Origin of the sequence: Streptomyces lunalinharesii, assembly GCF_039532155.1 — a bacterium.
Lineage (GTDB): Bacteria > Actinomycetota > Actinomycetes > Streptomycetales > Streptomycetaceae > Streptomyces > Streptomyces lunalinharesii.
The window spans coordinates 57,672-114,782 of record NZ_BAAARK010000009.1 but is presented as its reverse complement, the minus strand read 5'-3'; the positions used below and the strand labels follow the sequence as shown (position 1 = coordinate 114,782).

Below are 57,111 nucleotides of genomic sequence, written 5' to 3'. Positions count from 1 at the left end.
GGGTGCTCTTGACGAGGCGGGCCTCGCCCTCCAACGGGTCCCTGCGGCTCTCGGTCAGGCCGTCGGTATACAGCACGAGCAGGTCGCCGTCCGCCAGGCGCTCGTGGCGGACCCGTTCGCTTCCGGGGAGCGGATAGCCGACCCCGCGGCCGCGCACCTCCAGGTAGTGGGTGGTGCCGTCGGCGCGGCTGAGCAGGGCCGGCGGATGACTGCCGTTGGCCAGGCGCAACGCGCCGGTGGCCGGGCAGATCCGGGCGAGCAGCATGGTCGCGACGATGTCCGGATCGAACGGGACGAGGATGTCGTGGGTGCGCTCGACGATGGACGACAGCGGGTGGCCTTCGAGGGCGAGCGTGCGCACCGCGTGCGTGACGTCCAGCGCGCTGCGGGTGCTGCGGATGCCGTGGCCGAGCGCGTCGATGATGGTGAGGTGCACGGTGCCGTCGGGCAGCAGGAACCAGTCGTAGAGGTCGCCCCCGGTGGGGGCGTGTGCGTCGGCCGGCGCGTAGTGGACGGCGAGTTCGAGTCCGTCGATGACCAGGGGCGAGGGCCGGAGGGCGTCCTCGATCTCGCGGAGGATCTGTCCGTGGGCCGTGCGGAGTTGTTCGTCGCGCTCTTCGAGCTGGACGTAGAGCGCGAGCACGCCGCTGTTGGTCTCGGCGAGTTCGTGCTTGAGGTGTTGGTGCTCCGCGGTCAGCTGGTCCAGGCGGGCCACCACGGCCCGGAGTTCCTCCTCGGACGCCGCGGCCTCCCCCTCGACCACGTCCTCGACCCCGTCCCCGCCCGCGGCGGTGCCGGTGGCCCGCACGGTGCTTCCGGAGCCGTTCAGGTGCGGTGCGCCAGCCGGGAGTCCCGATGCCGGGGCCCCGGCCGGTGCGTCGAAGGCCAGGTGCCAGACGACCGCGCCCTGGGGTGTGGTCCGGGCGGCCAGCGGCAGTTCCGTCGGGCGCAGCGGGGCGGGGGCCATGGGGGATCGGAGGGTGACGGTCAGGTGCACGGTGTCGTCCGGGCCGTCTTCCCGGGTGACGTCCACGCCGACCTGGCGGCCGGCCCGGATTTCGGGGCGGGCCAGCATGGTTGCGGAGAGGACGAGGCGGGCCCGGGTCTCGACGGGCACGTGGTGCGCCGCGCACAGGCGCCGTAGGGCCCGGCGCAGGGCGGACAGCGAGTGGAGGGCGTGGGCGGTCACATGAGTCCCTGGTGCGGGCCGGCGACGACCACGGTGGCGTCGTCGCGGGTGAGGCGGTGTCGGTCGGCGAGCGCGGCCGCGAGCAGCGGCGCCGGCAGCCGCAGCAGGAAGGGCGCCGGACTGTGGGCCCAGCGGGGGTCGATGCCGTCGGAGTGCAGCAGCATGCTGAGGCCTGGTTCCCGGGGGATGCGGCGCACCTGCGGGGTAGGCAGGTTGAGACCCACGATGCCGGGTTGGCCGGTGAGGCGGTGGTGCACCTCGTGGGCGGTCAGCGCCACGCAGCGGACGTTGCCGACGGCGGCGTACTCGACCCGGTCGGGGTGGTGCCGCAGCAGGCCGACCGCGGCCCCGCGGGTGTGGCGCAGCGCGCGGTGCACGCCGTGCAGGATCTCCGGCAACGGTCCTTCCGGGGCCCGGGCGAAGGCCCGCAGCGCGCTCTGTGCGGCCTCGGCCGCCGGCTCCCCGTGCCCGAGGCCGTCCACGACGAGCACGGTGCGGCGTCCGTCGACGTCGAGGACGGCACAGCCGTCGCCGTTGGTGGTCTCGCGTTCGGCAGGGACGGAGACCGCGCCGACGGCCTCGTTGGTCACGCCGGCCCGGTCCGGCGGCGCCAACCGCGCGCAGGCCAGGGTGCCCCCGGGCACCTCCGTGCGGAGCGCGAAGTCCGCCGCGATCCGCACGACCGCGCCCAGGCCGGCGCCCAGTGAGCCGGTGGTGGTGTAGCCGTCGGCCAGGCAGCGCCGCAGTTCGGGCATGCCGGGGCCGCGGTCGGTGGCGAGGATCTCCAGGCCGCCGCCGAGCGGCATCGGTTGCAGGAACAGCGAGCCGTTGACCGCGTGCTTGGCGAGGTTGCTGCCCAGTTCCGAGGCGACGACGGCGGCCTGGTCGGACAGTGATCCGGGGAGCCGGTGGCGCCGAGCCAGCGCGCGGGCCGTCTCCGCGGCCAGGTGCACCGCGCTGTAGTGGTCGATGCGCACGTGCGTGGTGGAGAAGGGCGGGATCGACGTCAACGGACCGCCCAACGGGTGACGGTCACGGTGGTGCCGTCGCCTGCCGCGGTGTCGACGTCGAACTCGTCCATGAGGCGCCGGGCGCCGCCCAGACCGTGTCCCAGACCGGCCCCCGTGGTGAAGCCGTCGGTCAGCGCCGCGGGGAGGTCGGGGATGCCGGGGCCGTCGTCCGCCACCGTCAGCCGCAGCCCCGCGGCACCGGTGCGCGCCAGGTGCTCGATGGCCAGCGTGCCGCCCCCGCCGTGGACGTAGGCGTTGCGGGCGAGTTCGCTGGCCGCGGTGACGACCCGGGTCTGGTCGACGATGCTGAAGCCGGCGCGCAGGGTCGCCGCGCGCACTGCGTGCCGGACGGCGAGGAGGTCCTCTTCGTTGCGCACCTCGTGGACCGCCGGCCCGGCCCGGAAGCCTTCGTCCAAGGCGGGTGGCCCGTTGCGCGAAGCGGTGCCGACATCACTGGCGCGTGTCACGCAGGACCCCTTCGGGAGGCGAAGGGGTCTGATGCCAGCCCAGCGCTGCCATGCCCTGCTCCGCGTTGAGTGCGGTTTCCACGCCGGTCAGTCGGAGCCCCAGCTCGACCAACGTGATGGCCACCGGCGGGCGCATCCCGGCGACGATGACCCGTGCCCCCAAGAGGCGTGCCATCGTGGTGAGTTCCATCAGGGTGCGCGCCACGAAGGAGTCGATGATCTCCAGTCGCGAGATGTCGATCAGGACGCCGCGGGCGTGGTCCGAGGTGATGCGTGCGGTGAGTTCCTCGGTGAACGCCACCGCCGACTTGTCGTCGAGTTCGTTGAGCAGGCCGGTGACGAGCACGTCGCCCAGCCGCAGGATCGGGACACCGTTCGAGGGCGCGCTGTTCATCGGTGGGCCGCCGGGGTCGGTCCGGCGGAGGCGGCGTCGGTGAGCTTGACCGCGGTGGCGAGGGCGTCGGCCAGCGTGGCCCGGGTGAGGATCGTCGACAGGTCGATCCCCAGCTGGGCGATGGTCTGGGCGATGGGCGGCCGGATTCCGCTGATGACGCAGTCCGCGCCCATCAGGCGCACCGCGTTCACGGTCTGCATCAGGTGTTGGGCGACCGCGGTGTCGACGGTGGGCACGCCGGTGATGTCGATGATGGCGACCAGCGCCTCGTGGTCCTGGATGCCCTGGAGGAGGTTCTCCATCACCACTTGGGTGCGGGCGGTGTCGAGGGTGCCGATCAGCGGCACGGCGAGCACCTGCCGCCACAGCCGCACCACCGGTGTGGACACCTCCAGCAACTGCCGGCTCTGGCGACGGATGATCTCCTCGCGGCCCTCCACGTAGGTCTCGAAGGACAGCGCACCGGCACTGTCCAGCAACCGGTTGATGAGTACGGCGTCGCCGAACAGCGCGGCGGCGTTCTCGGTCTGCCGCTGCGCCGCCTCCAACAGGGCTTCCTTCAACGCCAGCACCGCCAGCGAGGTGTCGGTGGGGGACGCGCCGGCCCGGGCCCTGCGCAGCGAGAGGTCACAGACCGCCTGCCGCAGCCCGGGGTGGCTGCCGACCATGCGCTCGACCGGTCCGTCCCCGTCCAGCCCCGCGATGAGGGCGCCGATCAGCGCGTCGGACTCCTCGCGGAGTTCCGTCTCGCTGACCGCCTCCCCCAAGGGCGCCTGCGCCAGCTGTAGTTGAACCCATCGGTCCGCGATGTCGTCGGCCTCTGCGCGGAGCACCGCGCGCACCCGCTCCCGCGCGGCAGCCTCAGTCGTGCTCAAACCACTTTCCTTCCACCGTCATGGCCCGGGCGTCCCGCCTGCCCAGCCGGGTGCGCCCCGTTCGTGGTCAGCGATGTGCCTCTCATTTGTCGCACGACAAATGTTAGCCAGTCTCGCCAATCCACGGAACTACCTGGGGCGATTACTGACGCTGCGTCAATGACGGCCGGTGGCGCGAGCACGGTGCGGGCGAGGGCGCCCGGCCCGTCGCCCGGGCGAGCGCCGGCACCTCATGCGGACCGCGTCGAGCGGTCGACCGGCGCACCGTCGAGCTCCGGCGCGGTGGCGGAGACCGCCTGGCGAAAGCCCCGCAGCCCCTCGGCAAGGGCCCGTCGGGCCGCCGGCGGCATGGCGTCGATGGCGACGAGCAGCGCCTCCTCCCGGCGGACCCGCAGTCCGGCGAGGTAGGCCGCGCCCTCGCCGGTCAAGCGCACGTGCCGCTCACGCCGGTTGACCTCACTGGGGACGCGCTCGATGAAGCCCAGCGCCTGGAGGCGATCGCACAGGCGGCTGGCCGAGGACGGCGCCGCGCCCAAGGCCCGGCACAGCGCACTGAGGTTGATGCCGTCGCCGCGCTCCAGGACGTGCAGGACCCGCAACTGGGAGGTCGAGACCGGCGCGGGCGAGACGGCGTCCCGGCCCCGCTCCCACAGGACCTCCAGGAGGGCCACCACCTCGCACGCTGTCTGCGCGGCCTCCTGCGAACCGTGAGAATCTATGCGCGGAGCAGCACCGTTCACATCCATTGATCCACTCCGGACAGTCGTGTCAGCCGAGTTGCTTCCTGGCTGATGTCTACTCCCTGTCACAGTCATTCGAGAAAGCGGTCGTCGAGATGTCGGAAAGATACGCGGCCGTGGAACGAGCCCTGCGCGAGGCAGCTCCCCACGAACTGCTGAATGTGGTGCGCGCTTCACTTACGGAGCATTTCGCTGCGAACAGCGTGAACCTACTGATCGCCGACTACGCCATGACCTTACTCCAGCCCATCGACACGCTTCCATACACCGCGGCGCCCCTGTCGGTGCACACCAGCGAGCCGGGCCGGGCCTTCGGCGCGCAGCAACCGCTCCTCCGCAGTGCCGGCACCCCGCCCGTCGTCACCGCCCACCTGCCCATCTCCGTGCGCGGCGATCGCCTCGGGGTGCTCTCCCTCGCCCTGCCCGAGGAACACTGCTCCCGCGCCACGCTGGGCGAGCTGGAGCAGCTCGCCGACGTCCTCGGCCGGGAAATCGTCATCGCCGAGCGCGACACCGACCTCTACCTCCAGGCCCGCCGGACCCAACGCCTCACCCTGGCCGCGGAGATGCAGTGGCAGCTCCTCCCGAGTCGCGCCTGCAGCCGGGCCGAGTACGCCCTCGGCGGCCAGCTCGAACCCGCCTACGCCATCCACGGCGACAACTTCGACTGGTCGAGTTCGGCCGACCACCTCACGCTCACCGTCACCAACGGCATGGGGGAGGGCATCGAGGCGGCCCTGCTCACCCACCTCGCCGTCAACGCCCTGCGCAACGCGCGCCGCGCCGGACTGGACCTGCGCGACCAGGCACACCTGGCGGACCAGGCCGTCTACGGCCAGTACGAGGGGGCCGTCCACCTGCCGACCCTGCTGCTGCGCTTCAACCTGAACAGCGGTCTGACGGAGGTCATCGACGCGGGTTCCCCCCGGCTGTGGCGACTGCGCGAGGGGTCACTGGAGCGGATCGAGCCGGAGGCCCAACTCCCCCTGGGCATGTTCGAAGACACCATCTACCACGTCGAGCAGTTCGAGGTCCGCCCCGGGGACCGCCTGCTGATCGTGAGCGACGGCGTCTACGACGTGGCCTCCCCCACCGGCGAGAAGTACCAGGAACGCGCCCTGGCCCACGCCGTCAACAGCGCCCGGCTCCTCCCGGCCTCGCACGTTCCCCGCGCGGTCCTCGACGAACTCGCCGGTCACCGTGAGGCGGCGGAGATCGGCGACGACGCCACGATCGTCTGCCTGGACTGGTTCGGCCGCTGAGGGCCGACGAGGTGCGGGGCGGACCGCCGCCCGGGCGGGGCGCCGGCCGCCCGCGCCCGTCGGCGGCCGCGTCAACGCGCCCGGGACTCCCCCTGGGGGGCGGTGAACTCCACGTGCCGGGACCGGCGCAGCCCCCGGACGGCCTCGCGCCGGACCTTGCCCGACTCCGTGCGCGGCAGGTCGTCCACGAACTCCAGGAACCGCACGGACTTGGGCGCGGGCAGGTGCTCCCGCAGGTGGGCGAAGAGCACCTCGGCGGTGGCCCGGCTGGCGTTCCAGCCGGCGGACAGCACGACGTACGCCTTGGGCGCCGGGCCGGTGTCCTCGGCCACCGGGACCACGGACAGTTCGGCGACGGCCGGGTGCAGCACCAGGACGTGCTCCAACTCCAGCGGAGCGACCAGGACCCCGTCCGGCCCCTCGAAGACGTCCTTGCGGCGCCCGAGGTAGACCAGCGAGCCGTCGTCGTCCCACCGGGCCAGGTCACCGGTCCGGTACAGGCCGCCCGGCGTGCGGCTGGCGGCGTTGTCCTCCGGGTCCAGGTAGCCGCGCATCATGCCGACGGGTGCGTCGGACAGGTCCAGGCAGAGTTCGCCCTCGCGAGCCGGCTCGTCGGTGTCGGGCCGGACCACCACCAGTTCGTAGCCCGGCAGCGGATGGCCCATGGAGATCGGGTCCGCCGAGGAGGCGGCGGTCACCCCCGCCATCGCGGTGACCTCGGACTGCCCGAAGCCGTTGCGGACGGTCACCCCGGCCAGCTCGCGGACCCGCTCGACCACGTCGCCCATGAGCGGTTCACCGACGCTGACCGCGTTCCGCAGGCCGGGCAGGCCGTCGGGCAACCCGGTCCGGATCAGGGCCCGCCAGGTGCTGGGCGGCGCGCAGAAACTGTTGATCGTCCCCGTTCCCAGCACCTCCAGCAGCCGCTGCGGCGTCGCGTCGGCGGTGTCCATGGACACCACGGTGGCCTCGGCGTTCCAGGGGCCGAACAGCGAACTCCACGGGAACTTCGCCCAGGCCGGGGCAGAGACGTTGAGGTGCGTGTCGCCCGGCTTCAGGCCGTTCCAGTACATGCTCGCCAGATGCCCGATCGCATAGCTGACGTGGGTGTGCACCACCAACTTGGGCCGCGCGGTGGAACCCGAGGTGAAGTAGTAGAACAGCGGCTCGTCGGCGTCGGTCGGGCCCTCCGGCACGAAGTCGCCGTCGTGCCCGGCCGAGGTGGCGAAGTCCGTCCAGCCCTCGCGCTCCCCACCCACGATGATCTTGGTCTGGAGCCCGTCCACCGCGAGCCCCGGCACCACGCGGTGGTCGGCGATCACGTGCTGGGCCCCGGCCCGGCCGATCCTGGTGCGCAGTTCCTCGGGCGAGATGGTGATGAAGGCGGGGGCGACCACCGCCCGGACCTTGATCAGTGCGAGCATCAGCTCCCACAGTTCGGTCCGGTTGTCCATCAGCAGCATCACCACGTCGCCGCGGCGCACGCCCTGGGAGAGCAGCCAACTGGCGACCCGGTCGGAGCGGCGCGAGAGCTCCTGGAAGGTCGACTCGCCCTGGCCGACGACGCTCAGGGCCACCCGGTCGTTGCCCTCGGCGATCCGGTCGAACCAGTCGATCGCCCAGTTGAAGCGTCGTGGCCGCGGCCATCGGAACGCCTTGCGCGCGGCGTCCTGGTCCCCGGCGTGGTGCAACAGCAGGTCCCGCGCGGCCCGGAACTCCCGGTAGGCATCGTCTTGCTCGGACAACGTGTCCCCGATCGCTAGAAGGCGTTGGACTTGGCCCGGCGCAGCACGCTGAGCGCGACCACGTCGGCGTCCCTGGTGAACGAGGTGTGCACGCCCGGCCGGCCGTTGCCGATCTGGGTGAACCAGCAGGCCCCTTCGGTCGGGATGCCCAGCCCGTAGACGGCTCGGTGCGGCCGGCCGTGTGCGGTGATCACCCGGCGCTCGGCCGGGGTGATGTGCAGTGCGCCGGTCTCGAACTTCTCGTCGGCGTCGCCGTGCACGAACCCGGCGGCCATCCGCTCGCCGACCAACTGCCGCATCAGCGGATCGGTGTTGCGCAACAGGCCGGCGGTGGGGATGCGCGAGTCGATGAGCACGTCGCAGTGCTTGCGCGAGCCCTCGACGACCGGCGACTCCAAGAAGAACCGGCCCAGTTCGGCGTCGCCACCGTGCGCCACGTCCGGCCCGACCACCTCCAGCACCCCGGCGTCGATCAGGGCCAGGAACTGTGCGGTGCGTTCCAGCGGTGGGCCGGTGAACAGCGGCGAGGTGCGCGACGCGAACCGGCCGAGGAAATCGGCCCGATGGGACCGCGGTTCCAGGCCGCCGAAGTCCACGGCGTGCCGCAGCGCCTCGCGGGAGTCCCGGATGGCGTCCAGCGCGGCCTTGAGCGGACTGTCCACGTTGCCCCGGCGGGCCGCCGCGATGTCGGCGAGCAGGACGCGCCGCACCTCGGCGACCAAGTCGGCGCCGGAGTCGAACCGTTGGCCGCGCAACGGCCTGGACAGCTGGTCCAGGTCGAGCGGTGCCACGTCCGTCAGTCCGTGGCGCTGCGCCACCTCGCGCCAGCCGACCGGGTCCGGTCCGAGCGCCCGCAGTTCCGCGGCCACCGCCTCGACACGATCCGGCCCGTGCTGGGTCCTTGCCTGGGTGGTGTAGTAGACGTAGTTGACCTCGGCCCGGAGCAGGGGAAGCACGTCCCGCTCGAAGTCCAGGGCCGGGTTGCCCCGTTGCCGTACGTTGCGCTCGCGCAGCCGGCCGACGGCGGCCGAGGTGAGGAACTTCGGCGCGGCCCGGCTGGTCACCCCCTTCTGGTTGCGGCCCCGCGAGCGGATCGGCAATCCGCTGCGCGAACCGGCCACCACACGGGGCTCGTTGCCGCTGGGCACGTAGAACATCGCCCCGTCGGGGCCCTCCTTGAACCTCCCGCCACGGCCGACGGTGAAGGACATGAGGATGTCGTAGAAGGACAGGCCGAGCCCGACGACTCCGACGACGGCGCCCGGCGCGATCGACGACAGCTCCAGGTCGGCGGCCGAATCCCCGCTGAGGTAGCGGAGTTCGGGCCGCGCCCGGGCGAATTCCGCCAGCTCCGACTGGTGCCCGGACAGCACCGCCGGCGCGTGCCCGGTGGTGATCACCACCGCGTCGGCGGGCACCGTCAGCTCGCCGTCCGCCGTGGACACGCTCAGTTCGTAACGGCTGTCGACCTCCCGCAACGAGGTCGTCGTGCCGACCACCTCGACGACGTCGCCCAGCCCGGACATCCCGCCCACCACCGAGTCGTACACGTACCGCAGGTACCTGCCGTAGGCGTACCTCGGTGCGTAGTCGTCGTGGCCCAGACCGGACAGGGCCGGGTCCGGCTGGGAGCGCAACCACTGTTGGAAGGACAGGCCGGCGCCCGGCCGGCACGGCGCGCGGTCGAAGACCCCGGAGAACATGCTGATCTCACCGACCACGGTGTTCATCAGGAAGCAGGTTTCCTGGTCGGTCTGCCAGATGCGTCCGGCACCCAGTTCCACCGCGTCGATCAGCCAGATCCGGACGTCGCGCGGTTCCGGTTCGGCCGTCAGGTTGGCCGCGATCCGCTCGAACACCGAGATCCCTCGTGGACCGGTACCCACGATCGCGACGTTCAGCACCTCGTCAGTCGGGTTGTGCACGGCCTGTCCCTCCATCTGTAGGGCTCGTTCTCAGTGCGCTGCCGCGCCCAGGTCGTCCATGGCCGGCAGGCGGCCGAGCGAGGCGGCGATCGCCTCGTCCGAGGCCGCCATGTCCGTCATGTTTCCGCTGAGGAACTGCTGGTAGGCGGAGAGGTCGAGCAGCCCGTGGCCGCTGAGGTTGAAGAGGATGACCTTCTCCCGGCCCTCCTTCTTGGCCAGCAGCGCCTCTTCGATCGCGCCTCGGATGGCGTGCGCCGACTCGGGCGCCGGAATGAGGCCCTCCTCGTGGGCGAAGGTGATGCCGGCCTCGAACACCGCGCGCTGCGGATAGGCCACCGCCTCGATCAGCTTCTGGTGGTACATCGCGCTCACCAAGGGGGCGGCACCGTGGTAGCGCAGACCGCCGGCGTGGATGCCCGGGGAGACGAAGGTGTGCCCCAGGGTGTACATCTTCGTCATCGGCGTGATGCCGGTGTAGTCGTTGTAGTCCCAGGCGTAGCGGCCCTTGGTGAGCTTCGGGCAGGCCTCCGGCTCCACCGCGACGAACCGGGTGTCCAGTCCCTCGCGCACCTTCTCGTGGAAGAACGGCAGGGCGACGCCGGAGAAGTTGCTGCCCGCGCCGACCGAACCGATCACCACGTCCGGGAAGTCGCCGATGGCGCGGAACTGCCGTACCGCTTCCTGGCCGATAACGGTCTGGTGGAGCAGGACGTGGTTCTCGCCACTGCCCACCGAGAGGTTGCAGCGCTCCACTTGGCGGGCGTGCTCGAACGCCTCCGCGTTGGCGATGGACAGGCTGCCGTCGGTGTTCGGATCGCGGGCCAGCGCGGCACGGCCGGCCTCGGAGTTCTCGTTGGGGCTGGAGATGACCTTGGCCCCGTTCATCTCCATCATGATCCGGCGGTAGGGCTTCTGGTCGTAGCTGACCCGCACCATGTAGACGGTGCACTCCAGGCCGAAGATGCGGCAGGCGACGGCGAGGGCCGAGCCCCACTGGCCGGCTCCGGTGCCGGTGGTGAGGCTGGTGATGCCGGCCTGCTTGTAGTAATAGGCCTGGGCCAGCGCGGTGTTGAGCTTGTGGCTGCCGGTGGTGTTGGTGCCCTCGTACTTGTAGTAGATCCGGGCGGGGGTGTCGAGCAGCTGCTCCAGCCGGCGGGCCCGCATGAGCGGGGTCGGCCGCCAGCGCAGGTACTCCTCGCGCACCTCCTGCGGGATCTCCACGAACCGTTCCCGGCCCATGCTCTGCCGGTACATCGACAGCGGGATCTGCGGGGCCACCGCGTCGCCGTCCGTGCGGGTCTCCGGCCTTGCCTGGCGCAGCTTGGCCGCGTCCTCGACGCCGCTGAGGTCGGACAGCACGTTGTACCAGTGCGTGGGAACGATTTCTTCAGCGGTCAGCGATGCTTCTGCCGAATTCATCATTACGTTTCCGTACCTCGTTTCTAGGAATGTGCCATGTTCGATTGCACCAGCTCGACGAGATCGCCGACCCGCTTCAGCGAGGCTTCGAAGAGCTCACTGTCACCGATCTTGATTCCGCATTCCTCTTCAACTCGCACCACGATGGCGAGAATGCTCAGCGACTCGACTCCGATTTCGTGCAACTCGTCATCGAGTCGGATTTCGGACGGCGCGGACGAACCGAGTACGGACGCGATGATTTCGCGCACCTGAGATTCGACCTTTTCGGGCGGCGTCAAGATTTTCCTCTTCTCCCCTGGACGGGTCTTCGCTCTTCCAGCCGTTCGGCTAGAGCGTGGAGCTGGTCATCACCGCGGTGCGCAGCCCGAGCGTCAGCAGGACGGCCGCGCTCACCCAGGCCAGTCCCAACTGCACCGCCGGCACGGCGAACAACCGCCTCGCCAGGCCGACGAGGGCGACCACCACGGCGTACCAGCCGGCACTGATCGCGATCTGCACGGCGGTCAACGTGACCACGTCGGCGGGCGTACCACCGCCGGGCGGCAGGAACTGCGGGATCAGCGCCAGATAGACGGTGGCCATCTTGGGGTTGGCGGCGCTGGTGACCAGCCCTGATCGGTAGGACCGCCACAGCGTGGCGGCGTCGCGCGCCGGGGACTCTTCCGCCGGTTGGCGGGCGAAGTCCCGTCGGTTGCGCACGGTCATCACGGCGAGGTAGCAGAGGTAGGCGGCACCAGTCAGCTTGAAGACGGTGAACACCAGTTCAGAGGTCTGCGTCAGCGCGGCCAGCCCCAGGGCGGAGGTAGCCGCCCACATGAGCAAACCGGTACTGCTACCGAGAATGGTCACCAGCCCGGCCCCGCGTCCGAAACGCAGGGTCTCATTCACCAGAACCATGAATGACGGTCCCGGTGCGGCCACCATCGCAAAAACGGTCGCAATGAAAGCCCCATTCACCATGGGGCCGTCACGATCCCGATCTCCATTTGATCGGGATACGGCCGTGACGCGTCCACATCCATTTCAAATGCACCCCCTCTGAGTTCCGACACCTCCGACTGTTGATCACCACCGGCCGCACGCTATCCGCTCCCGATGGGCCAGGCAACAGTTTGTTGAATTACTTGCGGGTGGGCCGAGAACCTACGGGCCGGTAGGCATCGATTCCCGGCCACTGGCAAGCGCGGCCACCAGCACACCTCGCCGGATGTACCGCTTCGGGCGATGCATCTCAGCCATGAGCATTCCCGCGTCCGCATGCTGGACCAAGGGGGCAGGGAGGACCTTTCGACGCGCCAGGCAGGCACCGCGGGGGCAGCGCCAAGCACCGCGAACGCCCGACGTCCGACCGCAGACACCAGGCACGAGGCGCAAGGCGCGAGGCACCAAATGCCAGACACCAGACGACAGATGACAGAGGTCAGCAGACAGAGGACAGAGGACAGACACCGGATGACAGGCACCGGACACCAGATGACAGACACCGGATGACAGGCGCCGGAGTACAGACATCGGACACCGGACGACAAGCATCGGACACCGGACTGGCAGGCGCCGGATGACCAGACACCGGATGACAGGCACCGGAAGGCGCGAGTTCGCGGTCGGTCACCCCGTGACTGCCGGCTCCGCGCGGCGCTCAGCCGACGTCGGAGTCGCCCTCCAAGTGCCGGGCGATGCGCAGGAGGCCGGGCAGGGCGGCGCGAACGGCCGCCCGGTCCGCCTCGTCGAGCGCGGCGAGCGCGTCGTCCAGGCGTCGTTCGTGGGCACCGGCCCAGGCAGTGAGTTGCGTGCGCCCGGCCTCGGTGAGGGTGACGACCGAGGCACGGCGGTCAGCCGGGTCGACCGCGCGGGCCACCAGCCCAGCATTGATCATCTGGCCGATCAGCCCGCTGACCGTACTGGCGGCGAGCCGCTGGCGGGTGGCGAGGTCGCTGATCCTGGCCGGGGAGTGTTCCGCGAGGACCTGGAGCAGTTCGACCTGGGCCATGGGCAGTTGCTCCCACGGGTAGTCGGTCCGGATGGAAGCGCGCAGCGCGCGGCGGAGCCGGGTGACGGCCTCGGTGAGCAGGCGGGCGTCCGTGGCCCGGTCGCCGGGCGCGGGCGACGGGGACGCTGGGTGGCGTTGCTGCGGCATGGACCGACTCTAACCGCGGAGTTCCGCGCACCGGGCAGGGGTTTCGGTATACGTCCCCCGCTCACACATCGGCTACCGAATATTTCGGATGCCGATGTAATATGGGAGTCATGGAGGGTTCTTCGCACGCACTGCGGTCCGCGGATCAACGCCTCTCGACCAGGGAGCCGAGATGACGGGTCCACGCACCGCCGGTCCCCCGCGCCGACGCCTGGTACCGAAGGCGCTGACGAGCGAACGCCCGCGCCCGGAGCGGATACGCGACCTCCCCGGTGCCTGGTGGCTGGCCGTCGCCACCGTCTGCTTCGGCGCCTTCATGGGCCAGCTCGACGCCAGCATCGTCACGCTCACCTACGGCAGCCTGCGCACCGAGTTCGGGGCCCAGCTGGCGGCCGTCGAATGGGTTTCGCTGGCCTACCTGATCACGCTGGTGGCGCTGCTCGTGCCGGCCGGCCGCCTGGCGGACGCGCACGGCCGGAAGCTGTTCTACCTGTACGGATTCGTCGTCTTCACGGTCGCGTCGGCCGCCTGCGGACTGGCCCCGTCGCTGGGCGCGCTGATCGGCTGCCGGATCCTGCAAGCCGCCGGGGCCGCGATGATGCAGGCCAACAGCGTCGCCCTGGTCGCCACCAGCGCACCGCGCGGACGGATGCGCACCGCACTGGGCGTCCAGGCGGCGGCCCAGGCACTCGGCCTGGCCCTGGGCCCCACCGTCGGCGGCGCCCTGGTGTCCACGTTGGGTTGGCGCTGGGTCTTCGGCGTCAACGTGCCCGTCGGCCTGGTCGCCCTGGTGGCCGGGCACTACCTGCTGCCCCGCACCCGGAGTCGGCAGCACGTCACGGGCTTCGACTGGACCGGGCTCGCCCTGCTGGCCTTGGCCACGACGTCCGGGCTGCTCGGCGTCTCGGCGGCTTCCGGGCTGCCGGTACCGGGGTGGGGCATCGGTGGCCTGTTCGTGCTCTGCGCGGTGTCTGCCTGGGCGTTCGTCGAGCGGCAGCGGCGCGCCGCGACGCCGTTGCTGGATCTGAAGCTGCTGCGCCTGCGGGCGGTCTCGTCCGGACTGCTGGGGGCGTTGAGCGGTTACCTGGTGCTCTTCGGGCCGCTCGTCCTCGTCCCGGTCGTCCTGACGGGCAACGGACACTCGGACCTGACCGCGGGGGCGGTGCTCACCGCGCTCCCGGCGGGCTTCGCCGCTGCCGCCACCACCGCGGACCGGCTGCTGCCCCTCACCCTGACGGACCGCACCCGGTGCATGCTGGGCGCCGCCGTCTGCACGGTGGCGCTGGTCGCCCTGCTCGTCGTCCCCCTCACCCCGGTCGGTCTGGCCCCGCTGCTGGCCCTGCTCGGGGTGGGCCTGGGCACGTTCACGCCGGCCAACAACACGCTGATCATGGGCGCCATCCCGGCGGCCTCGTCCGGCACCGGCGGCGGACTGGTCAACATGACGCGGGGGCTGGGCACCGCGCTCGGCGTCGCCCTCGTCGCCCTCGCCCTCCATGCCGCCCCCGCCCACGGCCCCCTCGACGGCGCCCGATGGGCACTCGTCGTCCTGATCGCCGCCTCCGCACTCACCCTGGCCGCGGCCTGGCTGGGGCCCAGGACCAAGGACGGCGCCCGGCACGACCACCGACCGGTACGGCGCGGCACACCGCACCGACGCGGAAGCTCCAGCTAGTGCTGTGACCGGGCCAGAACACCCGCCATCCCGGCGTGCTCAACGCTCAACGCTCAACGTCGCGAGCGCGCCCGCAGCCGCATCCGCATCCGCAGCGAGAAGGGCATCCGCCGGGGCGGTCGCCCCCTCTCCCCCGCGCCCTGACGCCCCGGCGAACCTGTGCGGTCAGAGCACCTAGAGTTGCGAAGCCCCTCCGTCGACAGGGAACTCCGTTCCCGTCGAGAAGGTCGCATCGAACGCCAAGTACGCCACTGCGGCGGCCACTTCCTCGGACGTCCCCAGCCGCTGCATCGGGTTGGTGCTCCGGTAGGTGTCCTTCATCGCCTCGGCGACGTCGGCGGGCAGCGAGGAGCGGTCCAGGATGCCCGTGTCGATCGGGCCGGGGCTCACGGCATTGACGCGCACCTTGCGCGGAAGCAGCTCGCGGGCCAGGGTGCGCGTCATCGACCGCAGGGCTGCTTTGCTCGCCGAGTAGACACTGAGCGCGTCGAGGCCCCGGACGTTCACCACCGACGTGGTGAGGACCACGCCGCTTCCCTCGCGCAGCAGTGGCGCCAACGCCTGCACGGTGAAGTACGGGCCCTTGACGTTGATGCCGAACAGCTCGTCGTACATCTCCTCCGTCGTCGAGTCGAACGGCGCGGACGCAGTGACGCCGGCGTTGACGAACAGCGCGTCCACCGCGCCGAACCGCTCCTGGACCACGCCGGCCATCGCCTTGATGTCCTTCAGGGACGCGGCGTCGCTCCGGACGGCGATCGCCTTGTTCCCCAACTGCTCCAGCGCGGCGTCCAGGGTGGATTGGGTGCGGCCGGTGATCAGTACGTGCGCCCCACCGTCCGCGAACAACCGGGCCGTAGCCAGGCCGATACCGCTGCTTCCGCCCGTGATCACGATCTTCTTGCCGTCATAAGTGGTCATGCCCTCCAGCCAAATACCCACCCGCACACCCTGTCCAAGACCTGTTTCGTATGCCGTCATGTCCCAGGCGTATCGAGGCGCGCAACGTACCCTGGGCGAATGGACGTTGATCTGCGGCTCGTGCGCTATTTCACGGTCGTGGCGGAGTACGGCAACTTCGGCCGGGCCGCCACCAAGCTGCACTTGGCGCAGCCGTCGCTGAGCCGCCAGATCCAACGACTGGAAGCTCAGCTCGGTGTCCGGCTCTTCGACCGCTCGCCGCAGGGCAGCAGCCTCACCGACGCCGGTCAGGCCTTCCTTCCCAGGGCCCGGATGCTGCTCCAAGAGGCCGAGCAAGCCGCTCACATGGCCAGAGCCGCCGTCCAGCCCCGTACCATCACCGTCGGCTACGCCGAAGGACTGGTCATCACCGCGTGTGTGCAGGAACTGCGCCGCCGGCACCCCGACGCCCAGGTCCGCACCCGGCACCTCGACTGGCGGGACACGCACGCCCTCGCCGAGGGGCGGGTCGACGCCCTCGTCGCATACCGACCCCTGCCCTTCCCAACGGACGGCTTCCGAGTGACCGAGCTCCATGAGGAGTCACGGGTACTCGTCACGTCGGCGAGTCATCATCTGGCGAACGACAAACCCGTCAGCCTGCGGGCCCTGTCGGACGAGGAACTGATGGTCTGCGTCAGCACTCCGGTTGTCTGGAGCACGCCCAAGCCGGTCGGCGACCGCCCGGCACCACCCCCGCCCGGAATCGACGACAGCTACGAGGACAAGCTGGAACTCATCGCCACCGGCCACTGTGTCGCGATCTTCCCTGCCGGGGATCGACGCGCTGCTGCGCGCGAGGACATCGCCCTGGTGCCCCTCATCGACATCGATCCCTGCGAAGTCGTGCTCGTCACGCGCGCTGACGACCCCAACCCGCTGCTCGGATCACTGGAAGACGTCGCCCGTACATTGCTCGGCACAGCCTCCCGACAGGAGAACAACGAACTGCCGGTCAACTGACCCCCCTTGCCTCTGCGAGGTGTTCCAGAGGGCTGTCGCCGCGCTGCACGGCCAGCGGGGCTGTCGACCGCTCCGGTGTGGGGCCGACTCCACCGATTTCCCACTCGGTCCGTCAGCCGTACATCGCCACGCAGTACGGACGCGCAAGTGCGCCACTGAGTGGGAAGGGGGTGCGGCTTACCGGCGGAGCCCGGGCGCTGCGACGCCCGGGCGCTCGTCCTCCGGCGCGCCGCCCGGCTCAGAACGTCACGGCGATCTCCCCTCGCCGACGGCCCCTTCCCGCGTCTTGTCGTCGACCGGGTTGAGGCTGGTCGCCACGGCCCCGGATCAGCACCTCTCCCGGCCCCGGCTCAGGCTCAGGCTCAGGCTCGGGAACCTCGACGAGGTCGGGCACGTCGGGTTCCCGGGCCTCCCGTGGGGCTTCCGGGGACACCCCCGTGACGGCCCACGACAGCAGCGTGACGAGCAACCCCCGCTCACCGCACGCGAGTTCACGACAACGCAACACCCCGCTCCACGCGTCACTCCAGTGACATGAGCGTGCAACCTTTCCACAGCGCGACTCGTCACATATGAGGCGCAACTGTGCGCACGTACGCCTGCGCACACACGCACAACCATGCGTCATGCACGGCCCGAACATGGCGTACGCCAACCCGTGTCGCCCAGGCGGCACTTCGGAACCGAGAGGTCTGCTGGATGAAGATTCGACGTGCACTGACGGCCGCCGCCGCGGCGGCCGTACTGGCGCCTGCCGCCGTACTGGCCGCGCCCGCCGCCGCGTTCGCAACGGCGCCGGTGACCGAGGCCGGTCCCCGTACGCCCACCGCTCCCGACTCCCCCGATGCCGCGAGACCGGCGGACCGGCCGGCGGACTCCGCAACGAGCGGCGGCGGAACGACCACCCCGGACGAGCCGCGGCGCCCGGGCGACGCCGCTGCCGGTGGTTCGGCGTCCCTGGACCGCGACGGGCCCACCCGTCCCGCCCCGGGGCAGCAGCCGAAGGCCGCCGGGAGCGCCGGAGGGACCGCTGAGGGGGCCGCTGGTGGCGGCAAGGACGCCGGCGATGCCGACGGTGCGGGTCAGTCCTGCGCGTTCGAGTCCGACCAGTTGCAGGTGGCCGTCCACGGGCTGCCGCGCGAGTTGGCTGCGGGCGGTGCCTGGACCTCGTTCTCCATGACGCTCACCAACACCACCGGCACCCGCCTGGCGGAGGTCCAGCCCTTCCTGCTCGTGTCCTCCGCCGAAGACGTCGACCGGCCGTACTGGGAGCTGGAGACCGAGTACCACGACGCCAAGACGGGGAAGTGGAAGACCTTCCACGACGCGACGCCCGACGAGCTGTTCGGCTCCTTCGCCGTCGGTCCGCGCAGCACCCTCACGCTCCAACTGCGCACCCACGTGGTCAAGGACGCCAAGCCCGGCGCCGGTTACGCGCTCGCCGCCGGCGACTACCGCAACCGCGACGGCTCCTGTGGTTCGGCCAAGGAAGCCTGGTACGACTTCACCATCCTCCCCGCGAACGCGAAGCCGACGCAGCCCCCGACCAGCAAGCCCACCGAGCCGGGCAAGCCGGGTGGCACGGCCGAGCCCAGCCGGAGCGCCGCGCCCGGCGGCGCTGCGGATGGTTCCGACTCCACCGGTGGCCTGCGCGCGCAGGGCGGCGCCCACCTCGCCGCGACCGGCTCCTCGTCCGCGCTCCCGGTGATCGCCCTCGCCGGCGGAGCCGCCATGGTGATCGGCGCGGGTGCGGTCGTCGGCGCACGCCGCCGCAAGGGCGTCGCCGGTCCGAACGCCACGGACGCCACCGCGTAAACGCACCGTCGCTCCCAGCACCTGACAACCAAAGGATCCACGGCCCGGAGACCCCGTGACACGGGGAACAAAAGGTCCGCGGGTCCGCAGAACCGGGAAAGTGATCTTCATGAAACTGCGCCGCGCCCTGTCGGTCTCGGCCGCGACGGCCGCCCTGCTCCCCGTGACGATGGCCGCCGCACCCGCCTCCCAGGCGGCCCCCGCCGAGGCACTCCCCACGTGCTACGACATCGACACCGCCTACGGGCAGTACCACAACAACACCTTCGTGGGCCGCGTGTTCGGCATACCCAAGTCGGTCACCCTCAGCACTCAGTGGACGACCTACACGGCCACGCTCACCAACGCCTCGGCAAAGGAGCTGAAGTCGTTCGAACTCAAGGCCAAGCTGGGCAGTTACGTCTACAACGAGGGCGAGCGCGACCTGGGCCCGTACGGCGACCTGCAGTACTGGGACACCGCGCAGCGCGCCTGGAAGACGCTGCGCCAGGCCGACGGAGGGGCCCGCGGCACCGTCCCCGCCCCGAAGACGCTGAAGCCCCGCGAGTCCGTCCACGTGCAGCTGCGATTCAGGGTGGGTGAGAACCTGCCCATGGACCAGGCGTACGACGCGCTCACCGGCCTGACCGGCACCTTCGTCGACCACTACCGCGACACGGACTGCACGGCCAGCGGCGACGCCAGCGGCAGCTTCTCCCCCCGCAAGGGCTGACACCCACGAGGAGGTCTGCCGCCGTCACGGTCTGACGGCGGCAGACTCCTGCGGTGCGTGGGGATTCCGACGGCCCACGCCCCGAGACACCGGAACGGATCTTGCCGACCGCCCCGTCATCGGCCTTGGCGGTCTGCCCCGGAGGCGCCGCCCGCCACGACGTCACGCGGGCGCGAACCGGCACCCGTCCGCCGGTAGCCCTTGGAAGGGTCTCGCCATCACGTAGTCGGGTTGCTGCTACGGGTCCCGCCAGTTGGCGGTCGACCGCGAGGACACGGCCGGGCTTCCCTTCCCTGACCACTTCCCGATCGCAACATCACTGCGCGCTTCCGGGACTACTGCGTACCCGCTGCGGAGAAGGAAACGGGAAACAGCACCGTTCGCCTTGTCCGTCCGGGCGCGGTTGGCGCACTCTTTCCTGCGGCAGCCCCGTTCACATGGACGGATGGTCATGGAGGTTCTCGTGCCGCAACCGTCCACCGCGTTCGGCGAGGAACTGAGGAAGCGACGTTTGGACGCCGGCCTCAGCCTCACCGCGCTCTCGTCCGCCGTTCACTACAGCAAGGCGCAACTGAGCAAGGTCGAACGAGGCATCAAGGCGCCCAGCCGCGATCTGGCCCGGCTGTGCGACGCCGCCCTCCGGGCCGGTGGCGCACTGATCGCCCTGGTCGCCGCACCGGCTTCGGCCGTGCCGCAGGAGCCGGCACCCGGCGGAATCGACGAGGAGGAGTGGACGATGCAACTGTCTCCGGACGGCTCGGGGAGCTTCGAACCCCTGGGGCGGCGCCAGGTGGTGGGCGTGGGCGCCGCATCGTTGCTGCGCTGGCGTACCGGTGGTCAGGGCCCGGTCCCGTCGGCCACGGGTGTCGGAATGTTGGCGGCGTCCCGTGACCTGTTCACGCACTACCGCAAACTCGGCCAGAGCGTGGAGCCCGGCTTCCTGCTCCCCGGGCTGATCGCACAGACCCACACGCTGCGCGAGCTGTCGGCGCACGTCGACTCCCGCACCCGCCGGGAACTGCTGGCGCTCGGCTCCCGCTACGCCGAATACATCGGCTGGCTGGTGCAAGAGACCGGCGACGACGCGGCGGCGCTGTGGTGGACCCAGCGTGCGGTGGACCTCGCGGCTGCCGGCGGTGACCGAGCACTGGCCGGATACGCCCTGGTCCGGCGTGCCTTGGTCACCCTGTACCAGGACGACGCCGAACAGACCGTCGCCCTGGCCCAGCGCGCACGGAGCGGCTCGCTCCCGTCCCGGATCCGCGGGCTCGCCGCGCAGCGCCAGGCACAAGGACATGCGCTCGCGGGTGACCACGACGCCTGCCAGGCTGCCTTGGACCGGGCTCGGGAGCTGCTCGCCGACCGATCGGACGCATCCGACGCACCGGTGATCGGCAGCATGCACCTGCCCGACTCGGTCGGCATGGTCCAGGGGTGGTGCCTGTACGACCTGGGCCGTCCGCGACAGGCAGCCGAAGCGCTGGACCGGCAGCTCACGCAGGTCTCTCCCCACGCGATGCGCACCCAGGTGCGTTACGGGGTGCGCCGGGCACTCGCATACGCCGCGGACGGCGAGATCGACCACGCCTGCGCTCTGACCGCGGCACTGCTCGACGGGGTGGCCGCCGTGCGGTCCGCAACCGTCACGATCGACCTGCGGCGCCTGGCCCGCGTCCTGGCCCGGCACCCGCAGCAGGCGTCGGTGCGCCAGCTCTCCCCGCGGCTCGCCACATTATGCCGCTCCACCACTTCCTGAAGAGGAGTCCACGATGGCCAAGGTATTCATCAACTACCGGACGGGCGACGGTCACGAGTCCGCCGCCTTGATCGACAACGAACTCTCGAACCGCTTCGGGAAGAACCGCGTCTTCCGCGCCTCGAAGTCCATCCTGCCCGGGGAGGCCTACCCCGATGCCCTGCTGACGAGCTTGCGACGCAGCGCTCTGCTGCTGGCGGTGATCGGAGGCGACTGGATCAACTTCCAGGACCGGTTGGCAGATCCGGAGGACTGGGTGCGCAGGGAAATCCTGACGGCGTTCGAATGTGGGATCCCGGTGGTTCCCGTCCTCGCGGGCAGGACGACGGGGCGTCTGGAGAAGGACCACCTGCCGGATGCCTTGGCACGACTGGCGGACTTGCAGTCCGTCCGGCTGGACATGCAGAACGCGGAGGCCGACCTCAAGCGGCTCGGTGACGTCGTCGCGGAGATGGTGCCCGAGCTGCATGCCGCGGAGCACGCCGACGAGCGCGGCACCGACCAGGACGCCGTGTCCAATTCGACCGGAGACGTCCACGGAACCGTGGTGCAGAGCCGCGACTTCACCGGAGACGTCGCCGGGACCGTGATCAAGGGGGCGACCGGACCGGTCCACTCCGGCACCGGCGACATCTACCAGAACTCCCGCCATCAGTCCGGGGGACGCCACTACTCGGGCGACGGCATGACGATCGTGGAAGGCGATCAGCGGGGCGACGTTCGCCACCAGTTCGGTGGCCGAGGTCGGCACGAGGACGACGTGCGGTGACGGGACCCGGCACGACGCGGGTCGAGAATCCCCGCGGCCCGATGCACGCCGGGTACGGGGACCTCTACAACGTGAACGTCACCGTCGGCGGCCCTCAGGAGCCGAGCGTCCGCAGCCCCCGACGCATCGCGGACGACCAACTCCGCTGGCTCAGGCAGCGCTTCGTCGATCCCGAGGGCATGGGTGCGGCCCGCCGCCTCCTGGCGGAACACGGCACCGTCATCCTGTACGGCGAGCCGGGCAGCGGGCGAACAGCGGCGGCACGCGTGCTCCTGTACGAACTCCCGCGAGAGACGGGCGTCTTCCGCGAACTGCTGCCCGGCGACGAGGAGGAGACCCCACTCACCGATCCCGCACTGGTCGGAGCCGGCGACCGGCTGCTGCTGGATCTCGCCGAGGCCACCGGTACCCGCTGGACGAAGAACCGTAGGGACCTGTCGTCCCTGCGCGAGGCCGTACACGAGCAGCAGGCGCACTTGGTCGTCGTCATGCCCTACGACGACGGCCTGGAATCCGACCTCCAATTCCTGCGCGCCGACCTCGCACGCCCGCCGGCCGAGGAAGTGCTCCGTCGCCACTTGCGACTCCACGGCGTACCGCATGACGCATTCCTGCAACCGGCGCCTGCGATGGCGGAGTTCCTGGGAGAACAGCGCACGGTGGCGGAGGTCGCGGACTTCGCCGACCGTGTGCGTCGGGCCCGTGCCGCGGATCCGGGCGTCGGCTTCGCCCGTTGGTGCGAGCAGGCACGTGACGCCCGCAAGACCCGGCGGAAGGAGGTGGCCCGTCTCGTCGCCGAACGGAGCGAGGCATCGCAACGGGCGCTGCTGTTCGCCACGGCCATGCTGCACGGGGCGCACGCCGACGTCATCCACCGCGCCACCGACGTGCTGCTGCACCTGCCCGGGGGCCCTCGGGAAGAAGGGCCCTCACTGGCGTGCAAGGACCTGGCCGAGCGCCTGGAGGAGATCCATGCGTCGACCGGAACGGACGGCCACGTCCAGTTCAAGGAGTTGGACTACGACGACGCGGTACGCGTCCACTTCTGGAACCACATGCCGCACCTCCGGCCCCTGTTCAGCTCCTGGACCGCTCGTAGCACCGAGTTGGACGATCCACACCTCACCCCGGGCCTGCGCGAAGAGTTGGTGCATCGGCTCGCCGACCAGTACCTGCGCACCCACCAGTGGCAGGAGCTGACGGCCCTGGCGCACGAGTGGGGGGCCGGGGCCAGGTCGCAGGCGCGCGCGTGGGCCGCGATCCACGCGCTCTCCCGCGGCCTGGAACACCAGCGGTACGGAGCTGACTTCCGGCAGTTGGTCTACGCATGGTGCCGGGACAAGCAACTGACGGGGCAACTCGCCTACGTGCTGTTGCGCGTCTGCACCGACGTGATCGCCCCCACCCACCCCGACCAGGCAATGGTCCGGCTGCATCACCTGGCCCGCCGCGAGCACGCGGCCACGCACGCGTTGGACGCACTGTGCGCCTTGGTGGCGACGAGCAGCCGGCTCAGGCGCCGCGCCCTCGACCGCGTCACCCGGCGGTCGTCGGCCCCGGCCGCCGATGCGCGCCTCTTCCTGCGGATCTGCGATCCGGTTCCGCTGACGGAGCCGGGCGGGGCGCCCCGTGCGCTGGTGGACGAGGGCTACGTACGAGAGTGCGTGTCCCTCGGCTGGCTCGTGGTCTTCCGTCACCTGCCACGGCTCGACTGGCAGCCCTACGCGGAACGCTGGCTGCACCTCGCCTCCGACTCCGCCTCCGACGACCGCCGTGACCTGCTGCTCGACCTCTTGGTCAACGGCGCTGGTGGGGACGGCACCCACTTCGCGGTGCTGTACGCGGTGGCACGGGCCGCGGAGCCCACCACGTCCGGTGGGCCGGCACGCGGCGCCGCGACGACCGACCGGCTGCTCCAGAAGATCTCAGCGGCCCAGGGCCTCCGCCCACCTGCCGCTTCATCTCGATCCGCGACTCCCGGGGGGACGACACCATGACGACGGGATCCAAGACCACCACCGTGTTCCTGACCACCTTGTGCGCTCTGCTGCTGACGATCGTCGGCCTGGTGCAGCGGTGGCCCGGCTGGGCCTGGGCGGCCCTCGCCGTTCTCCTCGTCGCCGTGCCCACGGTGACCTTCAAGATCGCCGAGTCGCGGCGCGGCTCGTTCTCCGTCGACTTCGAGGAGCAGCGCACGGCAGTGCCCATCGAGCGCCGGGAACACCGCCTCAGTTCCGTTGCGCTTCCCAGTCAGTGGGCCGACTACGACTTCCTGTTCTCCGCGACCGTGCGGTGGTACCCGCTGGATCCCAACGGCCACGGCCCGGTGGTCAATCCGGCCGGCCTCGCCGTCGAGGCGGTGTTGGAACGGGCCCGCGCGCTCACCGAGCTGCGCGATCCCGACCGCGTCTCACTCGTCGAGCACGAGTTGGGCGGTGCGCTCAGCCGGCTGTGCCCGGACCGCACCGAACTTCTCCAGGCCATGGCGGAGAACGTCACGCTCACCTTGCACGCACACGATCGGGAGCGGCTGGACAAGTTGGCCGAGGTGCGCAAGGACAAGGCGGTCTGGGAACACCAACGCAAGTACGAACAGAGCAAACGCGAGTACCTGGGCGAAGACGTGCTGAAGGACACCGGCAGTGCGGTGGTCTGGTGGCTGGCGAAAAACGAGGACCGGGTGGAGAAGACCGTGGCGGACCTCGGCCTGCTCGCGCAGCTCGCGTCCGCCGCCAATGACGCCGACGTGCCCGATCGGCTGCGGGCGTTCGTGCCTCAACTCGTCGACGGGCGAACCGACGCGGAGGACGTCGACGGCCCCTCCACCGTCGTCGAGCGCGAGCCGACCGCCACCGAGCACTTCGAGGCGTTCCTCACGAGCATGGGCTTCCCCGACGGCGACGTCCGCCGCGGCATGCTCGCCAAGCAGGTCGCGGACGTCATCAGGACCCAGGGCCGGAACGAGACCGCCGAGGAAATGTTGCGGCGGTTCGAGCCACCGGCGCGTTACCGGTCGGATGACGAGGATCCGTCGGTCGGTGGGGACGACGCGGGGTTCGAGTCGCCGCCCGGGCGGTGAGCCGACGGGGCGGCCCCTCAGCCCTCTTCCTCCGCTACCGGGTAGGGCACGAAGGTGCTGGTGTTCTCGTCGATGTGGAGGGGGCGGGCCAGGGGTGGGGCGGCGCGTTGGGGGCAGTTGAGGCGTTCGCAGACGCGGCAGCCCATGCCGATGGGGGTGGCGGTGGCGGCGTTGTCGAGGTCGAGGCCGTCGGAGTAGACGAGGCGGTGGGCGTGGCGGATTTCGCAGCCGAGGCCGATGGCGAAGGTCTTGCCTGGTTCGCCCCAGCCGCCGCGGTGTCGGGTGAGGGCCCGGGCGGTCCACAAGTAGCGTTGACCGTCGGGCATTTCGGCGATCTGGACGTGGATGCGGCCGGGGGCGGTGAACGCTTCGTAGACGTTCCAGAGCGGGCAGGTGCCGCCGGCGCGGGAGAAGTGGAAGCCGGTGGCGGATTGGCGTTTGGAGAGGTTGCCGGCGCGGTCGACGCGGACGAAGGAGAAGGGGACGCCGCGCAGGCGGGGGCGTTGGAGGGTGCTCAGGCGGTGGCAGACGGTTTCGTAGCCGAGGCCGTAGCGGTCGGTCAGGCGCTCGATGTCGTAGCGGACGTGTTCGGCCGTGGCGTGGAAGTCGGTGTAGGGCAGGACGAGGGCGGCGGCGAAGTAGTTGGCGACGCCGATGCGGGCCAGGGCGTGGGCGGGTGAGCCCGGCGGGAAGTCCTCGGCTGCCTGGTCGTCGAGGTGGTCGCCGTGTTCGAGCAGGGCGAGTTGGGTGGCCATGCGGAAGGCGCGTTGGCCCGGGCGCAGCCGGGTGGACAGGTGCAGGGTGCGGGTGGCGTCGTCGTAGTGGTGCAGGCGGTCGTCGGTGTCGGTGGACAGGCGGACGGCGTGACGGTCGGCGAGGCGGGTGGTCAGGACGCGGAGCACGTCGCCGGGCCGGATGCCGATGTCGGCGGCGAGGCGTTCGGCGGCCTGGTCGGTCTCGTGCAGGTAGTTCTGCCGGCGGTAGAAGAAGTCGCGGATCTCCTCGTGGGGTGAGCCCGGCAGCTGCGGGTCGGTCCCCCGGCCGTCGGTGGCGCCCACCAGGCGTTCGGACAGGTGGTGGTTGCGGCGGCCGAGGTCGAGCAGGACGTGGGCGATCGCGGGCGTCCGGGCGGCGAGTTCGGTCAGGTCGGCGGTGGAGATGCGGGCCGCGGCGAGTTCGCCGGCCAGTGCCTCGCGCAGGTCCGCCACCAGTCGGGTGGTGTCGCGCTCGGAGAAGAATCCGGGGTCGACGCCGAACGCCTCGGTGAGGCGGAGCAGGACCGGGACGGTGAGCGGACGGGAGTCGTGCTCCATCTGGTTGAGGTAGCTGCGCGAGATGCCGAGGGCGCGGGCCAGGTCCGCCTGGCTCATCCGTCGTTCCTCGCGCAGCCGGCGCAGGCGCGCTCCCGCATACGTCTTGCTCACCGCGTGTCCTTTGCTGTCCGGGTCGTGGTCGGCGTACGCGAGCGGGTCCGCCGCGTGGCCGTTGCAATGTTCGCAGAACTGCGGGTGAAGATTTGCAGAAGTTGGCAGGCGTCCACGCTTGTTGGCACTCAGTGCCACTGCCAGAGTCTGAGTGCGGCCCGCTGGACCCGAACGGCCACCGCCCGGATCGGGGCCCGATTCACGGCCCTGACGTCGGAGATCCCGGCAACGGCGGTGTCCAGCACCGGCAACATTGCTCAGCTCCGCTCCCCGGAGGGACGGCGGGCCGCATCCCAGTCACACGAAGTACGACACACAGTGCCACCCGTTGCTCATACAGGCAGCGGTGTTGGCATCCACCACGGACCGAGGAGACGGTGACAGTCATGGCACAGGCGAGGACGCAGGCCATCGAGGAACTAGCCCGGCGCTGGGCCACCGACCCGCGGTGGCAGGGCATCGAGCGCACCTACGGCGCCGCGGACGTCGTGCGGCTGGCCGGCAGCGTCCGCGAGGAGCACACCCTGGCCCGGCGCGGCGCCGAGCGACTCTGGCGCCAACTGCACGAACTGGACTACGTGCACGCGCTCGGCGCGCTCACCGGCGGCCAGGCCGTCCAGCAGGTCAAGGCCGGCCTCCAGGCCATCTACCTCTCCGGCTGGCAGGTCGCCGCCGACGCCAACCAGGCCGGCCACACCTACCCCGACCAGAGCCTGTACCCGGCCAACTCCGTTCCCCAGGTGGTCCGTCGGATCAACAACGCGCTGCTGCGCGCCGACCAGATCGCCACCGCCGAGGACGCCGGCGACACGACGGACTGGCTGGCGCCGGTGGTCGCCGACGCCGAGGCCGGTTTCGGCGGTCCGCTCAACGCCTTCGAGCTGACCAAGGCGATGATCGCGGCGGGTGCGGCCGGCATCCACTACGAGGACCAGCTCGCCTCGGAGAAGAAGTGCGGCCACCTCGGCGGCAAGGTGCTGGTGCCCACCTCGCAGCACATCCGCACGCTCAACGCGGCCCGGCTCGCGGCGGACATCGCCGACGTGCCGACGCTGATCGTCGCCCGTACCGACGCCCTCGCCGCCAACCTGCTGACCACCGACGTCGACGAGCGGGACGCCGAGTTCGTCACCGGTGAGCGCACCGCCGAGGGCTTCTATCGGGTGCGCAACGGCATGGCGCCGGTGATCGCCCGCGGACTGGCCTACGCCCCGTACGCCGATCTGATCTGGGTCGAGACCGGTACCCCGGACCTGGCCCAGGCACGGGAGTTCGCCGAGGCGATTCACGCCCGGCACCCGGACCAGATGCTGGCCTACAACTGCTCGCCGTCGTTCAACTGGAAGGCGGCCCTGGACGACGACCAGATCGCCAAGTTCCAGCGGGAGTTGGGCGCGATGGGCTACAAGTTCCAGTTCATCACGCTGGCCGGTTTCCACTCCCTCAACCACGGCATGTTCGACCTGGCGCGCGGCTACGCGGACCACGGCATGACCGCCTACGTCGACCTCCAGGAGCGGGAGTTCGCCGCGCAGCAGCACGGCTTCACCGCCGTGAAGCACCAACGCGAGGTCGGCACCGGCTACTTCGACCTGGTCTCCACCGCGGTCAACCCCACCTCCTCCACCACCGCACTGGCCGGCTCCACCGAGGAGCAGCAGTTCCACTAGGCCGTGCGGGGGGGGGCGGACGACCGTCCCCGTCCGCCCCCGCTCCGCCCGCCGACGCCCGCTCCCGCCCCTCCCGCAGGAGAATCCGATGCCCACCAGCGCACTGACCCGTTCCGTTCGCGTGCTCGCCGCCCCGGGCGAGCGGCACGACGAGATCCTCACGCCCGAGGCCCTGGACTTCGTCGGTCACCTGACCGCGGAGTTCGGCGGGCGCCGGCGGGAGTTGATGACCGAACGCCGTCGGCAGGCCCTGCGCCTGGCCGCCGGCGCACCGCTCGACTTCCCCCTGGTCACCTCCGCCGTCCGGGCCGACCCGACCTGGCACGTGGCCCCGCCCGCGCCCGGTCTCGCCGACCGCCGCGTGGAGATCACCGGGCCGCCGGACCGCCGCACCACCCGCGACGCCCTCGCCTCCGGGGCCCACGTCTGGACCGCCGACTTCGCCGATGCCACCGCGCCCACCTGGGCCAACGTCATCGACGGGCAGGTGAACCTGCTCGACGCGCTCGCGCGTCGCATCGACGTCACCAGCCACGACGGCGAGGGGGACCGACGCGCCGAGCGCGCACGCCGCACCACGATCGTGGTCCGCCCCCGCGGCTGGCACCTCGACGAGGAACACCTCCGGTACGACGACAGCCCGGTGCCCGCCGCGCTCGTCGACTTCGGCCTGTACCTCTTCCACTGCGGGCAGCGGCAGCTCGACGCCGGCCACGGCCCGTACTTCCACCTGCCGGAGGTGGCGAACCGCTACGAGGCGCGGCTGTGGAACGACGTCTTCGTCGGCGCCCAGGACCTGCTCGGCATCCCGCGCGGCACGATCCGCGCCACCGTGCCCGTCGAGACCGTCACCGCGGCGTTCGAGATGGAGGAGATCCTCCACGAACTGCGGGACCACGGCGCGGGGTTGCAGGCGAGCCGCTGGAACTACCTGTTCAGCCTGGTCAAGACGTTCGGCCACCGCACCGACTTCCGGCTGCCGGACCGCGCCGGGGTGACGATGACCGCGCCCTTCCTGCGGGCCTACACCGATCTGCTGGTCCGCACCTGCCACCGGCGCGGCGCCCATGCGATCGGCGGGTCGGCGGCCCAGGTGCCCAGTGCGGACCCCGCCGCGCACCAGGCCGCCCTCGCAACGGTCCGACTGGACAAGGAAGTCGAGGCCGAGGCCGGCTTCGACGGCGGCTGCGTGGCGCATCCGGGACTGGTCCCGGTGTGCCGCGAGGTCTTCGACGGCGTCCTGGCGGACCGGCCGCACCAGATCGAGCGGACCCGCGACGACGTGGCGGTGACCGCCGGCGACCTGCTGGCGGTGCGCCGGATCAGCACCCCGCCCACGCCGGAAGGGCTGCGCGCCAACATCACGGCCGCGCTCCGCTACTTCGACGCCTGGCTGCGCGGCGCCGGGACCGTGCCTCTGGACGGCGTGCTGGCGGACGCGGCGACCGCCGAGATCGCCCGCGCCCAGGTGTGGCAGTGGCTGCGGCACCGCCTCGTCGACCGGGAGACGGTGTTGCGGATGCTCGACGAGGAGAGCGCGTCGCTGGGCGCCCAGTACCCCTGGGCCGCCGTGGAGGAGGTGCGGGCCCTGTTCGAACGGACCTGCCTGGGCATCGAGTTGCCCGCCTCCTTCACGCCCGACGCCTACTCCCGCCATCTCGTCCGGCACGCCCAGGCACGGGCGTGAGCCGGTGCGTCGACCCGGGCTGAGGGGCCCGGGGGGCGCCGCGGGGGTTGAGGGACCCGTGCGGTCGCTGTGAGACGGGGCGCGGGGCGGGGGAACCCGTCCCGCGCCCCGCTGTGGTGGACCGCCGGCCGGCCCCACCACCCGCGAGCCCCACCCCCGCCCGGCCCGCGTCAGGAACTGGTGAGGACGACCAGTTGCCGGGTCGCCCGGGTCATCGCGACGTAGCGGTCCACCGCTCCTGCGACGCCCGCCCCGAACGCCGCCGGGTCGACCAGGACGACCAGGTCGAACTCCAGGCCCTTCGACAGCTCGGGCGTCAGCGAGCGGACGCGGGGCGTCGCCCGGAACGCGGGGGCGCCGATGACGCAGGCGACCCCGTCGGCGTGCGCGGCGAGCCAGGCATCCAGGATCGTGTCGAGTTCCGCGACGGACCCGTGGGTGACGGGCACGTCGCCGCTGCGGATGGAGGTCGGCACGTTGGCGTCCGGGAGCACGGCGCGGATGACCGGCTCGGCCTCCGCCATGACCTGTGCCGGCGTACGGTAGTTGACGCTCAGCGAGGCCACCTCGACCCGGTCGAGCCCGACCCGCGCCAGCCGTTCCTGCCACGACTCGGTGAAGCCGTGCCTGGCCTGGGCCCGGTCCCCGACGATGGTGAAGCTCCGGGACGGACAGCGCAGCAGCAGCATGTTCCACTCGGCGTCGGTCAGTTCCTGGGCCTCGTCCACGACGACGTGCGCGAACGGCCCGGCGAGCCGGTCCGGCTCGCTGCCGGGCAGGGCGGCCGCGTCGATCAGGCTGTCCTGGAGGTCCTGGCCGCGCAGCATGGTCACGGCTCCCTCGCCGTCGTCGTCGGCCGCGAGGACGTTGTCGATGACGTCGGCCATCCGGGCGCGTTCGGCGGCGACGGCGGCCTCCTGCCGACGCCGTCGCCGGGCCGCCTGCGGGTCGCCGAGCCGCTGTCGGGCCGCGTCCAGGAGCGGCAGGTCGGCCACCGTCCATGCCTGGGGAGCCTCCTTGCGCTGGAGCGTGTGCACCTCGTCGCGGCTCAGCCAGGGAGCGCACAGCCGCAGGTAGGCGGCAACCGACCAGAGGTCGCCGACCAGGTCCGCCGCTTCGAGCAGTGGCCAGGCACGGTGGAGGGTGGTGACCAGCTCTTCGTCGTGTCGCAGCGCCCTGCCGAACAGCTCGGGCGGAACGTCGTCGTCGAGCTTGTCCAGCAGGATCGTGACCAGTTCCGCCCAGATCTGCTCGCGCGCCTCGTTGTGCGGCGTGCCGGCGCCCGCTGCCTGGAACGCCTCGGCCCAGTCGTCGGCGCTCAGCCAGACGTCGGCCCAGTCCGTCGTGACCGTCATCCCCTCGGCCGGCGGCTCCTCGTAGAACCTGACCGCCGCCTCGATCGCGCGCACCATCTGCGCGGACGACTTCAGGCCGGCCACCTCCGGGTCGGTCTCGCTCGCCGCTCCGGCGCCCTCGGCGACGAGGTCCCGCACGGTGCAGGTCCGCACGCCCTCCTCGCCCAGGCTGGGCAGGACGTCGGCGACGTAGGCCAGGTAGGGCTGGTGCGGCCCGACGAACAGCACCCCGCCCCGACGGTGGCCCAGGCGGGGGTCGGAGTGGAGGAGGTAGGCGGAGCGGTGCAGGGCGACGACGGTCTTGCCGGTGCCCGGGCCGCCGTCGACGACCAGGGTGCCGCGGGAACCGGCCCGGATGATGGCGTCCTGGTCGGACTGGATGGTGGCGAGCACGTCCCGCATCCGGGCCGACCGGCTGCTGCCCAGGCTGGCGATGAACGCGGACTGGTCGTCGAGCGCGGCGTGCCGTCCGGGCGCCAGCGCGTCGGCGGTGAACACCTCGTCCCAGTAGTCGCCGATCCGGCCGCCGGTCCAGCGGTAGCGGCGGCGGCTCGCCAGTCCCATCGGGTTGGCGTGGGTCGCGCCGAAGAACGGCTCGGCGGCCGGCGAACGCCAGTCGACCAGCAGCCGGCGCCCCGAGCCGTCGGTGAGGCCGAGCCGTCCGACGTAGACGGGCTCGGGGTCGTCGGCGGTGACGATGCGCCCCAGGCACAGGTCCAGGCCGAACCTGCGCAGGGCGCGCAGGCGGGCGGTCAGTCGATGGATCTCGGCGTCCCGGTCCATGGCGGCCCGGCCGACGCCGCCGGGTGCCTTGAGCGTGGCGTCGAGCTGGTCGGACAGCTCGCCGATCGTACGGTCCAGGCTCTCCGCGAGGGCCGCGAAGTGCTGCTCGTCCTCGGCGACCAGTGCCTGGTCGGCCTTGGCCGCGAGCCGGGCGGGAAGCGCGAACGCGCTGGTGGTCAGGGAACCCATGACATCAACCCCGATCCGAGGCCGCGCCCGCGGCGCCCACCGGCGCGGCGCCAGGCACGGTGCCAGGCACCAGCAGCCGCAGGCCCCGTTCCACCGCCCCGGCGGCAGCGCCCGGCTCGCCTTTCGACAACACGTCATGCACGTCGTGCATCCCCCGTTTCCGCAGGTTCTGGCTTTGGCCTGCGATTCTGCGGTACGACAGGGGCCTTGCCGCAAGCCCCCCAGTGCGCTATATGTTGAGAATGGCAAGGAGCGTTCGTACTCCTTGCCTCTTCTCATTTCGGCGCCGGTGGCACCGCTCCCCCACCGGCCGCGGCGCTCTCAGCCCTTCAGCCCGTAGAAGTGGATCCGGGAGTTCGGGGTGAAGCCGATGCGGGGGCGCTCATCGTCGATGCGCCGCGGTGGCGGGGCGCGCCACACGGCGTTCACCCCGGCCGCGCACCCCCGACTGACCGGCACCGCCGCCGCGGGGCGGCGTGAGCAGCCACAGCGCCAGCAGCCCGCTACCCACGCCGACGCCGACGGCCACCGTGCCGCCGCCGAGCGTCCAGCGCGGCCGAACCCGAGGCCGAGCAGCGTCGAAGTCGCCGCCCAGCCGCGCTCTCCGCCGCGGATCATGCCGAAGGTGATGCCGATCGCCGCCAATGTGAACGTGGCGATGCCCAGGTGGTCGATGCGGGTCGAGGTGGTGGTGTCGTCGGTGAGGACCACGGCGGAGAGGGCCATCGTGAGCGCGCAGACCGGGACGCCCGCGAAGAAGATCCACTGCCAGGACAGGAACTGCGTCAGGACCCCGCCGGCGACGTTGCCGGTGCCGGCGGCCGCGCCGGCCACCGCGCCCCAGACCGCGAAGGCCACACCCCGGTCGCGCCCGGTGTAGGTGAGCCCGATCAACGGGAGCAGGGTCGAGAACATCGCGGCACCGGTCAGGCCCTGGACGGCTCGCGCGGCGATCAACACCGCGGCGTTGCCGGCCAGTCCGCACGCGAGCGTGGCCACGCCGAAGACGCCGAGGCCGGACAGGTAGAGGCGTTTACGCCCCAGGTTGTCCCCGAGCGAGCCCATGCCGAGCAACAGCCCCGCCAGGGCGAGGGGGTAGACGTCGACGATCCACTGCGCGGCGCCGAAGCCCGCGTGCAGGTCGTGGGCCATGCTGGGGAGCGCCACCGTCACGATCGTCGAGTAGACGAGCAGCACGAACGTTCCCGAGCAGGTGGCGACCAACGGCAGCCAGGTGCGCATGGCGGGTTTCCTTCCGAAGCCTGGAGCCTTCCGGGACCAGGCTGCTGTAATACGCTTGTGCAGCAGAACCCTTACGGAGAAGACCCCGTCCGGCTGGTCCTGGACCTTGCCGCCCAACCGCCGTGCACCCCAGCAGAGTTCGCCGACCGGTGCGTCGCCGCGGGCATGGCGATCGACCGCCCGGTGGGCGACGGGGACCTGGCGGAGCTCCTGGAATTCCTCCCGCGCTGGCTCGCGGTGGTCGACGCCGACACCCCCGAGCAGCGGGCGGCCCTGCTCAACGCGCTCCTGACGGACGCGTCCGAACACCCCCGCCTGACCGACCACGCCGACGGCGGCTGGCACGTTCACTACCGTGCCGACGGCCTGGGCCTGGCCGGTGTGGTGCGGGCGGTGGTCAGCGTGGGCACCGCCCTGCACCTGACCCACCGCGGCATGGACCGGCTCGGCCGTTGCGCCCTGCTCGACTGCGGCCGGGCGTACGGCGACTTCACGCGCGGCGGTCGGCAGCGCTACTGCTCCCCCGCCTGCGCGAACCGCGACGCGGTGCGTCGTTTCCGCGCCCGGCAGGCCGCCCGCCAGGCCGCTCGGAAGCCGTGAGGCCGGCGGCGCGGCACCCGCGCCGGCTCACCGACCCGTCCGGCCCGCCGCCCGCAACTCCGCCCGGGCCGCGCGCACTTCGTCGATGGCCTGGAGGTGGCCGCCGTCGACCGCGCAGCGTCCGGCCCGTTCCAGCAGTCGGGTCGCCTCGTTCGGCGCCGTCCCGCCCCGTACGCGGGCCAGCGCCGTCAAGGCGAACGCCAGGGCGGTGCCGCCGAACGGCTCGGCCAGTTCGACCGCGGCCAGGGCCAGGCGCTGCGCGTCCGCCGACTCGCCGCACAGCAGGTGGAGTTCGGCGAGGTTGGCGCGCTCGAAGGCGGTGGCCGTGGGGCGGCCCGCCTGTTCGGCCAGGGCCAGTGCGCGGTGGCCGTGGGTCAGCGCGTCGCCGTACCGGCCCGCGCGGCGCTCGGTCTCCCGCAGCACGGACAGCACGGTGGCCAGCAGGGCCCGGTCTCCGGCCGCCTCGGCCGGTGCCAGTGCCGCGGCGGCGGGGCCGGCCGCCTCGTGGGCGAGGCCCGACAGCCCCAGGCAGACCGTCTGTTGCGCCCGCGAGCGGGCCAGCAGTACGGGGTCGTCGGCGTCCCCGGCGGCGGCGCACTGCTCCGCCGTCCGGGCGGCCGCCAGCCCCTCCTCGTAGCGGCCGCAGTAGGACAGCACCGCCGAGTGGGCCATGTGGTGGGCGGCCCGGATGGTGTCGGGGGCGCCGGGGCCAGGCGGGTGGGCGGCCAGGACGGCGAGGGCCTCGTCGGCCCCCGGGCCGCGGCCGAGCACCTCCGCCAGGCGGGCGGCGGCCAGTGTGCAGGCATCGCGCTGCCCTTGCCACTCGTACGAACCGAGGGCCTCGCGCACCACGGCGACGGCGTCCGCGTACCGTCCCGAACGGTCCAGGTGCAGCGCCCAGTCCAGTCGCACCCGTGCCGCGTCCGCCTCGGGCCGTGCGGACCGGTCGTCGCGGGAGCGGCCCGTCGCGGCCAGGGCCCGGTGCAGTTCGGCCCGGCGTCGCGCCAGTCGTGCGCGGGCCGGTTCGGCCCAGGGCGCGTGGCGGTCCTCGGGCAGCAGCTCGCCGCTGAGGGCCTCCAGGGCGCGGGTGAGTGCGCGGTGCCCGCCGTGGCGCAGGGCCCGCCGGGCGGCGGCTTCCGCCTCGTCGGTGTCCACGCGTACCGTGTGCGGTGCCAGCCGCAGCAGGTCGCCGTCGGTGGTCAGGTACGCGGAGGCGCCGCGCGGCGGCAGTTCGGGTTCCAGGGCGTGCCGGGCGGTGTGCAGTGCCACCCGCAGGCTGCCGAGCGCGGAGCGGAGTTCGGCGTGCGGCCAGCACGCCGCCATGACCTGTTCGCGGTGCAACGCGTGGTCGGGCGCGAGGGCCAGCAGCTTGACGAGCGTCCGGGCGCCGGGCCGGGACCAGCGTTCCACGAGCGGGGCCCCGTCCTCGCGGACCAGCCGGAACCCGCCGAGCAGTCGAATGCGCAGCATGGGGGGAGGCATCGGCCGGTCACTCTAATCGGTTCCGAACGGCTCTGGTGGACCGCGGAGTTACACCGGCGTTACTGGCCGGATCCGGTCGCCGGGTCGGGGCACGTCAGTCGGGCCCCGTCGGGGGGAACGCGCCAATGTCGTCGGGGCGGCCGGGATCTTGGGTGACGTGCGTTGACGGTGTGCCGGGTGGTTGCTGGGATGGGCGGGTGCGCGGCGCCCGGCCGGCGACGCCGCCCCCACCCCACTCCCTGAGGAGGAAGCGTGAAACGCTCCCCTGCCCTTGCCGTGTCCGTTCTCGTCCTGGTGTCCGGTACCGCCGTGGCGGCCAACGCCGCCGGTCCGGCCGCCGCTCCCGCACCCGCACCCCACGCCCGCTCCGCGGCGGCTGCCTGGTGCGAGAAGCAGGGCGGTACGGCGGAGACGCGGGTGCCCTACTACACGGGCACCGGCAACAAGATCACCCCGTTGGGCGGCGAGCGGGAGATGTGCGTCTTCGCGGCCACCGACGGCAGCAAGATCATGATTGCCGCGGACACCCTGGCCGCGGACAAGCCGACCCTGGCCGCACTCGCCTACGTCCGCAAGCCCGCCGGCCCGAGCAGCCCGGGCAATCCGTCCATCGCCTACTGCCAGGGCATCAACGGCACCGCCATGTTCGGCAACAAGCCCACGGACGGCGGTGGTTGGGGCCCGAAGAACGAGACCGACCCGTCGAAGGCGACCTCCACGTGCGCGTTCGCCGACGGCTCGATGATCGATGCCTGGGGGCTGAAGTACCACCAGGGCGGGGTGGTCCGCGGCGCCGATCTGACGAAGAAGTTCCAGGCGACCATTCCGGGGGCGTGAACGCCGGCCGCGCCCGACAGCGTCCCGTTCCACGGGGCGTCACCGGTGCCGGTGGGGAACCGCGGGTCGCGGCCCCACCGGCGCCGGCGGGCCGGCCGCCGGCGCCTCAGGCCGGCTGTGCGAGGTGTTCGACGATGACGAGCGTGCCGCTGCTGCCGGGGCGCACGGCGTGCACGACGCCCGCCTGGACGACGTACGCCTCCCCGGCACGCACCTCGACCTCGGCGCCGTCGGCGACCAGTCGCAGCGTGCCGTCCACCACCAGCAGCGCCTCCGCCACCTCGTGGGATTCCGGCGCCGAGCCGCGTCCGTCCATCCGCAGCACCTGCACCGCGGTGCTCCCGACCCGTCCGAGCAGGTGCGAACTCCAGGCATCCGGGAGTTCCGCGGCCGTGTTCCGGATGTCGACGACGTTCATGGCGTGCCTCCTGGCGGGCCGCTCCGCAGGAGGCCGTCCGAGCCACCGGGGGTCCGCGTTCGTGATCAAGGGATGTCGTGACGGTACGGCGCGGCGGCGCGCTGTTGGTCGACCGTTGGGCAAAACCTCGCCGGGGCCGGGCGCCGGTCCGCGTCAGTACGTCGCCAGCTGGGCCAGGAGGCGTTCGGCGGTGGTGATCTCGCCGCCGAGGGGGTGGTCCGCCGCGACGTACGGGAGGTGGTCGGCGGCGGCGGCGAAGGCGCGGGAGACCGGGGCGGGCGGGAGCGGCGTGCGGGACTGGCGCAACGCCCGTACTGCGCCTATCAGTTCGCAGGCCAGGACCGTGCGGTAGGCGTCGACCGCGGCGGTGGTGGAGCGCGCGGCGTGGGTGGAGAAGCTCGCGTGGTCCTCCAGTCCCCGGGAGATGACGGCCGTGCCGAGGGTGACCGGGGCGGCGGCGTGCCGGAGTTGGGCCAGTGCGTCGTGCGCGACGTACTCCAGGATCATGATGCCGGAGCTGCCGGCGGGGCCGGCGGCGAGGAACGGCGTCAGCCGGGTCAGGTCCGGCTCGACCAGGTCGCTCAGGCGGGCGGCGGAGAGTTCGGCGGCGTGGTGCAGGGCGGCGCGCAGCCCGTCGAGGGCGAGGGCGAGGTGGGCGGTGGAGAACTGGCCGTGGTGGTGCACCTGGGCGCGCTCGATGTCGATGAGCGGGTTCTCCGCGGCGGCGTTGACGTCGATGGTCAGGACGCGTTCGAGGGTGTCGGCGGCATCCAGGGCGGGTCCGTGCACCTGCGGGTAGGCGCGCAGCCCGAAGGGGTCCTGCAGCCGGCGGCCCGCGGGGGCGTCCTCGTCCAGTCCCAGCAGGCGGCGCATCGCGGCGGCGCAGGCCACCGAGCCGGGGTGCGGGCGGGCCAGGTGCACCGCTTCGGCGAACGCTTCCGGTGAGCCGCCGAGGGCGCAGTAGGACAGCGCGGTGATCGTGTGGCTGGCACGCAGCAACTGCCGCAGGTCGTGCCAGGCGAGTACCGACTGGGCGAGCGTGGTGGCGTTGCTGGAGATGAAGGCCAGCGCGTCGCCGGGGCTGATCGGAACGGGGTCCAACGCCCCCTGGGCGTACGGCAGTTCGCCCGCCAGGGTGAGGGCGATCTCGGCGAGCGTGGTGAGGTCGCCGGTGCCGATGGCGCCGCGGGCGTGGACGCGCGGCAGGGCGTCGCGGGTCAGGGCCGTTTGGAGGGCGCGGAGCAGGCGGGGGTGCACGCCGCTGCCGCCGGCGGCCAGTTGGTTGAGCCGGATGAGGAGTGCGCCGCGCACCACGTCGTCGGGCAGCCGCTCGCCGCTGCCGCCGGCGTGGCTGCGCAGCAGGCGCAGGCCGTGCTGGTCGGCGGCGTCCCGGTCGACGACGGCGTGCCGGTTGGCGCCGACGCCGGTGGTGCGGCCGTACACCGCGCGCTTGGCCCCGCTGTCCCGGGCTATCGCGTAGGCGCGCGCCGCCCGTTCCAGCGCCTTCTCGTCGAGTTCCACGGGGGTGGCGTGCCGTGCGGCGTGCGCGACGTCGTGGCAGTCGAGGTGCGTACCGGTGATGCGGAGGGGAACGGTTTCCGGCATGGCGACTCCTCTTGACAAGTAGCTATTCAGCTCGCAGGCTGCATGAAACCTTCCATTCGTCACGCTGGCAAGAGCCGTCACACCACGGCATCCGGGGCCCGCCCGCCGCTCCCCTCCCCGCCCCGTCCGTGGCCCCCGGCTCCTGCTTCCCCCTGAACGGAGAGCTGGTCAGCCATGCCCGAAGACAGGCTCCGCCCCGTCGCACCCGGCCATCCGGCACCTCCGGAACAGGACCCCGCCCGCCCGGCGCCGCCCGGTGCGCACGCCTCCTTCGACGACCTGCCGCTCAACCGCTTCCACCTCAAGATCACCGCACTGACCTTCGGGGCGAACTTCTCCGACGGCTACCAACTGGGCATCATCGGCATCGCCTTGACCGCCATGGCCCCGCAGATGCACCTCGGGGCCCTGTGGCAGGGCCTGATGGGCGCCTCCGCCCTGATCGGCGTCTTCATCGGCAGCATCGTCATCGGCTGGGCCGCCGACCGGATGGGCCGCCAGCGGCTCTACATGCTCGACTTCCTCCTCATCGCCGTCGCCTCCGTCCTGCAGTTCTTCGTCTCCGGCCCCGTGGAACTGTTCGTCCTGCGGCTGCTGATCGGCTTCGGCATCGGCGCCGACTACGCGCTCGGGCCCACGCTCGTCGCGGAGTTCGTGCCGCGCCGCTACCGCGGCGGCCTGCTGGCCTCCCTCACCGTCCTGTGGACGGTCGGCTACATCGCCGCCTTCTTCTTCGGCACCTACCTCGTCGGCCTCGGCGGCGACGCGTGGCGCTGGCTGCTGGCCAGCAGCGCGCTGCCCGCGATCGCGGTGCTCCTGGTACGGATCGGCACCCCGGAATCCCCGCGTTGGCTGATCGGCAAGGGCCGGCTCGACGAGGCCCGGCGGGTCGTCACCACGTACCTGGGCGACCAGGTCGACTTCGACGCCTTCGCCGCGCAGCAGCGCACCGAACGCAAGCCCGCGCCCTACCGCGCGCTCTTCGGCCGCGAGCACTGGCGCAACACGGCCTTCGGCGTCCTGTTCTACAACTGCCAGGTGATCCCGTACTTCGCGATCTACACCTTCCTGCCGCTGGTCCTCGTCAAGATCAGCCTGGCCGGTCAGGGGTTCCTCAGCGAGGCGCTGCTCAACCTCTTCCTGCTCCTGGGCGGCATCGCCGGACTGTGGCTGGTGGCCGGGCTGACCCGACGCCGGCTGACGATCGGCTCCTTCGCGGTGCTCGCCGCGTCCCTCGCGCCGATGGGCATCTGGCCCGACGCGCCGGCCGCGGTGCTCTTCCCGCTGTTCCTGGTCTTCACCTTCACCATGTCGGCGGCCACCAACCTGGACCAGGTCTACCCGCCCGAACTCTTCCCCACGGAACTGCGCAGCTCCGGCGTCGGCCTGCTCAACGGCATGAGCCGGGTCGGCTCCGCCATCGGCACCTTCCTGCTCCCGGTCAGCCTCAGCGGCCTCGGGTTCGCACCGACCATGATGGCGCTCACCGTGGTCCTGTTGATCGGTGCGCTGGTGTCCGCACGGTGGGCCCCCGAGACCAGCGGCGCCGCCCTGGAGTGACGTCGGCGGGGGCGCCCCCCGCCGGCGGCCCCAGGTCAGAAGCGCTTCGCGCCGTCCGTGATCGCCTCGCGGATGCGGTGGTAGGTGCCGCAGCGGCAGACGTTGCGGATCTCGTCCAGGTCGGCCTCGGTGATCTCCCGGCCGGCGGCGCGGGCCTGCTTGACCTTGGCGACCGCGGCCATGATCTGGCCGGGCTGGCAGTAGCCGCACTGGGCGACGTCGTACTCCAACCACGCCTCCTGCATGGGGTGCAGGTCCTTGCCGACGGTGGCGGGCAACCCCTCGATGGTGGTGACCTCGTCGTCCGGCCGGACGTCCTTGACCGGCACCGAACAGGGGTTGAACGCCTTGCCGTTGAGGTGACTGGTGCACGCCTGGCAGACGCCGAGGCCGCAGCCGTACTTCGGCCCGGTGACGCCCAGGACGTCGCGCAGCACCCACAGCAGCCGCACGTCGTCCTCGACCTCGGCCGTGACGGGCTTGCCGTTGAGGATGAAGGTGTGTTCGGGCACGGTCGCTCCTTGCGCTCCTGAAGGGGCCGCCACCGACCGGTCGCCTCTAGTAGGCGCGGTCCAGGCCGTCGGTCGGCGATTGCGGTATCGGGGGGACGGTCGGCAGCGGCTCGAAGCCGAGCGGGCCGGGGTGGTTGAGCGGGAACGTCGTCGGCATGGTGCCGGTGGCCGCACCGTACGCGCAGGCGACGGCGGCCGCGGCGGCGCCGACCGCCAACTCCCCCGCCCCGCCCGGCTTCCCGCTGGTCGGCGGCATGACGACGATCTCCAGCTCGGGCGGGGTGTTCCACTGGCGGGTGTAGAAGTAGTTGTCCCAGCTGCCTTCCAGGAACGCACCGTCCTTCAGGTGCAGCCCCGAGGTGAGGGTGACGGCGATGCCGTCCATGATCCCGCCCATCATCTGGGCCTCCAGGCCCTTGGGATTGACGGCCAGGCCCACGTCGACGGCGCAGACGACCTTGGTGACGCGCGGCCCCGTGTAGGCGTCGGGGACGTGCCGTCCGGTGGTCTCCGGCCGGCAGTCGATCTCGGCGAGCACCGCGACGACGCCGTGGTACTCCGGGTGCACGGCGAGGCCCTGGGCCGTACCGGCCGGCATCTTCCGTCCCCAGTCACCGAGTTCGGCGACCTTGTCCAGGACGGCCCTGGCCCGGTCGTTCTTGACGAGCTGCCGGCGGAAGCCGAGGCGGTCCTTGCCCATCTCGTCGGCGAGCCGGTCGATGATGAGTTCCTGCGCGCACCGGACGTTGGGCGAGTAGATGTTGCGCATGCTGCCGGTGTTGAAGCCCTTGTCCACCTCGTTGAGGAGCTGGGTGGTGAGCCCGAGGTCGTAGGGCGACTGCTGGGACAGCGTGAAGATGGTCTCGGAGAAGGTGAGGTCGCCCACCGGCAGCTTGGCGGCCGTCGCGGTGATGATCTCGCCCAGGCCGTGGCCGAAGTCGGTGGAGACGGAGGTGTGCCGCTGCTCGTAGGTGAGCACCTTGCCCAGGGCGTACGTGGCCCGGATCCGCGAGGTGGCCATCGGGTGGGTGCGGCCCTGTCGGAACTCGTCGGTGCGGTGCCACATGAGCTTGACGGGCTTGCCCATCGCCTTGGAGGCTTCGGCGGCTTCCAGTGCGGCGTCGGAGAACAGCTTACGGCCGAACGAGCCGCCGCCTTCGGTGACATGCACGGTGACCGCGCCCTGCGCCAGGCCCAGCTTCGCCGCGATCGCCTGTTGGGCCACGATCGGCGACTTCAGGGCGGCCCACACCTCGGCCCGGTCCGACCGCACGTCGGCCACCGCGCAGTTGGGCTCCAGTGCGCTGTTGCTGGCGAAGTGGAAGGTGAAGGAGCCCTCGACGGTCTTCGCCAGCGGGTTCAACTTCGGTACGACGAGCGGGACTTCGGCCGCCTTCAGCTCGCGCAGCACCGTGTCGTCGGACGCCCGCTCGGCCGTCCCCGGCCCCCAGTCGACCGACAGTGCGCGCACCGCGTCGATGCACTGGCCGAAGGTCCGGGCGCGCACCGCCACGCCCGTCGAGAGGGTCGCGACGTCGGTGACGCCCGGCATGGCCCGGACGGCGGCGAGGTTGCGCACCGACCGCACGGTGCCGTTGATCGTGGGCGGTCGGCACACCATGGTCGGCGCCGCGCCCGGCACGTGCAGGTCCATGGCGAACTGCTTGCGGCCGGTCACGCTCGCCAGCGCGTCGACCCGGTTGCGCGCGGTGCCGATGACGGAGAAGTCCGAGCGGTCCTTGAGGTCGGCGGTCACCCGCACGGTCTTCCGGCTGGCGGCCTTCTCGGCGAGCGAACCGTACGTCGCGCTCCGCCCGTTCGGGGCGGTGACCACGCCGGCCTTGCAGATCAGCGCGGAGAGTTCGGCGCCGAGCAGCTCGGCGGCGGCCTCCAGGAGGCGCTTCCTGGCGATCGCGGCGGCCACCCGGATCGGGGTGTAGGTGGAGAAGGTGGTGTTGGAGCCGCCGGTGAGCTGGTTGAAGAGCAGCTCCGGGCGGGCGTCCGCGAGGGTGACCCGGATCTTCTCCAACGGCAGGTCGAGTTCCTCGGCGATCAGCATCGCGGTGGAGGTGGTGATGCCCTGGCCCACTTCGGCACGCGGCAGCGCGAACGAGGCGGTGCCGTCGGCGTGGACGTGGATGGTGATCAGGCCGGCCGTCGGCAGGGCCGCGGTCGTCAGCATGTCGTTGAGGTCGAAGATCTCGGTGAGTTCGGGGAGCGGACCGACCGCGGCCTGCGCCTGGCTCGTTCCCGCGGCGGTCTCGCCCAGCTGGGCGGCGACCGCGAGGGTCGGCGCGGCCAGGACGTAGCCGAGGAACCTCCGGCGCTCGATCCCGGCCGGGGCCCCCGCGCCGTCCGGGGTCGCCTGGGTGATGGGGGTGTCTGGGACGGCGGCCTCGGTGTGCTCCGTCGGCAGACGATCCTGAACGTCCATCATCCGTCCTTCCGAGGAGCATCGTTGATCGACCTACTGGATGGTAGCGAAAGCATGCGCACGACAAAACAGCGGGGACGACGAGACCTGCCGGCCGGCGCCAGGCATCCTCAACTCCCCGTCCTTGACAGCCACTTGACCACGGGAGTGGGGACGGGACCTGGTTGGCGGGGCCTGCTCGGTGGGAAGGTGTGCCGGCATGGAATTCTCCGAGGTCCTCCGCCGTCGGCGCATGATCCGCCACCACTCCGACCGGCCGCTGTCCCCCGAGGTGATCGAGCGGGTGCTCGCCGCCGCACTGCGGGCGCCGTCCGCCGGCTTCTCCCAAGGCTGGGCGTTCCTGGCCCTGACCGACCGCGCCGACCGCGCCCGCTTCTGGCCGTTCGTGCCCACCCGCGTCGAGCAGACCCCGACCATGCAGGACGCCCCGCTGGTCGTGGTGCCGCTGGCCCACAAGGCGGCCTACCTCGAACGCTACGCCGAGCCCGACAAGGGGTGGCAGGACCGCGCCGAGGCCCGCTGGCCGGCGCCCTACTGGCACATCGACACGGGGATGGCCGCACTCCTGATGCTGCTGACCGCCGTCGACGAGGGACTCGGGGCCTGCTTCTTCGGCATCGCGCCGGAGCACCTGGAGCCCTTCCGGACGGAGTTCGGGGTGCCCGCCGCCTACACCCCCATCGGCGGGATCACGGTCGGCCACCGCGCCGACGACGTCCCCGCCCAGAGCGCCCGGACCGCCCGCCGCCGCCGCGCGGCCGACGAGGTCGTCCACCGCGGGCACTGGGGCCGACACCCCTGACCGGAGCGCCGTCGGCACCGGGGGGCACTTGCTTCAAGTGCACTTGAAGCTCCTAGCGTGGTGGACATGACGGTGATCGACAGCTCCCCCGCGCCACCGCCGCCCGTGGACGCCTGCGTGTCCGCGGGGACGGTGCACCCGCGCCCCGACGGCGCGGACCACTACACGATCGGCGAGGTCGCGGCCCACACCGGGCTCAAGGCCCACACCCTGCGCTGGTACGAGCAGATCGGGATGATGCCGCAGGTGGAGCGGTCGCACACGGGCCAACGCCGGTTCCGCAACCGGGACCTGGACTGGCTCGCGTTCGTGACCAAGCTGCGGCTGACCGGAATGTCGGTGGCCGACATGGTCCGCTTCGCGGAACTGGTCCACGGGGGCGAGGCCACCTACGGCGAACGCCGGGAGATCCTCCGGCAGTCCCGGCAGGAGGTCGCCGCCCGCATCGCGGAACTCCAGGACACCCTCACCGTGCTCGACGCCAAGATCGACTTCTATGCGGACGCCCCCGGGGCGCCGGAAAGGGCCTGAGCGCCATCATGAGCCACACCACCGAACGGATCGACCGGGTCGAACTGGGCACCGGCGGCCCCCTCGTCGGCGTCCAGGGCTTCGGCGCCATGGGCATCAGCGCCGCCTACGGCGCGACGGACCAGGACGCGGCCCGGGACACCCTGGAAGCCACCGTCGAAGCGGGCGTCACCCTCATCGACACCGCCGACATGTACGGCATGGGGACCAACGAGGAGTTCCTCGCGCCGTTCGTCGCCGCGCACCGCGACGAGATCACCCTGGCCACCAAGTTCGCCTTCGAGTTCCGCGCCGACGACCCGGGCCACCGGGCCATCCGCAACGATCCCGCGTACGTGCGGACGGCCGTCGAGGCGAGCCTGTGCCGCCTGGACGTCGAGGTCATCGACCTGTACTACATGCACCGCCGCGACCCGGCCGTCCCGCTCGCCGAGTCCGTCGGCGCCATGGCCGACCTGGTACGGGAGGGCAAGGTCAGGCATCTGGGGCTGAGCGAGGTCACCGGTGCCGAACTGCGCGAGGCGCACGCCGTGCACCCGATCGCCGCGCTCCAGTCGGAGTGGTCGGTCTTCAGCCGGGACGTCGAGCGCAGCGCGGTCGCCGCGGCGGCCGAACTCGGCGTCGCCTTCGTGCCGTACGCGCCGCTCGGCCGGGGCTTTTTGACCGGCGCCTTCGCCGACGCGAGCACGGACCTGTCCGGCAGCGACTTCCGGCAGGTGCTGCCGCGCTACAGCGGCGACAACGCCAGGGCGAACGTCGCCCTGCTGGCGCCGCTGCACGCGATCGCGGCCGCGCACGGCGCCAGCACCGCCCAGATCGCCCTGGCGTGGGTGCAGCAGCGGGCCCGGGAGCACGGCCTGACCGTCGTGCCGATCCCCGGGACCCGCAAGCGCAGCCGCCTGTGGGAGAACGCGGCGGCCACCCGGATCGTCCTGACCGCCGACGAACTGGCGCTGCTGGAGCCGCTCGCCGGCCGGGTCGCGGGCGACCGCTACGCGGACATGTCGCTGACCTCCGTGGACCGGGAGGGGTAGGGGCTGCGCATCGTGAGGTACCGGATCTCCAGGTCGCGCTCCAGGTACTCCATGCGGTGCTCCCAGAAGTCGCGCAGGTGCGGCAGGGCCAGGTGCGCGTCCAGGTCCCGTTCGCTGCGCCACGCCTCGTAGAAGACGAACACGCCCGGCTCGTCGCGGTCCTCGTGGAAGTGGTACTCCAGGCAGCCGGGCTCCCGCCGCGTCGGCTCGACGAACGAGAGCAGGAGGTCCCGCAGTTCCTCCGCGCGCTCGGGCTTGGGGCGGGCGGTGCCCACGAGGGTGAACGGCTGGTGCATCGCGACTCCTGCTTCCGTAGGTACGACACGCGTCGTACCTACGGAACGGTAACGAGCACCCAGGTATGATGCAAGCCGTACCTTGGAGGTGGTGACGATGCCCGACGACGAGGGGCACCCCGCGCTCGCGGAGATGGAACTCGGGGCCGTCCTGTCCGCACTGGCCGACCCGCTGCGGCGCCGCGTCGTGCGGGAACTGGCGGCCGGGCCCGACGGCGGGGAACGCACCTGTAGTTCCTTCGCCCTGCCGGTCGGCAAGGCGACGGTGACCCACCACTTCCGCACGCTGCGCGAAGCGGGCCTGATCCGCCAGGTCGACCGCGGCAACAGCCGGATGGCCACCCTGCGCCGGGCCGACGTCGAGCGGCGGTTCCCCGGGCTGCTGGCCCTACTGACCGCCGAGGGGGCCGGGGACGCCTGACGGCTCCTGCCCCGCGGACCCGGTGGACCCCGTGGGCCCGGTGGACCTGACCAGCAGGCCGGCGACGAGCGCCGCGAGCAGCGTGCCACCGATCGCGCACCACAGGGCGGTGGCGTAACCGCCGAGCGTCGCCTCGCTCAGCACGTGGGCCAGCTGCGGAGGAAGCCCCTGCAGATCGACGACCCGGCCGTTGCCGGTCGCCGCGACGAGGCTCGGCGGAATCCCGGGCACGGCCGCCATCCGGGCCGCGACGGCCGCCGAGACGACGCTGCCGAACAGCGCCGCGCCGAGCACCCCACCCAGCTGGCTGGCCGCGCTCGTCACGGCCGCGCCCGCACCCGAGTGCGGCGCGGCGACACCGTCCGTCGCGACGGCGAAGAGGGGCATCAGCGCGATGCCCAGTCCCAGGCCGGCGAGGAGCATGCCGGGCAGGACCGAGGTGACGTACCCGCTGTCGGGCCCGAGCCGGGTCAGCAGCAGCATGCCGAGGGCCGTGAGCAGCAGGCCCGGCACGATCAGGTGGCGCGGCGGGACGCGGTGCAGCAGGCGCGCGGACAGCTGCGTGGCGCCGAGGGCGATCGCGACGGCCGCGGGCAGCATCGCCGCGGCGGCGGCGCTCGGCGGGTAGCCGCGGACGCCCCCCAAGTGCTCGGTCAGGGTCGGCAGGAGGGCGAACGTGCCGACGCCGGCCAGGAACAGGGCCAGCAGCGCACCGAGGCGAGCGCGGTCCGCGAGGACGTGCGGCAGCAGCGGGGTGGCCGCCTTCCGCTGCCACTGCACGAAGGCCACGAGCAGGGCCGCGCCGACCACCGACGGCACCAGCACCAGCGGGCTCATCCACCCGCCGACGGCCGTCTCCTGGCAGCCGTAGACGAGGGCGAGGATCCCGCCGGAGCCGAGCAGCAGGCCCGGCACGTCGAGGCGCGGGCCGCCACGGTCCGGGTGGTCGTGCACCAGGGTGGCCGTGCCGATCAGCGCGATCACGGTGAGCGGGACGGCGGCGTACAGGCACCAGCGCCAGCTCAGGCCCGTCGCCAACCACCCACCGACGAACTGGCCGACGAACGAACCGCCCGCGGCCGTCGCGGCGTAGACGCCGAACGCCCGGGCGCGGGCCTTCGGTTCGGTGAAGTTGACCAGGACCAGGCCCAGTGCGGCCGACGACACCAGCGCGGCGAAGAGGCCCTGGAGGGTGCGGGCCGCGATCAGCACGCCGGAACCGGGGGCCAGGCCGCCGACCACCGCGGCCACCGCGAAGCCGGACAGCCCGATGACCACCATCCGCTTGCGGCCGACCAGGTCCGCCAGGTGCCCGCCGAGCAGCAGCAGCCCGCCGAAGGCCAGCGCGTACGCGGTCGTCATGGTGTGCAGGTCGTCGACCGGCAGGTGCAGCTCGCGCACGACCATCGGCAGCGCCGCGCGCAGGGACGTCGCGTCGAACAGCACGAGCAGCTGCACCAGGGCCACCACCGCCAGCCCCCACCAGCGCCTGGGGTGCGGAAGCTGCCCGCCGCGGCCGGCGACCGGGGCGGGCCAGGCCGCGCCCGGGGGCGGGCCGAACCCCTGCGGCGGGACGAACTGCGCCGGGGTCGTGGGGGCGTAGGCGGGCGGTGGGGGCGTCGACTGCGGTGTCTGCGGCTCCGCGGTGCGCGGCTCCGCGGCGGGTGCGACGCCGGCCACGGAGAGGGCGGTTTCCGGCGCGAAGTCCAGCAACTGGGCGGCGTGCCGGCCGAGTTGGGCGAGCACCGAGCCCGGGAGCCACTCCTCCTCGGCGGCCTCGGCCGTGCGGGCCGCGACCTGGGCGAGGGTGGGCCGCCCGGCCGGGTCCTTGTCGAGGCAGGCGCGGACGAGGGCGAGCAGCGTTGCGGGGACGCCGGTCAGGTCCGGCTCCTCCTCGGCGACCCGGAAGAGGTGGGCGTTCAGTCCGGTCTCGGCGGCGCCGAAGAGCAGCCGCCCGGTGGCGGCGAAGACCAGGACCGCGCCCAGGCAGAACACGTCGCTGGCGGGGCTGAGTTCGAGGCCGCGGACCTGCTCGGGCGACATGAAGCCGGCGGAGCCGATGAGCATGCCGGTACGGGTGTGCAGGCTGTCGCCGGTGAGCCCGTCCATGGCCCGCGCGATGCCGAAGTCGATCACGCGCGGGCCGTCCACGGTCACCAGCACGTTGGACGGCTTGAGGTCCCGGTGGATCAGCCCCGCCTCGTGCACCGCCTGGAGGGCGAGGGCCAGGCGGTTGGCCAGGACCCGCACGGAGTCCTCCGGCAGCGGCCCGAAGTCGTGCGCCACCACGGTGGTCAGGTCCGGACCGGGAATGTACTGCGTCGCCACCCACGGCACCTCGGCGTCGGTGTCGGCGTCCAGCACGGCCGCCGTCCACGCGCCGCCCACCTTCCGGGCGGCCGCGACCTCGCGGGCGAAGCGCCGGCGGAATTCCGGGTGCTGTGCGTGCTCGGCCTGGACCACCTTGACCGCGACGGTCCGCCCGGCCTCGGAACGGCCCAGATAGACCAGCCCCATGCCGCCGGCACCCAGGCGGGCGATCAGGCGGTAGGGGCCTATGTGCGTCGGGTCTGAGGAGATCAACTGGTCCACGGGGGCAAGGTAGACCACGGCGCGGGTCTCGGCACCGGATTCCACACTTCCCGCTCGGGAACGCACCGGTCCGCCCCCACCCGGGCGGTGCCGACGGCGCACGCCGCGTCGAACGACGGGCGCGACCGCGGGCGTTCCGGGCGGTCGGCAACCGTCCGGAACGCCCGGCGAACCGCCTGGCGACCGCCCTACCGGGCGAGTTCGGCCGGCGCGTCCAGCCGGCTCAGCTTCTGCGGATTGCGCACCGCGTAGATCCGGGTGATCCGACCGTGCTCCACCGCGAGGCCGACCGCCGTCGGCCCGTCGTCGAAGTCCAGCCGGACCGCGGGCGCACCGTTGAGCCACACCGGCGCCACCCCGAACGCGGCCGCCGCCCGGTGGGCGCGCGCGAGCAACGGCGCCACCCGTTCGACCCCGCGGACCGGCGCCAGCGCGGCCGGCACGAGCCCACCGCCGTCGGTGATCAGAACCACGTCCGGCGCCATGACCGCCATCAGCTCCCGCACCCGCCCGGTGCGCAGCGCGACCAGGAACCGCTCGACCACGGCCTGCTGTTCGGCACGGCTCACCTGCACCCGCGGCCGCCGGGCCGCCACGTGCGTGCGGGCCCGGCGGGCGATCTGCCGCACCGCGACCGGGGACTTCCCCACCGCCGCGGCGATGTCGCCGTAGGGCAGGTCGAAGACCTCGCGGAGCACGAACACCGCGCGTTCGGTGGGCCCGAGCGTTTCCAACACGGTCAGCATCGCGAGCGACACGCTCTCCGCGAGTTCGACGTCCTCGGCGACGTCAGGGCCGGTCAGCAGCGGTTCCGGCAGCCACTCGCCCACGTAGTCCTCGCGACTGCGCGACAGCGTCCGCAGGCGGTTGAGTGCCTGCCGGGTGACGACCCGGACGAGGTACGCCCGCGGGTCGGTGACCCGCGCCCGGTCGACGTCCGCCCACCGCAGCCAGGACTCCTGCACCACGTCCTCCGCGTCGGCCGCCGACCCGAGCATCTCGTAGGCGACCGTGAAGAGCAGGCTGCGGTGGGTGACGAACGGGTCCGCTGTCATGCGGTCGGCGCCGCGCCGGACGGCTCGGGACGCGCGGCCAGCGGGACGTCGCAGCCGTCCGCGTAGCCCTGCGAGGTGATGCCGTGCGCGGTGTTGGTCCGGGTCGACAGGTTGACGAACGCGATGAAGACGGTGAGTTCGACCATCGCCGCCGCCCCGAGCCGGTCGAGCAGGGCCGCCGACAGCTCGTCGGTGACGGTCGTCGGGGTGTTCGTCATGGCCTCGGCGTACTCCAGCACGTCCCGCTCCAGCGGCGTGAAGGCGTCCGACTGCCGCCAGCGCGGCACCTGGCTCGCCTTGGCCGGGTCCAGGTCCTGGTCGAGTGCCTGGAAGTAGCCGACGTCCAGGCACCAGCTGCAGCCGACCTGCGCCGCGACGGCCATGTGCGCGAACGACTTCAGGCTCGCGTCGACCGCGTTCCACTGGGCCACCTTGGCGGAGAGCTCCAGACTGGCGGTGGCGACGGCGGGGTTGTTGAAGGCCGCTTCGACGGGTTCGGGCACGGCTCCGAGTTGGTCGAGCAGGTTCTTCGCCAGCTCGGCGGGGAGCTGGGCCTTGGGGACGCGCAGCGTCATGGTGTCCTCCTTGGACGTCGGCGTGGTTGCCGTTCGCCATGAAGACACCGCCGGTCCCGCGAACGTGACATCCACCGGTCTCCCGCCCCACCGTCGCGCGTCAGTCGCCGCCGGCGCCGGCCGCCGCCGGAGGGAAGGTCACGGTGAACTCGGTGCGTCCGGGGCGGCTGTGCAGGGCGACCCGGCCGCCGTGCGCGGTGACCACCGCCTCGACGATGGCCAGTCCCAGGCCGGTGCCGCCCGCGGCCCGCGAGCGGCCGTGGTCGACCCGGACGAAGCGGCCGAAGACGTCGGGTTGCAGCTCCTCGGGCACGCCGGGACCGTCGTCGACGACGCTCAGGCGGGTGCCCCGGTCGTCGGTGGCCAGTCGCACCGTCACGGCGGTCCCCCGCGGGGTGTGCACCCGGGCGTTGGCGAGGAGGTTGCCGACGACCTGGTGCAGGCGGTGTTCGTCCCCCGGCACGGTCACCGCGGTCTCGGGCAGGTCGAGCAGCCACCGGTGGTGGGGGCCGGCGGCCCGTGCGTCGTCGGCCGCGTCGAGCACCAGGCGCGTGAGGTCCACCGGTTCGCGCTCCAGGGCGCGGCCCGCGTCGAGGCGGGCCAGCAGCAGGAGGTCGTCGACCAGGCGACTCATCCGTTCCGACTCCGCCTGGATGCGCCCCAGGGAGCGCCGGACCGGGCCCGGCACCGGGCCGGTGTGCCGCAGGGCGAGTTCGGCGTGGCCGCGGACGTTGGCGACCGGGGTGCGCAGCTCGTGACTGGCGTCGGCGGCGAAGTGCCGCAGTCGTTCCTCGCTGGCGTGGCGGCGCTCCAGGGCGTTGCCGACGTGGCCGAGCATCCGGTTGAGGGCGGTGCCGACCTGACCGACCTCGGTGCGCGGGTCCGCCACCGGCACCGGCGCCGGCATCGCGACCTCGCCACTGGCCAACGGCAGCTCGGCCACGCTCGCCGCCGTGGTCGTGACCCGGCGCAACGGGCGCAGCGACAGCCGCACCCACAGCGCGCCCAGCACCCCGGTCACCACCAGGGCCCCGCCGAACACCGCCGCCTCGACCGCCTCCAAGCGGTGCACCGTCTCCTCGACCGGGCGCAGCGGCAGCCCGGTGAGCAGGACGTCGCGGTCGTCCCCGACGACCGCGTTGACCCGGTAGCGCCCGAGTGCGGACAGGTGGACGTCGTGCCCGGAGCCGTCGGTCGGCAGGTCGGCCAGTGCCCGGCGGTCGTCGGCGGACAGCGGCACCGCGGCGTCGGTGCGGTCCCGCACGACGGCCGCCCGGGTCGGCGTGCCGGCCAGCAGTCGGGCGCCGAAGGTACCCTCGGACTGGCCGCGGGTGTCCGGCTGGTTGTCGGCGTCCGGCCTGGCCTCGTGTTCCAGGCTCGCCGCGAACCGGCCGGCCGAGGCGGACAGCTGCTGGTCCAGGCGGCCCACCAGGAACCCTTCGAGCGCGACGACCGTGGTGACGCCGACCGCCAGGCAGGCCAGCGCCAGCAGCGCCACGAGGCCGGCGGTGAGCTGACTGCGCAGGGTGCGGGGGCGGAGCCGCTTCACGAGGACTCCGGCTTCAGGACGTAGCCGACGCCGCGGACCGTGTGGATCATCGGGGTCCGGCCGGCGTCGATCTTCTTGCGCAGGTAGCTGATGTAGAGCTCGACGACGTGTGACCGGCCGCCGAAGTCGTAGGACCAGACGCGGTCGAGGATCTGTGCCTTGGACAGCACCCGCCGGGGGTTGCGCATCAGGAACCGGAGCAGCTCGAACTCGGTGCGGGACAGGTCGATCAGCGCTCCGCCGCGGACCACCTCCCTGGCCTCCTCGTCCATCACCAGGTCCCCGACGACGAGCTGGTCGCCGTCCGGTTCGTACGCCATGCCGGCGCGCCGCAGCAGGCCGCGCAGCCGGGCCAGCACCTCTTCCAGGCTGAACGGTTTGGTCACGTAGTCGTCGCCGCCGGCGGTGATGCCGGCGATCCGGTCCTCCACCGCGTCACGTGCGGTGAGGAACAGCACGCAGACCGTCTTCAGCTCCTGGCGCAGCTGGCGCAGGACCTGGAGGCCGTCGATGTCGGGCAGCATCCAGTCCAGGACGACGGCGTGCGGGCGGAAGGTCCTGGCCAGCGCGAGCGCGGTGGTGCCGTCGGCGGCACTGCGGACCTCCCAGCCCTCGCCCGCCAGGGCGCCGGAGAGCACTTCGGTGAGGTCCGGCTCGTCGTCGATCACGAGGACCCGCAGCGGCGCGCCGTCGGCGCCGTGCAGCGGGGAAGGGGGGCGGCGGTGAGTGTGCATGGTGCTTCCAGCATCCCTCCCGCCGGGGCGGGCGGGAGGTGTGTGCCGGCTCTGAGTTTCCTGTGAATCGGCCGGCGGGCCGTCGCTCAGAGGTTCTTCAGAGGTTGCGCTGCGACGCTGGCGCCGACCACGGAAGGAAAGCCCCATGAGCACCCTCTCGCACCGTCACCGCAGTGCCCGCGGCGGTCCCCCGCCGCGCCGGCTGCCGGCCCCGGCCCCGCTGCTGGTGCAGGCCGTCGTCGGGGCCGGAGCGCTGGGTGTGCTGGCCCTGTGGTGGACGGGCACCGCCTCCGTGGTGGGGCCGGCGGGCTGGCTGACCGGCGCCGGCCGGATCACCGGCCTGCTGGCCGGCTACGCCTGTGCGGTGCTGGTCGCGCTGATGGCCCGGGTCCCGCTGCTCGACCACGCGCTGGGCACCGACCGCCTCGCGCGCTGGCACGCCGGTGCCGGGCGCTACACGGTCTCGCTGGTGCTGACGCACGTCCTGCTGATCGTCTGGGGCTACGCCGTCACCTCGCGCAGCGGCGTGCTGCACGAGGCGACCACGCTCGTATTCGACTACCCGGACATGCTCAAGGCCACCGCGGGATGCGTGCTGCTGCTGGGCACCGGCCTGGTCTCGGCGCGGGCCGCCCGGCGCCGGATGAGCTACGAGACCTGGCACTACCTCCACTTCGCCACCTACCTGGCCCTCTTCCTCGCCTTCGGCCACCAGCTCGCCAACGGGGCGGACTTCGTGGGCCGGCGCCCCGCCCAGTTGGGCTGGTACGCGCTGTACGGGACGGTGGCGGCGCTGCTCGTCTGGTACCGCTTCGCGGTCCCGGTGCGGCGGGCGCTGCGCCACCGGCTGCGCGTCGTCGAGGTCCGCCGGGAGGCGCCGGGGGTGGTGTCGGTGCACCTCACCGGGGAGCGGCTGGCCGAACTCGGCGCCCGGCCGGGCCAGTTCTTCCGCTGGCGCTTCCTGGCCCCGGGCCTGTGGTGGACCGCCAACCCCTACTCGCTGTCCGCGCCGCCGCTCCCTGGGCGCCTGCGCATCACCGTCAAGGCGGCCGGCGGGCACAGCGCGGCCCTGGCCCGGCTGCGGCCCGGCACCCGGGTGTGGGCCGAGGGGCCCTACGGTGCCTTCACCGAGGCCCGGCGCCGCGCGCCGAAGGTGCTGCTGCTCGCGGGCGGCGTCGGCATCACCCCCCTGCGCACGCTCTTCGAGACGCTCCCCGGCGAGGTCACCCTGGTGTACCGGGCGCGGCGCCCGGAAGACCTCGCGCTGCGCGCCGAACTCGACGCCATCGCGGCGGCCCGCGGTGCGGCCGTCCACTACTGCGTCGACGAACCGGCCGCGCACGCGGTGCCGTTGACCGCCCGGGCGCTGCGGCAGCTGGTCCCGGACCTGGCCGCCCACGAGGTGTACCTGTGCGGTCCGCCCGGCATGACCGACGCGGCCCGCCGCGCCCTGCGCGGGGCCGGCGTGCCCCACCACCACATCCACCACGAATCGTTCGCGTTCTGAGGAGCCGTCGTGCGCCGAGCCGTTCTGACCGCAGCGTCGACCAGTGCCCTGGTCGTCCTCCTGCTCGCCCTCAAGCCCCACCAGCCCGCCGGCCTGACCGACGACCTGGCCCAGGGCGGCGCCGCGCCGTCCCCGGCCCCCACCGGCAGCGCGCCGCGGGCCGCCCGTCCGGCCCACGGCACCTACACCGGCGACCCGGTCAGCACCCGCTACGGCACCGTGCAGGTCGCGGCCACCGTCGCGGCCGGCCGACTGACCGGCGTCCGCGTGCTGCACGTCCCGTCGGAGAGCGGCCGCGACCAGGAGATCGCGGCGTACGCCGTGCCGCGCCTGACGCAGGAGGCGCTGGCCGCGCACGGCGCCGGCATCGACGCGGTGTCCGGCGCCAGCTACACCAGTGCCGGGTACATCCGGTCGTTGCAGAGCGCCCTGGACCGGGCCGGTGTCTGAGCCGCGGCGCGGACTGCGGCACGTCGAACGGGCGATGGGTACGGTCTTCTCCTTCGACGTCCGCGACGACCGCACCGCCGCTATCGAGTCCGCCCTGTGCGCGGCCGTCGCCTGGCTGCACCACGTCGACGCGGTCTTCTCCACCTACCGTCCCGACAGCGCGGTCAGCCGACTGGCGCGCGGTGCGCTGCGGCTCGCCGACTGCCCCGCGGAGGTGCGCGACGTCCTCGCCCTGTGCGAACGGGTGGGGCGCACCACCGACGGGTGGTTCAGCGTCACCGCGCGCGGCACCCTCGACCCGACCGGGCTGGTCAAAGGGTGGGCAGTCGAACGCGCCGGGCAACTCCTGCGGGCCGCCGGCGCCCACCACACCTGCGTCAACGGCGGCGGCGACCTCCAACTCAGCGGGGAGGCGGCCCCCGGCCTGCCGTGGCGCATCGGCGTCGCCCACCCCCTGCGTCCGAGCACACTGTGCACCGTCGTCACCGGCCGTGACCTGGCCGTCGCCACGTCGGGCACCGCCGAGCGCGGGCCGCACGTCCTCGACCCGCACACCGGTGCACCGGCGACGCGGCTCGCCTCGCTCACCGTCGTCGGCCGCAGCCTCACCCTCACCGACGCCTACGCCACGGCCGCCTTCGCCATGGGACCGGACGCCCGGGACTGGCTGACCGCGCTCGACGGCCACGAGGGGTTCGCGGTCGCTCCGGACGGCAGCACCTGGCACACCCGCGGGTTCCCGGGAACCGTGCCGGCCCCCCGACGGCCCGACGGGCGCACGGCAACCGCCAGCCGAGGGACACGGCGTATATAACCGGAGGAATACGGGCAAGTTGAGCGCGACCCACACCCCCACCCGGGAAGGCCCAACACCATGCGCCGTGTCGCTGCCGCCCTCATCGGAACTCTCGCCGCGCTCGGGATCCTCACCGCGCCGGCGAGCGCCGTCCCGCACGACGCCCCCTGGGTGACGGGCACCTACGACGGCACGCTCGTCGACCCACAGGCCGGCGACACCAACATGGCCATGGACCACTAGCCAGGCCGTCCCGAAGCCCCGGCCGCACGACGGGCGCCGTGGCGGGAATCGCGTGCGGCGTCGCCCTATTGCAGGTAATGAAAAGCGCGGCGCGGATTAAAGGCGGGATCAGGTCGGTAAAGGCTTCCCCCGCATCCGATGAGAAATTCCTTGGAACGGCCGACTGGGGCGTGACCGGCCCCGAACATGCCGAAGACTGCAGCGCATGGCCACGACAGTCCTCGACAGAACCACCCCCACCGGCGCCGCCCCCCGTCGCGCGCCGTGGCGTTCGCCGGTGGGGCAGCCTGCCTACGCACGACCCGCGCTGCTGGTCCTCGCCGTGCTCGCCGCCGTGCTCTACGCATGGGGCATCAACCACAGCCAGTACCACACCTTCTACGCGAACGCCGCGCGCAGCATGACGGAAAGCTGGAAGGCGTTCTTCTACGGCTCATTCGATCCCGGCAATTCGATCACCCTCGACAAATTGCCGGGATTTCTCTGGCCGCAGGCGATTTCTGCCAGGATATTCGGCTTCCATCCTTGGGCGTTGACCCTGCCCCAGGTGCTGGAGGGAGTGGCCAGCCTGCTGGTGCTGTACCGGGTGGTGCGCCGCTGGGCCGGCGACCACGCGGCGTTGATCGCCGGCGGCGCGTTCCTGCTGACCCCGGTGGCGGTGGGACTGTTCCGCACCTCCGTCGAGGACCCGCTGTTCACCCTGTGCGTACTGCTCGCCGCGGAGGCCACCCAGCGCGCGGCCGCGGCGGGCCGGGTGGGTCCGCTGGTGCTGGCCGGCGTCTGGGTCGGCGTCGGCTTCCAGTCGAAGATGCTGGAGGCGTGGGCGGTGCTGCCGGCGCTCGCCCTGGTGTACCTGCTCTCGGCGCCGGTGGCGCTGCGCAGGCGACTGGCCCACCTCGCGCTCTCGGCGTTGGTGATGACCGCCGTCTCGGCCTCGTGGATGGTGGCCGTCGCCCTCACCCCGGCCCAGGACCGGCCGTACGTCGACGGCACCACGAACAACTCCGCGTTCAGCATGGTCGTCGGCTACAACTTCCTGAACCGCTTCTCCTCCCTGGGCGTCAGCGCCGCCTCCACCGGCAGCATCAGTGCGACGCGGGGCGGCGGGGGCCACGGCGGCGGCGCGCACGGCGACGGACCCGACAACGGCCCGTCGCAGGCCGCCCGATCGCACCGCGACGCGGCCCCGGGCGACCCCGCCACCCACCACCCGCAGCACAACTCCAACACCGGCACCGGCACCGGCACCGGCACGCCCAACGCACCGGCGGGGCGCCACCCGGCCAGCGCCCAACTCCCCCACCACACCGCCCGCAGCGGCGCTCCCGGCGGCTTCCGCGGCGGCAGCGACCAGGACGGCTGGGGCAAGATGTTCGGCCCGTCGCTCGCCGCGCAGACCGGTTGGCTCTACCCGTTCGCCGCCGTCGCCGTGGTCTGCGGACTCCTGTGGCGCCGGGGCCGGCCGCGCACCGACGGCATCCGCGCCGGCTTCGCCCTCTGGGGCACCTGGCTGGCCACCTACTTCCTGGTGTTCAGCGCAGGCAGCGTCGGCGGCCACACCTACTACATGGGCGTGATCGCCGTACCGCTCGCCGCGCTGACCGGCGGCGGGGCCGTCGCGCTGTGGCGGGCGTACCGGGCCGGTGGACGCCGCTCGTGGGTGCTGCCCGGTGCGGTCGCCGCGACCGCGGCGTGGGGCGCGTTCCTGGCCGGCGAGTTCCCGACCTTCCTGCCGTGGCTGGCCCCGGCGGTGGGCGCACTGGGACTGGCCGCCGTCGTCCTCCTGGTCCTCGCCCGTCCCGGCGGCCCACGGACCGGCAAACGCCTCGCCCT

General features: G+C 72.4%; 50 protein-coding genes (2 of these 50 running past the window's edge). 23 read left to right on the top strand and 27 right to left on the bottom strand.

The window, feature by feature from the left end; translation table 11 throughout:
- The 6 genes from ABD385_RS16590 to ABD385_RS16565 all read right to left on the bottom strand — a co-directional run.
- A protein-coding gene (locus ABD385_RS16590) for a PP2C family protein-serine/threonine phosphatase (protein ID WP_344576375.1) crosses the window boundary here: on the bottom strand, positions 1-1,189 show its 5' portion. 140 nt of this gene lie to the left of the window's left edge; 1,189 of the gene's 1,329 nt are visible here — the first part of the coding sequence; the start codon lies at positions 1,187-1,189; the stop codon falls past the left edge of the window.
- Positions 1,186-2,211: a SpoIIE family protein phosphatase gene (locus tag ABD385_RS16585; protein WP_344576372.1), complete on the bottom strand. Its 1,026-nt coding sequence runs from the start codon at positions 2,209-2,211 to the stop codon at positions 1,186-1,188. The genes ABD385_RS16590 and ABD385_RS16585 overlap by 4 nt, the downstream gene beginning before the upstream one ends.
- Positions 2,196-2,666 (bottom strand): ATP-binding protein, encoded by a 471-nt coding sequence (locus ABD385_RS16580; RefSeq protein WP_425585416.1) that lies wholly within the window; start codon positions 2,664-2,666, stop codon positions 2,196-2,198. The genes ABD385_RS16585 and ABD385_RS16580 overlap by 16 nt, the downstream gene beginning before the upstream one ends.
- Complete coding sequence (locus ABD385_RS16575) at positions 2,650-3,060, bottom strand: STAS domain-containing protein (protein WP_344576370.1); 411 nt, start codon at positions 3,058-3,060, stop codon at positions 2,650-2,652. Before ABD385_RS16575 ends, ABD385_RS16580 begins: the two co-directional genes overlap by 17 nt.
- The gene (locus ABD385_RS16570) at positions 3,057-3,935 is read right to left on the bottom strand and encodes an STAS domain-containing protein (protein ID WP_344576367.1); all 879 of its coding nucleotides are present in this window, start codon (positions 3,933-3,935) and stop codon (positions 3,057-3,059) included. The genes ABD385_RS16575 and ABD385_RS16570 overlap by 4 nt, the downstream gene beginning before the upstream one ends.
- Positions 3,936-4,165: 230 nt before the next feature.
- Entirely contained in the window at positions 4,166-4,606 is a 441-nt protein-coding gene (locus tag ABD385_RS16565; RefSeq protein WP_344576364.1) for a MarR family winged helix-turn-helix transcriptional regulator, read from the bottom strand.
- Positions 4,607-4,770: 164 nt separating this feature from the next.
- Between ABD385_RS16565 and ABD385_RS16560 the strand changes: the two genes are divergently transcribed.
- Entirely contained in the window at positions 4,771-5,937 is a 1,167-nt protein-coding gene (locus ABD385_RS16560) for a PP2C family protein-serine/threonine phosphatase (RefSeq protein WP_344576362.1), read from the top strand.
- Positions 5,938-6,008: 71 nt separating this feature from the next.
- On the opposite strand, the gene ABD385_RS16555 is transcribed toward ABD385_RS16560, so the two are convergent.
- The 6 genes from ABD385_RS16555 to ABD385_RS16530 all read right to left on the bottom strand — a co-directional run bounded on the left by ABD385_RS16555 (position 6,009) and on the right by ABD385_RS16530 (position 13,166).
- The gene (locus tag ABD385_RS16555) at positions 6,009-7,682 is read right to left on the bottom strand and encodes an AMP-binding protein (RefSeq protein ID WP_344576360.1); all 1,674 of its coding nucleotides are present in this window, start codon (positions 7,680-7,682) and stop codon (positions 6,009-6,011) included.
- 14 nt (positions 7,683-7,696) lie between these two features.
- Complete coding sequence (locus tag ABD385_RS16550) at positions 7,697-9,607, bottom strand: FAD/NAD(P)-binding protein (RefSeq protein ID WP_344576357.1); 1,911 nt, start codon at positions 9,605-9,607, stop codon at positions 7,697-7,699.
- A 30-nt stretch (positions 9,608-9,637) separates the two neighbouring features.
- Entirely contained in the window at positions 9,638-11,029 is a 1,392-nt protein-coding gene (locus ABD385_RS16545) for a TrpB-like pyridoxal phosphate-dependent enzyme (RefSeq protein WP_344576353.1), read from the bottom strand.
- Between the two features lie 20 nt (positions 11,030-11,049).
- A complete protein-coding gene (locus ABD385_RS16540) occupies positions 11,050-11,307 on the bottom strand; it encodes an acyl carrier protein (RefSeq protein WP_344576349.1) in 258 nt (85 codons plus the stop codon).
- A gap of 49 nt (positions 11,308-11,356) precedes the next feature.
- A complete protein-coding gene (locus tag ABD385_RS16535) occupies positions 11,357-11,953 on the bottom strand; it encodes a LysE family translocator (protein ID WP_344576347.1) in 597 nt (198 codons plus the stop codon).
- A 715-nt stretch (positions 11,954-12,668) separates the two neighbouring features.
- Entirely contained in the window at positions 12,669-13,166 is a 498-nt protein-coding gene (locus tag ABD385_RS16530; RefSeq protein WP_344576346.1) for a MarR family winged helix-turn-helix transcriptional regulator, read from the bottom strand.
- Between the two features lie 172 nt (positions 13,167-13,338).
- On the opposite strand from ABD385_RS16530, the gene ABD385_RS16525 reads away from it, so the two are divergent.
- A complete protein-coding gene (locus ABD385_RS16525) occupies positions 13,339-14,841 on the top strand; it encodes an MFS transporter (RefSeq protein WP_344576345.1) in 1,503 nt (500 codons plus the stop codon).
- 174 nt (positions 14,842-15,015) lie between these two features.
- On the opposite strand, the gene ABD385_RS16520 is transcribed toward ABD385_RS16525, so the two are convergent.
- Positions 15,016-15,762 carry an SDR family oxidoreductase gene (locus tag ABD385_RS16520; RefSeq protein WP_344576342.1) on the bottom strand — a complete coding sequence of 249 codons (747 nt, stop codon included), beginning with the start codon at positions 15,760-15,762 and terminating at the stop codon, positions 15,016-15,018.
- 99 nt (positions 15,763-15,861) lie between these two features.
- On the opposite strand from ABD385_RS16520, the gene ABD385_RS16515 reads away from it, so the two are divergent.
- The 7 genes from ABD385_RS16515 (at position 15,862) to ABD385_RS16485 (ending at position 24,895) form a co-directional block, all read left to right on the top strand.
- Positions 15,862-16,764, top strand: coding sequence for a LysR family transcriptional regulator (locus tag ABD385_RS16515; protein ID WP_344576339.1), 903 nt, complete (start codon positions 15,862-15,864; stop codon positions 16,762-16,764).
- A 699-nt stretch (positions 16,765-17,463) separates the two neighbouring features.
- Complete coding sequence (locus tag ABD385_RS16510) at positions 17,464-18,579, top strand: LPXTG cell wall anchor domain-containing protein (RefSeq protein WP_344576337.1); 1,116 nt, start codon at positions 17,464-17,466, stop codon at positions 18,577-18,579.
- A gap of 109 nt (positions 18,580-18,688) precedes the next feature.
- A complete protein-coding gene (locus tag ABD385_RS16505) occupies positions 18,689-19,291 on the top strand; it encodes a hypothetical protein (RefSeq protein ID WP_344576334.1) in 603 nt (200 codons plus the stop codon).
- Between the two features lie 463 nt (positions 19,292-19,754).
- Positions 19,755-21,047: an NsdA family TPR-like regulatory protein gene (locus ABD385_RS16500; protein ID WP_344576331.1), complete on the top strand. Its 1,293-nt coding sequence runs from the start codon at positions 19,755-19,757 to the stop codon at positions 21,045-21,047.
- A 13-nt stretch (positions 21,048-21,060) separates the two neighbouring features.
- Entirely contained in the window at positions 21,061-21,816 is a 756-nt protein-coding gene (locus tag ABD385_RS16495) for a toll/interleukin-1 receptor domain-containing protein (protein ID WP_344576329.1), read from the top strand.
- Positions 21,813-23,813: a hypothetical protein gene (locus ABD385_RS16490; protein ID WP_344576325.1), complete on the top strand. Its 2,001-nt coding sequence runs from the start codon at positions 21,813-21,815 to the stop codon at positions 23,811-23,813. The genes ABD385_RS16495 and ABD385_RS16490 overlap by 4 nt, the downstream gene beginning before the upstream one ends.
- Positions 23,810-24,895: a hypothetical protein gene (locus ABD385_RS16485; RefSeq protein WP_344576322.1), complete on the top strand. Its 1,086-nt coding sequence runs from the start codon at positions 23,810-23,812 to the stop codon at positions 24,893-24,895. Before ABD385_RS16490 ends, ABD385_RS16485 begins: the two co-directional genes overlap by 4 nt.
- A 17-nt stretch (positions 24,896-24,912) precedes the next feature.
- Here the strand turns inward: ABD385_RS16485 and ABD385_RS16480 are convergent, their stop codons facing one another.
- Positions 24,913-26,319 carry a short-chain fatty acyl-CoA regulator family protein gene (locus ABD385_RS16480; protein WP_344576319.1) on the bottom strand — a complete coding sequence of 469 codons (1,407 nt, stop codon included), beginning with the start codon at positions 26,317-26,319 and terminating at the stop codon, positions 24,913-24,915.
- A 386-nt stretch (positions 26,320-26,705) separates the two neighbouring features.
- Here ABD385_RS16480 and aceA point away from each other — a divergent pair, with 386 nt between their 5' ends.
- Both aceA and ABD385_RS16470 read left to right on the top strand, forming a co-directional pair.
- A complete protein-coding gene (aceA, locus tag ABD385_RS16475) occupies positions 26,706-27,989 on the top strand; it encodes an isocitrate lyase (RefSeq protein WP_344576316.1) in 1,284 nt (427 codons plus the stop codon).
- Positions 27,990-28,077: 88 nt separating this feature from the next.
- Entirely contained in the window at positions 28,078-29,676 is a 1,599-nt protein-coding gene (locus tag ABD385_RS16470; RefSeq protein ID WP_344576313.1) for a malate synthase, read from the top strand.
- Positions 29,677-29,846: 170 nt separating this feature from the next.
- On the opposite strand, the gene helR is transcribed toward ABD385_RS16470, so the two are convergent.
- Together helR and ABD385_RS16460 are read right to left on the bottom strand one after the other, a co-directional pair.
- Complete coding sequence (gene helR, locus ABD385_RS16465) at positions 29,847-32,003, bottom strand: RNA polymerase recycling motor ATPase HelR (protein ID WP_344576311.1); 2,157 nt, start codon at positions 32,001-32,003, stop codon at positions 29,847-29,849.
- Between the two features lie 321 nt (positions 32,004-32,324).
- Positions 32,325-33,245, bottom strand: coding sequence for an MFS transporter (locus ABD385_RS16460; RefSeq protein WP_344576309.1), 921 nt, complete (start codon positions 33,243-33,245; stop codon positions 32,325-32,327).
- Positions 33,246-33,302: 57 nt separating this feature from the next.
- Here ABD385_RS16460 and ABD385_RS16455 point away from each other — a divergent pair, with 57 nt between their 5' ends.
- Entirely contained in the window at positions 33,303-33,845 is a 543-nt protein-coding gene (locus ABD385_RS16455) for a CGNR zinc finger domain-containing protein (protein WP_344576306.1), read from the top strand.
- Positions 33,846-33,872: 27 nt separating this feature from the next.
- Here the strand turns inward: ABD385_RS16455 and ABD385_RS16450 are convergent, their stop codons facing one another.
- Positions 33,873-35,327, bottom strand: a complete 1,455-nt coding sequence (locus ABD385_RS16450) for an AfsR/SARP family transcriptional regulator (RefSeq protein ID WP_344576304.1) — start codon at positions 35,325-35,327, stop codon at positions 33,873-33,875.
- A 252-nt stretch (positions 35,328-35,579) separates the two neighbouring features.
- On the opposite strand from ABD385_RS16450, the gene ABD385_RS16445 reads away from it, so the two are divergent.
- Positions 35,580-36,164 (top strand): hypothetical protein, encoded by a 585-nt coding sequence (locus ABD385_RS16445; protein ID WP_344576301.1) that lies wholly within the window; start codon positions 35,580-35,582, stop codon positions 36,162-36,164.
- A 106-nt stretch (positions 36,165-36,270) separates the two neighbouring features.
- Here the strand turns inward: ABD385_RS16445 and ABD385_RS16440 are convergent, their stop codons facing one another.
- Positions 36,271-36,582 (bottom strand): cupin domain-containing protein, encoded by a 312-nt coding sequence (locus ABD385_RS16440; protein WP_344576300.1) that lies wholly within the window; start codon positions 36,580-36,582, stop codon positions 36,271-36,273.
- Between the two features lie 153 nt (positions 36,583-36,735).
- Positions 36,736-38,187 (bottom strand): aromatic amino acid ammonia-lyase, encoded by a 1,452-nt coding sequence (locus tag ABD385_RS16435; RefSeq protein WP_344576297.1) that lies wholly within the window; start codon positions 38,185-38,187, stop codon positions 36,736-36,738.
- A 174-nt stretch (positions 38,188-38,361) separates the two neighbouring features.
- Here ABD385_RS16435 and ABD385_RS16430 point away from each other — a divergent pair, with 174 nt between their 5' ends.
- Positions 38,362-39,747, top strand: coding sequence for an MFS transporter (locus tag ABD385_RS16430; RefSeq protein ID WP_344576294.1), 1,386 nt, complete (start codon positions 38,362-38,364; stop codon positions 39,745-39,747).
- 35 nt (positions 39,748-39,782) lie between these two features.
- On the opposite strand, the gene ABD385_RS16425 is transcribed toward ABD385_RS16430, so the two are convergent.
- Both ABD385_RS16425 and ABD385_RS16420 read right to left on the bottom strand, forming a co-directional pair.
- On the bottom strand, positions 39,783-40,259 hold the full coding sequence (locus tag ABD385_RS16425) for a (2Fe-2S)-binding protein (RefSeq protein ID WP_344576293.1): 477 nt from the start codon (positions 40,257-40,259) through the stop codon (positions 39,783-39,785).
- A gap of 46 nt (positions 40,260-40,305) precedes the next feature.
- A complete protein-coding gene (locus ABD385_RS16420) occupies positions 40,306-42,696 on the bottom strand; it encodes a molybdopterin cofactor-binding domain-containing protein (RefSeq protein ID WP_344576290.1) in 2,391 nt (796 codons plus the stop codon).
- Positions 42,697-42,892: 196 nt separating this feature from the next.
- Between ABD385_RS16420 and ABD385_RS16415 the strand changes: the two genes are divergently transcribed.
- The 3 genes from ABD385_RS16415 (at position 42,893) to ABD385_RS16405 (ending at position 45,060) form a co-directional block, all read left to right on the top strand.
- On the top strand, positions 42,893-43,495 hold the full coding sequence (locus tag ABD385_RS16415; RefSeq protein ID WP_344576287.1) for a nitroreductase family protein: 603 nt from the start codon (positions 42,893-42,895) through the stop codon (positions 43,493-43,495).
- 66 nt (positions 43,496-43,561) lie between these two features.
- The gene (locus tag ABD385_RS16410; RefSeq protein ID WP_344576286.1) at positions 43,562-44,026 is read left to right on the top strand and encodes a MerR family transcriptional regulator; all 465 of its coding nucleotides are present in this window, start codon (positions 43,562-43,564) and stop codon (positions 44,024-44,026) included.
- A gap of 8 nt (positions 44,027-44,034) precedes the next feature.
- Positions 44,035-45,060 carry an aldo/keto reductase gene (locus ABD385_RS16405; RefSeq protein WP_344576284.1) on the top strand — a complete coding sequence of 342 codons (1,026 nt, stop codon included), beginning with the start codon at positions 44,035-44,037 and terminating at the stop codon, positions 45,058-45,060.
- Here the strand turns inward: ABD385_RS16405 and ABD385_RS16400 are convergent.
- The gene (locus tag ABD385_RS16400; protein ID WP_344576281.1) at positions 45,018-45,356 is read right to left on the bottom strand and encodes a putative quinol monooxygenase; all 339 of its coding nucleotides are present in this window, start codon (positions 45,354-45,356) and stop codon (positions 45,018-45,020) included. The genes ABD385_RS16405 and ABD385_RS16400 overlap by 43 nt on opposite strands.
- 97 nt (positions 45,357-45,453) lie before the next feature.
- Here ABD385_RS16400 and ABD385_RS16395 point away from each other — a divergent pair, with 97 nt between their 5' ends.
- A complete protein-coding gene (locus tag ABD385_RS16395; RefSeq protein WP_344576634.1) occupies positions 45,454-45,777 on the top strand; it encodes an ArsR/SmtB family transcription factor in 324 nt (107 codons plus the stop codon).
- Here ABD385_RS16395 and ABD385_RS16390 read toward each other — a convergent pair.
- From ABD385_RS16390 to ABD385_RS16370, 5 genes are all read right to left on the bottom strand, one after another.
- On the bottom strand, positions 45,745-48,369 hold the full coding sequence (locus ABD385_RS16390) for a bifunctional serine/threonine protein kinase/MFS transporter (RefSeq protein WP_344576279.1): 2,625 nt from the start codon (positions 48,367-48,369) through the stop codon (positions 45,745-45,747). The two genes, ABD385_RS16395 and ABD385_RS16390, sit on opposite strands and share 33 nt — an antisense overlap.
- Positions 48,370-48,557: 188 nt before the next feature.
- Complete coding sequence (locus ABD385_RS16385) at positions 48,558-49,424, bottom strand: RNA polymerase sigma-70 factor (RefSeq protein ID WP_344576275.1); 867 nt, start codon at positions 49,422-49,424, stop codon at positions 48,558-48,560.
- Positions 49,421-49,999 (bottom strand): carboxymuconolactone decarboxylase family protein, encoded by a 579-nt coding sequence (locus tag ABD385_RS16380; RefSeq protein WP_344576273.1) that lies wholly within the window; start codon positions 49,997-49,999, stop codon positions 49,421-49,423. Before ABD385_RS16380 ends, ABD385_RS16385 begins: the two co-directional genes overlap by 4 nt.
- Positions 50,000-50,099: 100 nt before the next feature.
- Positions 50,100-51,548 (bottom strand): HAMP domain-containing sensor histidine kinase, encoded by a 1,449-nt coding sequence (locus ABD385_RS16375; protein ID WP_344576271.1) that lies wholly within the window; start codon positions 51,546-51,548, stop codon positions 50,100-50,102.
- Positions 51,545-52,282: a response regulator transcription factor gene (locus tag ABD385_RS16370; protein ID WP_344576268.1), complete on the bottom strand. Its 738-nt coding sequence runs from the start codon at positions 52,280-52,282 to the stop codon at positions 51,545-51,547. Before ABD385_RS16370 ends, ABD385_RS16375 begins: the two co-directional genes overlap by 4 nt.
- A 145-nt stretch (positions 52,283-52,427) precedes the next feature.
- On the opposite strand from ABD385_RS16370, the gene ABD385_RS16365 reads away from it, so the two are divergent.
- The 5 genes from ABD385_RS16365 to ABD385_RS16345 form a co-directional block, all read left to right on the top strand.
- The gene (locus ABD385_RS16365) at positions 52,428-53,789 is read left to right on the top strand and encodes a ferredoxin reductase family protein (protein ID WP_344576265.1); all 1,362 of its coding nucleotides are present in this window, start codon (positions 52,428-52,430) and stop codon (positions 53,787-53,789) included.
- 9 nt (positions 53,790-53,798) lie between these two features.
- On the top strand, positions 53,799-54,239 hold the full coding sequence (locus ABD385_RS16360) for an FMN-binding protein (protein WP_344576264.1): 441 nt from the start codon (positions 53,799-53,801) through the stop codon (positions 54,237-54,239).
- Positions 54,232-55,053 carry an FAD:protein FMN transferase gene (locus ABD385_RS16355; protein WP_344576263.1) on the top strand — a complete coding sequence of 274 codons (822 nt, stop codon included), beginning with the start codon at positions 54,232-54,234 and terminating at the stop codon, positions 55,051-55,053. Before ABD385_RS16360 ends, ABD385_RS16355 begins: the two co-directional genes overlap by 8 nt.
- A 60-nt stretch (positions 55,054-55,113) precedes the next feature.
- Positions 55,114-55,278, top strand: coding sequence for a hypothetical protein (locus ABD385_RS16350; protein WP_344576262.1), 165 nt, complete (start codon positions 55,114-55,116; stop codon positions 55,276-55,278).
- A 205-nt stretch (positions 55,279-55,483) separates the two neighbouring features.
- Positions 55,484-57,111, top strand: partial view of an ArnT family glycosyltransferase gene (locus ABD385_RS16345; protein ID WP_344576260.1) — the 5' portion only. 691 nt of this gene lie beyond the right edge of the window; 1,628 of the gene's 2,319 nt are visible here — the first part of the coding sequence; its start codon is at positions 55,484-55,486; its stop codon lies beyond the right edge, outside the window.

Coding starts and splice junctions, on each gene's coding strand:
- ABD385_RS16575 (WP_344576370.1), bottom strand. CDS start 3,060: ATGAACAGCGCGCCCTCGAACGGTGTCCCGATCCTGCGGCTGGGCGAC.
- ABD385_RS16560 (WP_344576362.1), top strand. CDS start 4,771: ATGTCGGAAAGATACGCGGCCGTGGAACGAGCCCTGCGCGAGGCAGCT.
- ABD385_RS16545 (WP_344576353.1), bottom strand. CDS start 11,029: ATGATGAATTCGGCAGAAGCATCGCTGACCGCTGAAGAAATCGTTCCC.
- ABD385_RS16535 (WP_344576347.1), bottom strand. CDS start 11,953: ATGGTGGCCGCACCGGGACCGTCATTCATGGTTCTGGTGAATGAGACC.
- ABD385_RS16530 (WP_344576346.1), bottom strand. CDS start 13,166: ATGCCGCAGCAACGCCACCCAGCGTCCCCGTCGCCCGCGCCCGGCGAC.
- ABD385_RS16525 (WP_344576345.1), top strand. CDS start 13,339: ATGACGGGTCCACGCACCGCCGGTCCCCCGCGCCGACGCCTGGTACCG.
- ABD385_RS16520 (WP_344576342.1), bottom strand. CDS start 15,762: ATGACCACTTATGACGGCAAGAAGATCGTGATCACGGGCGGAAGCAGC.
- ABD385_RS16515 (WP_344576339.1), top strand. CDS start 15,862: ATGGACGTTGATCTGCGGCTCGTGCGCTATTTCACGGTCGTGGCGGAG.
- ABD385_RS16510 (WP_344576337.1), top strand. CDS start 17,464: ATGAAGATTCGACGTGCACTGACGGCCGCCGCCGCGGCGGCCGTACTG.
- ABD385_RS16505 (WP_344576334.1), top strand. CDS start 18,689: ATGAAACTGCGCCGCGCCCTGTCGGTCTCGGCCGCGACGGCCGCCCTG.
- ABD385_RS16495 (WP_344576329.1), top strand. CDS start 21,061: ATGGCCAAGGTATTCATCAACTACCGGACGGGCGACGGTCACGAGTCC.
- ABD385_RS16485 (WP_344576322.1), top strand. CDS start 23,810: ATGACGACGGGATCCAAGACCACCACCGTGTTCCTGACCACCTTGTGC.
- aceA (WP_344576316.1), top strand. CDS start 26,706: ATGGCACAGGCGAGGACGCAGGCCATCGAGGAACTAGCCCGGCGCTGG.
- ABD385_RS16470 (WP_344576313.1), top strand. CDS start 28,078: ATGCCCACCAGCGCACTGACCCGTTCCGTTCGCGTGCTCGCCGCCCCG.
- helR (WP_344576311.1), bottom strand. CDS start 32,003: ATGGGTTCCCTGACCACCAGCGCGTTCGCGCTTCCCGCCCGGCTCGCG.
- ABD385_RS16460 (WP_344576309.1), bottom strand. CDS start 33,245: ATGCGCACCTGGCTGCCGTTGGTCGCCACCTGCTCGGGAACGTTCGTG.
- ABD385_RS16450 (WP_344576304.1), bottom strand. CDS start 35,327: ATGCCTCCCCCCATGCTGCGCATTCGACTGCTCGGCGGGTTCCGGCTG.
- ABD385_RS16440 (WP_344576300.1), bottom strand. CDS start 36,582: ATGAACGTCGTCGACATCCGGAACACGGCCGCGGAACTCCCGGATGCC.
- ABD385_RS16435 (WP_344576297.1), bottom strand. CDS start 38,187: ATGCCGGAAACCGTTCCCCTCCGCATCACCGGTACGCACCTCGACTGC.
- ABD385_RS16430 (WP_344576294.1), top strand. CDS start 38,362: ATGCCCGAAGACAGGCTCCGCCCCGTCGCACCCGGCCATCCGGCACCT.
- ABD385_RS16420 (WP_344576290.1), bottom strand. CDS start 42,696: ATGATGGACGTTCAGGATCGTCTGCCGACGGAGCACACCGAGGCCGCC.
- ABD385_RS16415 (WP_344576287.1), top strand. CDS start 42,893: ATGGAATTCTCCGAGGTCCTCCGCCGTCGGCGCATGATCCGCCACCAC.
- ABD385_RS16410 (WP_344576286.1), top strand. CDS start 43,562: ATGACGGTGATCGACAGCTCCCCCGCGCCACCGCCGCCCGTGGACGCC.
- ABD385_RS16405 (WP_344576284.1), top strand. CDS start 44,035: ATGAGCCACACCACCGAACGGATCGACCGGGTCGAACTGGGCACCGGC.
- ABD385_RS16400 (WP_344576281.1), bottom strand. CDS start 45,356: ATGCACCAGCCGTTCACCCTCGTGGGCACCGCCCGCCCCAAGCCCGAG.
- ABD385_RS16395 (WP_344576634.1), top strand. CDS start 45,454: ATGCCCGACGACGAGGGGCACCCCGCGCTCGCGGAGATGGAACTCGGG.
- ABD385_RS16385 (WP_344576275.1), bottom strand. CDS start 49,424: ATGACAGCGGACCCGTTCGTCACCCACCGCAGCCTGCTCTTCACGGTC.
- ABD385_RS16380 (WP_344576273.1), bottom strand. CDS start 49,999: ATGACGCTGCGCGTCCCCAAGGCCCAGCTCCCCGCCGAGCTGGCGAAG.
- ABD385_RS16370 (WP_344576268.1), bottom strand. CDS start 52,282: ATGCACACTCACCGCCGCCCCCCTTCCCCGCTGCACGGCGCCGACGGC.
- ABD385_RS16365 (WP_344576265.1), top strand. CDS start 52,428: ATGAGCACCCTCTCGCACCGTCACCGCAGTGCCCGCGGCGGTCCCCCG.
- ABD385_RS16350 (WP_344576262.1), top strand. CDS start 55,114: ATGCGCCGTGTCGCTGCCGCCCTCATCGGAACTCTCGCCGCGCTCGGG.